Raw genomic sequence first — 57,671 nt, forward strand, 5'->3', positions numbered from 1 at the left:
GAAGCTATTTAGGGTTGTATGGTTAAGTGACTAAGCGTATACGGTGGATGCCTTGGCAGTAAGAGGCGATGAAGGACGTGTAAGTCTGCGAAAAGCGGTGGCGAGTTGACAAAACGCATTTGAGCCATCGATGTCCGAATGGGGAAACCCACCCGCTTGCGGGTATCGTTAACTGAATACATAGGTTAACGAGGCAAACCCGGGGAACTGAAACATCTAAGTACCCGGAGGAAAAGAAATCAACCGAGATTCCCTGAGTAGCGGCGAGCGAAAGGGGACTAGCCGATATCTGTTGTGATAGTGGAATATTCTGGAAAGTTTAACGGTACAGGGTGATAGTCCCGTACACGAAGTTGCAACAGGTACATATTAAGTAGGTCGGGACACGTGTTATCTTGACTGAAGATGGGGGGACCATCCTCCAAGGCTAAATACTCCTTACTGACCGATAGTGAACCAGTACCGTGAGGGAAAGGCGAAAAGAACCCCTGTGAGGGGAGTGAAATAGAACCTGAAACCGTATACGTACAAGCAGTGGGAGCCCTTCGGGGTGACTGCGTACCTTTTGTATAATGGGTCAGCGACTTATATTTAGTAGCAAGGTTAAGCGAATAGCGGAGCCGTAGCGAAAGCGAGTGTTAACTGCGCGTTGAGTTGCTAGGTATAGACCCGAAACCCGGTGATCTAGCCATGGGCAGGTTGAAGGTTGAGTAACATCAACTGGAGGACCGAACCCACGCCTGTTGAAAAAGGCGGGGATGACTTGTGGCTGGGGGTGAAAGGCCAATCAAACCGGGAGATAGCTGGTTCTCCCCGAAATCTATTTAGGTAGAGCCTCGGACGAATTCCTTTGGGGGTAGAGCACTGTTAAGGCTAGGGGGTCATCCCGACTTACCAACCCTTTGCAAACTCCGAATACCAAAGAGAACTATCCGGGAGACACACGGCGGGTGCTAACGTCCGTCGTGAAGAGGGAAACAACCCAGACCGCCAGCTAAGGTCCCAAAATATTGCTAAGTGGGAAACGATGTGGGAAGGCTAAGACAGCTAGGAGGTTGGCTTAGAAGCAGCCACCCTTTAAAGAAAGCGTAATAGCTCACTAGTCGAGTCGGCCTGCGCGGAAGATGTAACGGGGCTAAGCAATATACCGAAGCTGCGGCAATGCGATTTATCGTATTGGGTAGGGGAGCGTTCTGTAAGCCGCTGAAGGTGAACTGTGAGGTTTGCTGGAGGTATCAGAAGTGCGAATGCTGACATGAGTAACGATAATGCGGGTGAAAAACCCGCACGCCGGAAGACCAAGGTTTCCTGTCCCATGCTAATCAGGGCAGGGTAAGTCGGCCCCTAAGGCGAGGCAGAAATGCGTAGTCGATGGGAAACGGGTTAATATTCCCGTACTTATATAATCAGTGATGGAGGGACGGAGAAGGCTAGACAAGCTTGGCGTTGGTTGTCCAAGTGAAAGTGAGTAGGCTGAGTGCTTAGGTAAATCCGGGTACTTAAGGCCGAGACACGAGACGAGCCACCACGGTGGTGAAGTTGTTGATGCCCTGCTTCCAGGAAAAGCTTCTAAACTTATGATTATGTGAACCGTACCCCAAACCGACACAGGTGGTCAGGTAGAGAATACTAAGGCGCTTGAGAGAACTCGGGTGAAGGAACTCGGCAAAATTGTACCGTAACTTCGGGAGAAGGTACGCCCCTGCGTGTGATAAGACTTGCTCTTTGAGCACACGGGGGCCGCAGTGACCAGGTGGCTGGGACTGTTTATTAAAAACACAGCACTCTGCTAAATCGAAAGATGACGTATAGGGTGTGACACCTGCCCGGTGCCGGAAGGTTAATTGATGGGGTTAGCGTAAGCGAAGCTCTTGATCGAAGCCCCGGTAAACGGCGGCCGTAACTATAACGGTCCTAAGGTAGCGAAATTCCTTGTCGGGTAAGTTCCGACCTGCACGAATGGTGTAACCATGGCCACGCTGTCTCCACCCGAGACTCAGTGAAATTGAAATCGCAGTGAAGATGCTGTGTACCCGCACCTAGACGGAAAGACCCCGTGAACCTTTACTACAGCTTGGCACTGAACATTGAACCTACTTGTGTAGGATAGGTGGGAGGCTTTGAAATATGGACGCCAGTTCATATGGAGCCGTCCTTGAAATACCACCCTGGTATGTTTGATGTTCTAACGTTGGTCCCTAATCGGGATTGCGGACAGTGTCTGGTGGGTAGTTTGACTGGGGCGGTCTCCTCCCAAATAGTAACGGAGGAGCACGAAGGTTAGCTAATCACGGTCGGACATCGTGAGGTTAGTGCAATGGCATAAGCTAGCTTAACTGCGAGACAGACACGTCGAGCAGGTACGAAAGTAGGTCATAGTGATCCGGTGGTTCTGTATGGAAGGGCCATCGCTCAACGGATAAAAGGTACTCCGGGGATAACAGGCTGATACCGCCCAAGAGTTCATATCGACGGCGGTGTTTGGCACCTCGATGTCGGCTCATCACATCCTGGGGCTGAAGTCGGTCCCAAGGGTATGGCTGTTCGCCATTTAAAGTGGTACGCGAGCTGGGTTTAGAACGTCGTGAGACAGTTCGGTCCCTATCTGGTGTGGGCGTTGGATGATTGAGGGGAGCTGCTCCTAGTACGAGAGGACCGGAGTGGACGAACCGCTGGTGTTCGGGTTGTTTTGCCAAAGGCATTGCCCGGTAGCTACGTTCGGAATCGATAACCGCTGAAAGCATCTAAGCGGGAAGCGAGCCCCAAGATGAGTCATCCCTGAACTTTAAGTTCTCTGAAGGGTTGTTGAAGACGACAACGTTGATAGGCAGGATGTGGAAGTGTTGCAAGGCATTAAGCTAACCTGTACTAATTGCCCGTGAGGCTTAACCATACAACGCCTAAGTAGCTTTAGACTTTTTACCTCGCTTCGCGAGAGTCGTGAAAAATGTCTTAAACGGAAGGGAACCTTCCTGAACATTTTTCTACTCGCTAAAGGGGTAGATTGATTAAGCATTAGAGTGTTGAAGTTAATGACTGACTAATTACTTAAGTTAGAGTAGCGTTACTCTGATTGATAAACGTATCACGCTTTCCAGAATTGTTAAGTTACTGACGATGTCGGTAACAACCAAGTTTAATGCCTGACGGCAATAGCGACGTGGTCCCACCTGATCCCATTCCGAACTCAGAAGTGAAACGCGTTAGCGGCGATGGTAGTGTGGGGTTTCCCCATGTGAGAGTAGCACACCGTCAGGCTCCCAATTCAAAAGAAGCCCGCTCATTTGAGCGGGCTTTTTTCGTTTCCTTTATCCTAAAAAGTTAGTTTATTTGCTCATTTTTATGTTGAAAATAAATCCACTCTACAGAAATGAAAGCGATTAGCATGCACAAGGGAATTTGCGTGGCTGTGATAAACCCCATGCTATTGAATATGAAGCTAGCGACGAATGAAAATACAAGTAAGGCAATATGTTTAAAGATGCCCAATTCTCCGGCTTTCGCTAGTGCTTTCTTGTTGTCCACGTATCCTCCTGAACAGATCTAATACTAAATAGTTACATACATACGCTAGTGTTTGTAAGAGACGTTATAACCGAAAGTCGGTGTGGTTGAAATTATTCTGCGGCTGAACTGCTGAAAGTCTCGGTTAAATACGGAATGTTGCGTTGCGCATACAGGGAGGATCAGAAAAGACCGAGTTGCTGGTTATCGATATCTTCGAAGCGCAGTCCTACGGCGGGAAGGATGCTGTCGGCTATTGGGCGAATTTGTTTTTCCACATAGTGCTCGTAGTCCAACGGCTGGTTCACTGACTCCACGGTTTGTGGGCCACCTAATGTCATCATGTAGCGAACGGTTGTCCGATGTTGATAACGTAGTTTCTTTCCTGTAGCTGTGTTAATTTCATCGGCCTGCCTGGCTGCTTTTACATGCGGCGGCTGACTTCGTGTGTAGCTCGATAGGGGCTTTCTGAGGCGTCTTGCATACACCAGTTGCTCATCTTTTTGTCCCGCTCTAATTGCAGCAAGCAGATCCCGAATGTAGGTTTTTACAGGCTCATTAGCGAATATGCGGGTGTAGAGATCTTCCTGAAATTTTCGGGCTAATGCCGTCCAGTCTGAGCGAACATTTTCTAACCCTTTAAATACAACCGTCTCCTCGCCATCTCTATCAATGAGCCCAGCATAGCGTTTCTTACTGCCTTCTTCTGAACCACGGATAGTGGGCATAAAGAAGCGTCTAAAGTGCGTCTCAAACTCAATTTCCAGATGACAGGGCAGATTAAACTCCGCATCTAAACGTTGCTGCCATTTTGTGTTGATAAGTGTCTGAAGATGTAAGCCTATTGTTCGAGCTGCGTCGCTGTTGTGGTTATCGCCGATAAATACGAAGGTAGAATCGGTATCACCGTAAATCACCTCGTAGCCTTCGCCTTCAATCCATTTTGCTGTGGTTTGCATGATCTCATGCCCACGTAATGTTATGGAGCTGGCTAAACGCGGATCGTAAAAAGGACATCCGCCACTCCCCAGTACACCATAAAAGGAATTCATTAAAATTTTTATGGCTTGGGAACGGGCTGCATCCTTTTGGCGTTTAGCTTCATCACGTTGTCGCCATAGGTTAGCAATAATGTCTGGCAAGAAGTTCTGCTGTCTGGAGAAGCGAGCGCCTCGAAAGCCTTCTATGGCATTTTGCGGGTGTAACAAGCCTTCGGCGAGCCCTAAGGGGTCGATAAGAAAAGTGCGAATTATTGAGGGGTACAAGCTTTTAAAGTCAAGTACCAGTACATTGTCATACAGTCCCGGCTTCGATGACATTACGTATCCACCCGGGCTGGCCAATCCGCCGTTTTCTGGCCGTACCCCGCACACGTAACCAGCGCGGTGCAACTTTGGCAAATACACATTAATGAACGCGGCAACTGAGCCACCTGGTCGGCTCATATCGAGACCAGTCAGCGTGCTGCGTAGCATTAGGAAGTCGATAAACCCGGTTTGTTGCGCAATGCGATTAACCAGTACGCAATCCTGATAATTGTATGCCACCAATTGCTCAGGCTCATCACGATAGAGAGACTTAATTTCTTCTAGTCTATCGTCACTCTCGATAAGCTTACCTTCTCCAAGCAGTGCATGGGCTACGTGATCAAGGGTGAAACGTTCAAATTGATAAGTCATGGTTTTAAGCGCTTCAATGCCATCAATAATACTGCGTCCGGGGATCTCAGCGATCACCTGGGCACCGTTATCCCACTCTCTGATACTCAGAGGTTCATTTCCCCGGCCTAAACGAAGTGAGACCCCCAGTCTTTTCGCTATACTGTTCAACACGGCCAAATCAAACTGTTTTACGTTCCAACCAAGAATTACATCGGGGTCGATGTCTTGAATTGCATTGGAAAATGCCTCCAACACTGATTTTTCGTCCGCTAAGTTAATTACGTCAAATCGTTGGTCGATTTTTTTAACTGAGGCGGTTTCTGCAGTGTTGAGAAAAACGCAGTTTAATTTTTCAGAGGCGATTGCAATAGAATACAAATATTGATGCTCATCGCACTCAATATCGAAGGAGATAACATTCAAAGTCGTGCGAAAGGGCGCGCCTTTTACTTTTGCATCTTCGATGGTACTCCCATGGCGTGTACCCTGAAAGCTGATGCTACCGTAGGCAAAACGCTCCATTAAAAAGCGATCAACAGATTTGATGTCACCTTCGTAAAGTGGAATAAACTGAGCTTCTGCTGCGCGGCGAAGTTTACTTTGGGTGAGATCGAGGTTGCTGCGAATTAACGTAACGGGTTTTTGTTCCAGTGTTTTAACTGACACGGTTTCATAGGTAACGTTAAGGTTTTGCTTTAAAGCGATTTGTTTTATCTGGTCAACATGGTCGTTACACACAAAGCAAACGTTGCTCTGTGGTTCTGACAACAACCGTAGTGGGCCCGTTTCAGTGGCAACCCACAATTCAATACGTTCTACATTACCTTGCCGTACAGTACGTCGGGTTAATACGAAACCGTATCCTGTTTCTGTTCGCGTTGTGTGTAGTGACATGTCGTTCAGGATGAGGTTTCGGTATTGGCCTTTTTGCCTGCCACGATTTTATCTCGGCCGGTGCGTTTCGCTTCGTAAAGGGCTTCATCGGCTTCGGCGATCACCTGAGTAAGACTTCGATAGTGCTGAGCATCGACAATGCCCACTGATAGCGTTACAGATAATGAGGGTATTTCCAGGCGCGATGGCAGTTTTCTAATTTTATCAGCAAAGCGCTTGAGCATATCAATCGATGCTTCGGTATCAGTATGAGGAAATAGGAATAGAAATTCCTCGCCACCAATTCGGCCTAACACGTCGGTTTTACGAAAATGCTTCTGCGCGCAATCGCCAAATTCTCTAAGTACATCGTCACCAACTTGATGGCCAAACTTATCGTTTATTTGCTTGAAAAAATCCAGGTCGATTACTGCTGCAGTAAGATGATTACCATGACGGTGGGCGAGTTGATATTGTTGCTCAGCGTCTTCCATGGTTTTTCTGCGAGTCATGAGCCCGGTAAGACCATCGAAGTTTGCTAACTGCTCTAAACGATGTTTTTGCCGCTTACTGTTAAAATAAAGCCAGGTAAGCAGAATACAAACCACAAACAACAGAGCGATAACCGCAATGGTAAATTGTTGGATTCGGTTTTCGTTAATTAACTGATTTTGTTGTCTGAGGTTTTGCTCTTCTAATAACGCGTTTTTTGCTCGCTGCTGTTCTAAATCAAACTGAGCCTGTAGCTCTAGAATGCGACGTGAGTTTATCTCTTTTTGCAGCGTTGCCCGGTTTTGACGGTTTTGCAGTAAAACCGCATAGGCTGATTGATGATTACCCTGCGACGCATAGGCACGGGCCCGGCTATCTGCAATGGCAATGCGTTGCGGTAGAAATGAGTCTCCTACGGCTAATGATGATGCTCTGTCGAGAAATTGTTGCGCAATTTCAGGCTGCGCTCTTTGCAGGGCGATATGTGCCTCTTCAATCAGCACCTTAATTTGCATAAAGGGGTTTGCCCCCTGAGTGAATAACACGAGTGCTTCATCAAGGTAAGACATGGCCTCATCAGGCCTGCCTAAATCGATAAGCTCAGATGCGACGGCTTCGTAACTGAAAGCAGCACCTTGCAAATCACGTATGGAAAGGGCTATGCGGGCAGATTCTTCTAACAATGCAATGCCTTTTTCACTGCTGCCGGTAGCGAGTGTTGTTTTACCTAAGCCGAACAGTGTGTTGGCGAGTTCCAGCTTTACATCGTGTTCACGGTACCAAGTTTCGGCCTCTCGATAGAATTTTTCGGCCTGTTCAGGCTCTTCGATATATAAGTAAACCAGTGCAAGCATACTGGCAAAGTCAGCACGACTGAACATACCAAGGTGTGTTTCGAGACGTTGGTAACCTTCCTGAAAAAATGCCTGAGCTTCACTGTACTGCGTCAGCGTAATACTCAAATAGCCATTCACGCTAATAGCGTAATTGAGAAGACGCTGATCGTTATTCTTGCGCGCCCATTGCAGTGATGCTCTGGCCTGATTTACAGCGGCTTGTGAACGTCCTAAGCCATTCAATGCCTTGGCTTGCGCTAATCGCAAATAATGATAGAGGGATGATTCGGTATCAAGCTGCAGGCTGAGGCCAGTTTCAGCAGCTGATAGTGCCTGTTCATGCAGTGCCAGCGCACCGTTGGCCTGGCTGATCAAATAATATCGCGTCGCCAGGGCTTCGGGAGTTTGGCGTTCTGTTGCGTTGGAATCGAGGCTTTCAAGCACTTCCACAGGGTTGTTTCGGATTTGTGCCAGCATCTCCTCTGTTTCTGCATTCCAGGCAGTGGCAAATGCAGGCGCGGAAGGCGCAAAGGTTGCAATGAGAATAATGCAGCTACAAAAAAACAGGGACACAAATCTGGAATACAACATCGAAACTCCAGTCGATGAATAAAGACAAGCTATCATAGCCCGATATGAATATATCAAGAAATATTTAGCGCGACAGGCAATGGATTTTAAACGATTTATTCTTCTTCAGGATCAATAACAGGTAAATTTACCTCGAACACCGAGCCGACCCCCGGTTTGCTGCTCACGGAAATAGTCCCCTGATGCTTTTCTATGGCAGTATAAGCAACGGATAAACCGAGGCCTTGTCCTAATCCTTCTGGTTTGGTGGTGAAGAAAGGGTCGAAAACTTTCTTGATAATATGCTCTTGGATACCGCTACCGCTGTCGATAATTTTAATTTGAACACTTTGTTCATTACCGATGACATTTACTTTCACGATACCTTTTTTATCGATAGATTGCGCAGCATTAATCAGCATGTTCATCAGCGCTTGTTTAAGTCCGCCTGGCTCACAAAAGATCTTAACGCATTCAGGCTGGCAGCTGAGTTTGTAGGTGGGAATTTTGTACTGCACACTGACGAGCTCAATCATTTGCGACATGGTTTCGCTCAGATCCAACAATTGCCACCCTGATGACTCCTCAATGGCAAAGCGTTTGAGGTTTTCAACGATATCCCGAACACGCTCCAGTCCTTCTCTGGACTCATCGAGTAGGGGAGTCATGTCTTCTTTCAGCAGTTCGAAATGGTTGGATTCCAGCAAGTCATTTATAAAAATCTGACACTTTTCGTCGGTCTGCGCAGCTTTATCAGCTACGTTTTCACAAATACTGATCAGGCTCCCGGCGTAGTCTTTCAATGTATTGAGGTTAGCGGTAACGAAACCGATGGGATTGTTAATTTCATGGGCAATACCGGCGGCAAGTTGCCCTGTAGATGCCATTTTTTCGGCCTGAATTAATTGGCTTTGGGCGGAATCGAGCTTTTTGATCAGTTTAAGTTGCTCTTCATGCTCCCGTTTCAATGCAAGAGACAGTTCTTGTTGAGCGATGAAATAGCTGGCCTGCGCGGTGACATCCTGAAGAAAAATACAGGCGAGTTTTCCATGTTCGGGTGACGTTATCGGCACAATTTCCATGTTCTGATACATCTGCGTTTCTTCCCCGGTGATGGGGCGGCTGCTTTTAAATGGAAAAATATGCGGGCGTTGTTCCCAATAGCTGAAACTGGGGTGCTGAAGTACAAATACCGACTTTATCCTACGGCGCAGAAATTTAGCCTGTTCGGGAAAAAGTTCGGAGATCGGTTTATCTGTATAGTCGGACCGATGATCGCTTTCCATGCGATCAACAAAGAAATCATTGAGGAACACGATGTTGTAGTTCTCGTCAACGATACAAATACCAACGGGAAGTTTACCTACAAGCTGTTGAAACATTAACCGAGTAATTCATCTATCGTATCAGTGAGTTTTATCAACGACGTCCGATCGAGGCAGAACACCACGCGCATCGAAAAGGACGACAGCTCAATATCAAACTGTACCTCCATCACCAGACTATGTTGCCAGTTTAGCTCCACAAAAGAAGCCTTGTTCGGCGAAAACAGTGTAGGCATATTTAAGTTTGTCGCCAGTTCCAGCTGGTTGGAAAGACCTGCAAGACAAGCACCCGCAAGAATATTCGACAGTTCTAAAATGGTTTCTTCAACATCACTCTTGCTGAGAGGAGCCTCATATTCCAGTAAGCTGGCAACCTCGGTAAGGCCGCTTTCTGAAACTACCGCCATCACTTCACCCTGAATGTCACCAAGAAAGGATTGACGGGTGTAGTAGGCATTTTCGCTACGGTTGATGAGCGAGAATAATTCAGACGGTGTCACCGCAGAAATTTTCGGGATTGAGATACCGATTTTGGTTTCTATTAAGTGGGCGAGAGAGTTTGCGGCCTGGCCCATAGAAATGTTCATCAATTCCTGCAGGGCATCGCGCTGATCTTCATTGAGAGAAATTGTGCTGCTCATAGGTACCCCAGCTCAAACAACGTCATCGCCAATTCTTCATTATCAAGCGGCTTTCTGATAAATTTCTTTGCGCCTAGCTCCATGACTATGCGCTGCTTTTCTGGTTGAAAGTCGGCGCTAATAACGATGACGTCCGGGCGGTCAGATTTTCCCGACAGGTATTCAAGCACGCCGACGCCGTCCACCTCAGGCATGGTTAAATCAAGTAACAAAAGTTTAAATGACGTATTTTCCAGAAGCTCAATTGCTTCTCTGCCATTGGCAGCCTCTGTGACCGAAAACTCCAGCTCAGGTGGAAGCGCTTTAATCACACTTCGTCTTGAAAGACGAGAATCGTCGGCTACGAGTAGCGGAACTGCCATGTTTACCTCCGGACAATTTCGAACCTATCTTGAGTATTTGCGATATTTTCAATCCTGCAAGTTCAGGAGCTAAGAAAATTTCACAACCTGTGTTTCGTTTGAATAATTAAATTTAGTATAGGTCTTTAGTGACATTTGCGCCTTATTCTTTAGGCGCATACTCAGTGTTCTACTTTGCGTTAAAAAACACGTTATTAGTTAATATACAGATAGATTTCAATATCTGCGCATAGCCGACCATAATGGGATATGGGCGACTATACGTTTTTAACTTGCTTATCTGAATATTTCTGCGCTTTACAAGCGACTGCCGGCCTGCATTTTTTCTAGTTGGTTTATGAACGCTTGCGCAATGGCTTCCAGTGGCAGTACTTTTTCTGCTGCGCCGAGGCCCACTGCGACTTTTGGCATGCCATACACCACACAAGTTTCTTCATTCTGACAAATGGTGAACGCGCCTTTTTGTTTCAAGGCCAGTAAGCCATCTGCACCATCTTTTCCCATGCCGGTTAATAAACTTGCCACCACGTTGCTGCCAGCCGCTTCCACCAGTGACGTAAACATCACATCGACCGACGGTTTGTGCCCGCTCACCCGCGGGCCATCGCTAAGCCGGATTCGATAGTCGGCACCACTTCTTATTATTTCCATATGTTTGTCTCCAGGTGCCAGGTAGCCATGTCCTGGAAGCAAACGCTCATCACCTTTCGCTTCAACCACTTTAAGCTGACTGCATGCGTCTAGTCGCTGAGCGTAGGTTTTAGTAAAACCAGGGGGCATATGTTGCGTTATAACCACCGCGGGGCTGTTCGCTGGAAGGGCGCTTATAACAGCTTTGATTGCTTCGGTTCCGCCCGTAGAAGCTCCTATCGCAATAATCTTTTCGGTACTGGAATAGCTCAGTTTCGTTGTGCATTTAGCAGCTTGAGCTGGTTTCTGCTGGCGCACTTTCGAACGCGCCGCCATGCGGATTTTCGAAAGGATTAATTCACGGTAGTCTTCAATGCCCTGAACAACACCTAACTTCGGTTTAGGAACAAAGTCTACGGCGCCTAATTCCAGTGAGCGAATGGTGGCATCTGCCCCAGCTTCTGTCAGTGTGGAGATCATGACGACAGGAGTAGGGCGCGCCTTCATCAAAACGTCGAGGAAACGTAGTCCATCCACTTTGGGCATTTCAATATCGAGGGTAATGACATCTGGCGAGAAATCCTTGACCATTTTCTTGGCCACGTAAGCATCGGGGGCAGCGCCAACGAGTTGCATGTCATTTTCGTTTTTGATTATTTCTCCCAGCAGATTACGGATCAATGCTGAGTCATCTACTACTAATACTTTTATCATCTTGGCTCACCTAATCGAAAGCTTCAAAGTCAGTGTGGTCAGTCCCCTGTTTCAATTTGATACGGTAAGCACTTTCGCGGTCCATAATCGTCGAGTTATTGAATTTCCTTATCCGCTTTACCAATACCTGTCCTGAATCAGGAAAGAAATAAATTTTGCGGGCGTAATTGTCGAGCAGATCACTGGCAACGATGGGGATATTTTCCCGACGCAAGAATCCTGTAACAAACTCGGAATTCATTTTGCCTACGTTAGTTACTGAGATGCCCGCTACAACATTACCTCCTCCAAATACTTTGGCTTGGAGATGTCGTTTGTCGGCGCCTTGTTTCATCATCTGGTTGATGAGAAGTTCCATGGCGTACACACCGTATCGGGAGCCTGCGGAGAACTCGCCCTCACTGCCTTTATCACTGGGTAGCAGGAAGTGATTCATCCCCGCAATGCCATTATGTAAGTCCATCAAACATGCCGAAACGCAGGAACCTAGCACCGTCACCATCAGGGTGTCATTCGACGTAGAAAAATACTCACCGGGCAAAATTTTTACGGCCTGACGCACGAATCGGGGGTCGTAATACATGTTGGCCGTGTGTGCTTCACCATCCTGATAGGTTTCAGCCATACTTTTTGCCTTTCCTTGCCGGCTTGTAAATCGTTTTTCCGACAGGGATAACCAGGTCTGTCGCCTTATTAAAGTTCTCCGAATGCCCCGCGAAGTAAAGACCATCATCGGGTTGCAGCGCGATCATGCGTTTCAGGATGTTATGCTGTGTCGGTTTATCGAAATAGATCATTACGTTCCTGCAAAAAATCACGTCAATCGGTGCTCGAATAGGCCAGGTAACATCCATCAGGTTCAATCGACGGAACGTAACCATTCTTCGAAGTTCAGGGACAACCCTGACTTTCCCTTTGTTTTGCCCCTTTCCCCGATGCAAAAATTTTCTGCACTGCACCGCCGACAATTTGCTTATTGCATCGGCGTTGTACACACCCGCTTGTGCCTTCGCCAACACGTTGCTGTCTATATCTGACGCGATGATCGATATCGGTGTATCAAAACTTTCAAACACCTCTGCCACCGTCATCGCGATAGAATAGGGTTCTTCGCCGGTACTACTGGCAGCGCACCAAATGGTACGTTCACCAGGATGCGAGCGCAGGTATTCTGCTAGTGCCTCGAAGTGATGCGACTCACGGAAAAACGAAGTGAGATTGGTAGTAAGGGCATTAATAAAATTCTCATCTTCTTCCGGTGTGCGCTTCAGGTAAGTCAGGTAGTCATCGAAACTATTCAGAGACAGGGCCCGCAACCTGCGGGCTAGTCTGCTGTATACCAGTGAGTCTTTCGTGTCGGTAAGGTTAATCCCTGCCTTTTGATAGAGAGTGCGCCTTACCCGTTCGAAGTCCTCTTTGCTGAACGCAAATTCTTTCTGGGCGTCTTCTTTCATACCGCCCGATCTCCTTTAGAAACTTTCCCATTCCTCAGAATCATCCGGTGCTGGCGCAGTGACTTCTTTGATCTTTGCTGCAGGGGATTTGCTTGTGCTGACTGTTGAGCCAGAGCGTCGTGAAGACTTTGATGGAAGTGCCGCAACGGTGTCATCTTCCACTACCATATCGGCTGCACTAAGTTTGAAGGTTGCCACGCGGTCTGACAGCGACGATGCTTGCTGGCGCATGCTTTCAGCTGCAGCGGCGGCCTGTTCAACCAGGGCGGCATTCTGCTGCGTCATTTCATCCATTTGGGTTACCGCTTTACTGATCTCCTGGATACCATTGGACTGTTCAGAAGAAGCCGCAGCAATTTCTGACATGATGTCGTTGACCCGTTTGATCGACGTTACTACTTCGCCCATGGTGTCGCCGCTTTGTTTAACCAGCAAATTACCGCTACCAATTTTATCTACAGAATCGGAAATCAACTCTTTAATATCTTTGGCTGCTTCAGCAGAGCGTTGCGCCAGTGTTCTCACTTCCGATGCGACAACCGCAAAGCCGCGCCCTTGTTCGCCGGCTCGTGCAGCTTCTACCGCAGCGTTTAACGCAAGAATATTGGTTTGGAAGGCAATGCCGTCAATCACACCGATGATGTCAGATATTTTCTGCGCAGAGTCGTTAATGCTGGCCATGGTTTCCACTACACGCTGAATCATGTTGCCACCATTCACCGCGATGGTGGATGCCTGTGAGGCAAGGCTGTTGGCCTGTTCCGCGTTTTCCGCATTCAGGCGCACAGTGCCAGTGAGTTCTTCCATAGAAGAGGCGGTTTCCTCCAGACTGGAAGCTTGTTGCTCGGTGCGACTGGAGAGGTCGGCGTTACCGCTGGCAATTTCACCCGAGGCGCCGCGTATCATTTCTACGGCGTGATTGATTCGTGAAATAGTCACGCGCATATCTTTGATGAATTGATTTATGGACTCGCCAAGGACCTTAAATTCACCTTCAAATTCGTGCTCGATTTCGCATGTGAGGTCGCCCTTCGCCAGTTGCGTCATCACTTGTTTGATGTCGTAAACAGCGGTGGTACGTGCGGTAATATCAGATGCGTATTTCACCACGCGGAACGGTTTACCATTCTGGTTTAAAATGGGGTTATAGGAAGCCTGTATCCAGATTTCATTGCCACTTTTGCCAATGCGACGGAATTCGCCGGCTTGATAAACACCGTGTTTCAGTTGGTCCCAGAACGAACGGTAATCGTTGCTGTTGCGGATCTCCTGATCAACAAACATGCTGTGGTGCTTACCTTTAATTTCCGGCAGCGTATAGCCCACAGTGTTGAGGAAGTTTTCGTTAGCATCCAGAATCATGCCGTCCATATCAAACTCAATAACCGCTTGGGATTTGCCGATAGCTTCAATCTGGCCTTCAAAATACGCGGTTCGCAGCTTCTCTTCTGTAATGTTTGAGGCGTATTTCACAATTTTGAAAACGTTGCCGTCCATATCCAAGATAGGATTGTAAGACGCCTGGATCCACACTTCCTCACCGGCTTTGTTTATTCGCTTAAACTCACCAGAAAAGAACTTGCCGCGTTTGAGTGACGCCCAAAACTCACTGTATTCTTCTGAACCACGGGTTTCTTTATCAACAAACATACGGTGATGTTTATCTTTGATTTCATCGAGTGTGTAGCCAACGGTATTGAGGAAGTTATCGTTTGCCCACTGAATAATGCCGTCAACATTAAACTCAATGACCGCCTGTGACTTACCAATTGCCTGAATTTGCCCTTCAAAATACGCATTTTTCAGCTTTTGTTCGGTGATGACGTTGGCGTAACTGACTATTTTGAAAACCTTGCCGTTCATATCCAGAATAGGGTTATACGAGGCTTGAATCCAAATCTCGTTTCCACCCTTCGCGACATGTTTATATTCACCTGATTTAAAGCTGCCCGCGCGAAGCTCATTCCAGAAATTACCGTAAGACTGGCTAATTTTCTCGGCGGGTTCGAGGAACATGCTGTGATTCTGGCCTTTCACTTCGTCGAGATTGTATGCAAGTGCCACCAGGAAGTTGTCGTTCGCCCAGAGAATGTTGCCGGTAGTGTCATATTCAACAACAGCCTGAGACTTACTGATAGCTTCTATCTGACCGGAGTAATCCGCATTTTTCAGCTTTTCTTTGGTAATTTCAGTGGCAAATTCAACCACCTTGCTCACTTTGCCCGCCGTATCGAAAATGGGATTGTAGGAAGCCTGGATCCAGAACTCTTTGCTGTCTTTACCGAAACGCTGGTATTCGCCAGAGTCGAGTTCACCGCGGCGAAGCTTGTCCCAGAAGTCTCTATAGTCATTATTTTGCACGGATTCGGGTTTTACAAATGCGCTTTGGTGCTTGCCAATAGCCTCTTCCCGGGTGAAACCTGTGAGTTTGAGGAAGTTCTCGTTCACATCTATCAGTTCACCCTCTGGCGTGTATTCGGCCAACGCCTGGGCGCGATGTAGTGCGTCAAGCATACCGCTTTTAAGCAGCAGCTCGGTTTGATCTACCCATTCCACCATGGTGCCGATGGACTCGCCTTCTTCGTCTTTCATCGGTGTAAGCGTGAGCTTAAAATTGACTTTCCCCACCAGAATGCTCGACGTCATTGGTTTTTTTAATTCGGCCAGAATATTCTTCTGATGCATCGGATTCTTGTGAAACTGATCAATGCTCTCGCCAATGAGGTTATCCGCTGAGAAATGGGGGAGGGCTTTTTGTAACTCTGCTTCATTATCTTTAAGCAGTTTTTTTACCGCATTATTCGCATAAATAATGTTGCGGTCAGCATCAGCCATCATGATGCAGCAAGTCGATGCATCTACAGCTTGGGATTTACGTAGCAACTGAACCCGGTGTTCCCGTGATGCTTCAGTGTTAATCCAATCGAACATACCCATAGTGTTCAGACCTCTTCTTTCGCGAGCGTCTTATCTACCAAACCAAGTTCACCACTTGAAATAAGCTGCTCAATATTAACTAAAATGATCATGCGATCATCAACGGTAGCCAGGCCTTTAAGAAACCGGCTATCAAAAATAACGCCAAAATCGGGGGGGGGCCGAACTTCGTCTTCGGTCAGTCGCACAACGTCAGAAACACCGTCTACCACAATACCAATCACGCGATTGTGAACATGCAACATGATGACAATGGTGAATTCGTTATAGGTGGGGTTAGGAATATTAAATTTGATCCGTAAATCGATAATCGGAACGATATCACCACGCAAATTGAGCACTCCCTTAATAAACGCCGGTGCATTAGCGATGGGAGTGACCTTTTCATAGCCACGGATTTCTTTTACCGATGTGATATCGAGGGCGTAATGCTCATCGCTGAGAATAAAGCTCAGATATTCCTGAACATCTTTTGCCTGCATGTGGTCACGGCCGTTACTCATGATGCTTTCTCCTCCTCGTAAACCGGACGACAAAGATCGGCAATGGCGTCAGCATCAAGGATCATGGCAACACGACCATCGCCCATAATGGTTGCACCTGAAATGCCGGGAACCTTGCGATAATGTTGCTCAAGACTCTTAATAACGACTTGCTGTTGGCCAAGCAAGGCGTCAACTTGAATGGCAAACCGTCGCTTACTGCTTTCGAGTAGCACCACTATGCCTTCTGTTGGATTATCGATGGCATCGTCTACGTGCATCATTTCGTGAATGGCAATGAGTGGCCAGTATTGCTCTCGAATCCAGAGCAGGTTTTCGTTGCCAATTAACTTGAGTTGTTCAGGCAGTGGCTGCAATGATTCGATGATATTCACCAGCGGGATCACGAAGGTTTGGTTGCCCACCGCGGCACAAATACCATCGACGATGGCCAGTGTGAGAGGTAAGTGAATATGGAAAGCTGAGCCATAACCTTTGGTGGATTCAATTTCGATACGGCCACCGATGGCTTCAATATTTCGTCTTACCACGTCCATGCCCACACCGCGCCCTGACACATCTGTAACTTCAGCGGCAGTGGAGAAGCCAGGTTGGAAAATCAATAGCCATACTTCGCTGTCGGGCATGTCTGGAGAAACGGGAAGGCCGTTTTCAGTCGCTTTCGCCAAAATCCGTTCGCGGCTTAAACCCGCGCCGTCATCAATAATACTGATAACAATTGAGCTGCCGCGTTGTGCCGCTCGCAGAATAACCGTACCTTTCTCAAGCTTACCTGAGGCTTTTCTTACGTCAGGCTTTTCTACACCATGGTCAATACTGTTTCTCACCAAGTGAGTGAGCGGGTCGACCAGTTTTTCAATCATGCTCTTATCAATTTCAGTGTTACCACCTTCAATAATAAGGTCGACTTGTTTACCCAGTTTGCTAGATAAATCTCTCACAACCCGCGGGAATCGGTTAAAGGTCATATTCACTGGCAGCATACGCATCGACATTGCCGATTCCTGAATTTCTCGGGTATTGCGCTGCAATTCTACGATGGCGGTCTGTAATTTCTGGCCAACCGCGCCGCTTACTTCATCACCAATCATTGAAAGCATTGATTGAGTAATGACGAGCTCACCTACCAGGTTAACCATGGCATCAATTTTTAAGGTATCGACACGAATAGAAGACGCTTCTGCTTGTTTAGCAGCGGGCTTTTTGGTTTTCGCGGCCTTAGCTTTTGCCTTTTCGGCAGCTTTCGCAGCGTCTTCCTGTGCTGCTTTGGCATCTTCGTTCACCGCTTCTAGTGGTTTAAAGAAGCCATATCCAGCTTTCTCTTCTGCCGTTGCTGGTGGCGCGGGTTCGTCATCGAAAAAGCCAAATCCGTCAATGTCATCGTTTTTTGACGCTGCTTCAGTAGGGGCGGGTTGGGCCTCAGTGGCTGCCTCAGGTTCATCATCAAAAAAGCCGAAACCGTCAATATCGTCATCTGCTGAAGCGCTTTCTGTCTGCGCCTCATCTTGCGCTACGCCTTCACTGGGAGCAGCTTGACCATCAGCTTCGGCGAGGGCTTTTTCTAATGCCGCCACACCGCTCTCAATTTCTGATGTGGGCAAATCGCTTTCTGTTTTGTATGCGTCGAGGATTGTTTTTAGCAGGTCGACGGTTTCAAGGAACAAATCGACAGTAGGCACACTGAGAGAAATTGTTTGCTTACGGGCTTTGTCCAGCAGGTTTTCCATGACATGGGTAAGGCCCGTCAGTGCGTCGAAGCCGAAAATTCCGCTACCGCCTTTAATCGAGTGGGCCGCTCTGAAGATGCTATTGAGTTGTTCAAGATCGGGATCTTCAACATCCAGCTCCATAAGAAGCTGCTCCATGTCATCCAGGTGCTCCTGACTTTCATCAAAGAAGACCGCGTGGAATTGTTCTATATCGATAGACATATTGACGTTTCCTGTACCAACTAAACGAGGACTTTACCTACCACAGCCAGTAACTTCGCCGGGTCAAAAGGCTTAACCATCCATCCTGTTGCTCCAGCGGCTTTCCCTTTCGCTTTCATGTCGTCGCCCGCTTCGGTGGTCAGAACAATAATTGGGGTACGCCCGTATGCTGACATGCCACGCAGGTTTTTGATCAGAGTAAGGCCGTCCATGCGGGGCATATTCTGATCCGTCAACACAAAATCGAAGCGCTTGCTTTTGCACTGGTCCAGTGCATCCTGCCCGTCTACAGCAGTGGTTACTGCATAGCTGGCTGTTTTAAGTGTTAATTCAACCATCTGACGAATTGATGGTGAGTCATCAACAATGAGGATGTTCTTACTCATATTACTCCCGGCGTTCTTAACGTTTCGCACCTTCTCGTGCGCGGACAAATATTTCGACTTGGTAAAGTCGCTCTGGCGTTAAAACAACTCGATATCACCTGCATCTACGCTACTTGCTGACACTGGGTTGTGGTCAAGATTGGCGCGGTTTTTCATGCTGCTTTGAAAGTCGTCCAGGTTTTTATTCACCTGACTCGCATTCCGTTGCCCCAGCAATGGCAGTTGTTCGTTTACTATAGAAAGCATTTCTTCAGAGTAGGTCAGATTCTGACCGTTTATATCGCCAAACTGCATGCCGCGAATTGCTGATCCAATAGCAGCATCAAGTTGACCCGAAATACCTTCTAACGTGGTGGTGGTTTCGGCATCGCTCTCGGCTTTAACGATAATGGCGTCGAGCTCGCCCTGAATGTCGCGTTTGGCAGTAATGATGTAACTGGTGTCTTGCGCGGCGAGGGTTCTCACATCCTGGGTGAGTTCATCGATTTGTACACCAATGTTTTCCATTTGTTTCTTAATTACGCCACTGAACTGCGTTGAACGATTAGATAGCGCGCGTACTTCATCTGCTACCACCGCAAACCCGCGTCCGGCCTCGCCAGCACGTGCCGCTTCAATGGCTGCATTCAATGCCAACAAGTTGGTTTGAGCCGAAATATCGTCGATATCACCCAGGGCTTTTAATACCGTAGGCATGGTGTCGTAGATGCGGTTAACTTTTTCTAAAATAGTGGTGGTGCCTTCAGAAATTTGCTCAGTGGAGGCAAGAAATTTGTCCAGTGACTTTTCTGTTTCATCAGCGAAGGTGCGCATACGGTTTGAATACATCTCACCGCTGTCAGAGTCGGCCTGGATAAGGCGTGTAATACAACCATTTTGTTCACCTACCAAGCGCTGTAAATTTAAAAATGCTTCGGTGAGTGTGGTAACGGCATCGTTTTGGGTATTTAAAATGTCACCCAGATTTTTTTCGCACTCGTTGAGTATGCCTGACATGCGATCTGCCGCACTCGACAGGTCTGAATCATTAGCGGAAGAGGTAAAAACAGGTTCTGAGACGCTCGCTTCATAAGGTTCTGATGCAGTAGCAGGTTCGGATGCCGGTAATCGTGAAGATAAAAACACTCCTGCTGCGGCAATGACAACGGCCAGATAAGTCAGACCAACAGAAACCAGAACGAGTCCCACAACGAGACTGACTATGGCTCCAATAATTGTTATGCGTGGTGTATTTGTAAGTTCGCCCATATTTAGTCTGCTACTCATCTAAATGCTTTTTTGAAGGTTCTACTGCTGCACGTTACTGGCACAATTCAAGTAATTTGAATTCATGTGCACAGATATTCCGTTAATTGCCGACATTTCGAAATTGTCTGATTTGTCGTCAGTAGTGCGTTAATTTAGTTATAGACAAGAATTTCAGTATTGAAAGAAATGAAGAAAAAAATTTCTTATTCGTCAGGGGCGTTTTGAGGTTTATGTTTAAAACGGTTTTGGTGGAGAATTGACGTAACGTTGTTGTGTTCAATATTTTTGTAAATAGGCGATTTTGTTGAGAGTAGGCACTAACTTTTGTTTTTTGCTGGTTGATTAAGACTTACGATGTTAGGTATGGCTTTTACCCACATTTAGAACGTACGCATACGTGTTTTTTTTGAGTTGAGCATGGTGTAAACGCGTCATACTGACCCCGAATTAATGTTATGGCGCTGCGCGTATGGCGTGTTTTTTGTCTTATGGTGGCGTTTAAATTTACTCTTTAGAGCAAAAAATAAGGTCGACAAACGTCGACCTTATCGTCAATTCATTCCGTTCTTAGCGATTAGAATGTGTAATTTAACTTGGTGTAGTAGTAACCACCTTGCCAGTCAACAATAGAGCTTGCGCGGTAGATTGAACCACAGCACTCGTCACCCGTGGTATCTGGATCGGGGTATTCATCAAAGATATTCCGTGCACCAGCACTTAACGACAAGCTCTCGCTAATATGGTACGTCGCTTCCAGATCGAACTGTACTTCTGCACCGTAAGTCTGAATAAACGTGCCACCATCAGCCATGTTTTCGTATTCGCCGTAGTAGTTCATACGCGCCACCAGGAGCCAGTCTTCATAGTTATGTTTAACCGACACCACAGCGCGGGTTTCAGGCATACTGTTTTCGAAGTCGAATCTATCAGACGCGTTAAAGAAGCCTTCTGGATCAGCATCGATAGTACTGGTGTTGTAGTTCAGTGAACCCATGATGGTGGTTGCACCAATGTCCGACTCCATGTTGTATGTTGCAACAACATCTACACCTTCTGTAGTGGTATCAAACGCGTTCTGGAAGAAGAACACACCACCAATTGAAGCGGCACCCGCTACGCCAGCATTATCCAGCGCAAGGTAGCGCTCATAATCGGAAGGATCTTCTGCATCCGGGTTGTTAGACACATCTAACGTGGAAACGGAGTTCAGGCGATCTTCCAGTTCAATGTTGTAGTAATCGACTGTTAGCGTGAAGTCACCGTACTCAGCGGTTAAACCCAGCGTAAAGTTGGTCGATTTTTCAGGCGCAAGCGGGCTTGCCCCCAAGGCTTGTGCGACGTCGCTACTGGCTGGGAATAGGCCCGTTGCTACTGGCAGACCATTAGGCAGACGAGTTGAAACGTTGGTGGTACCTTGCTGACCCGGAGTTGGGGCGCGGAAACCAGTACCGTACGATGAACGTACTGCAATTTCGTCAGTGATTTGATAAATCGCGGCAACTTTATAAACCAGTTCTGAACCGAAGTCAGAATAATCTTCATAGCGTAATGCTGCTTGGGCAAAAATCTCATCTGTGATGTCGCCAGAAACATCGGCGTACACAGCGTAAGAATCCCGGGTGTATTCACCTGAGAACTCTGGTGAGTAACCAGGGAAGCCGTTCGAACCCACACCAACAACAGTATAAACAGGGTCATTTTCGTCGGCACAATCCAGCCCTGCTACGGTAGCGCCCAGGTCTGTAGGAACATCGCCGTTACAGAATCCCCATGGATCAGGACCAGCATAAGGACCTGCGAAGTAAGAGTCGACTTCACCGCCAGAGATATCATACGATTCATCCAGGTAGCTTAAACCGAAAGCGAGAATGTAGTTTTCAAGATCGTAGGTAAAGTCAGCTTGTAATTGCTTTTCTTCGTTAGTCAGTGAACCCGGTTTAAAAGAAGTGGGCGACTCGTTACCCATCGACGGGTTAACTGTGTTAGATAGGGTGTAGTCGATTTCACTCGAGCCAATACGACCACTTACATCGTAAGTCCAGTTACCGGTCATGCCTTTAACACCGCCAACAAATGAGTAGTCGGTCATGTCACCAAAGAAACGAGGCGTAAAGCCGCCAGGGAAGAATTCCAGTGGGCTCCAGACTGTACCGTCTTCAAGACGAATATCTTCAATGGTGCCGTTGCCTGGATAGCGGTAGTAGAAAGAACCATCACCTTCAGTTTTGGAATAATTACCGAACGCATATAACTCGACTTCGTCAGTAATCGTGTAGCCTGAGTTAAAGAAGAACCGTTGACCACTGTTATTAGGTTGACCCCAAGGCTGCACCTCATCTGACCCATGTATGGCATTCGCGCTAGCCAATGCATCGGCAATATATTCATCAGATTGGTCGGTTACACAAAACCACTCTTCGCAATATTGTTCACCGCGGTAGGTCGCATCGGCATCAGTAATTTCAGCAGAAATACTCAAAAAACCATTGTCACCTAACGCAAAACCTTTGTTACCACTAATAACGAATTGATCACCGTCGCCTTCGTAGTATTGGCCCCACTCTGCAGACAATGAACCGCCTTCGTCATTGTTCTTCAACTGAAAGTTGATAACACCGGCTATTGCATCCGAGCCGTATTGTGCTGCGGCACCGTCACGAAGTACTTCAACTGAGCCAATTGCAGCTGTTGGTATAGTTGCAAGATCTGGCCCCTGCGTACCAGAGCCGCCAATTTCCACCAGCGCGGCACGATGGCGACGCTTTGAGTTTACCAGTACAAGTGTTTTATCCGTAGGCAGACCACGCAATGTTGCCGGACGAATAAAGGTACCACCATCGGAAATAGGCTGACGAGAAAGTGAATAAGATGGAACGAGTGTTTTCATAACATCGTTCATATCGGAGAATGCAACGCCTTCCATATCTTCAGCGGTGAGAACGTCTACAGGAACCGGAGAACTGGTGACTGAACGCGGAGCACCACGTGCACCAACAACTGCGATTTTCTCCACGTTGGCATCAGATGCCGCGTCAGGAGTTTCTGTTTCTTGCGCATAAACCGATGGCGCCATTGCCATCGCTAACGTCATACCGGTTAATCCGGCATAAATTGACGCACTTAGTCTTTTTATTTTCATGTGTGTGTTCCCAGATTTTATTGCCTGATTACTTTTCTGTTTTAGGGCGCCGTTCCGGGAGTCGGTCATTGCGCCCAACCTTGGCTCACAGCAGCACCATTTGGATGCAATCAGTTGCAGACAGCGATGTGATGCTGCTTACTGCTGTGTAAAACCAGACTAAAAAATCGCGACTACTTCTAGGAAGAAAAAAGAATATTGAGGGCTATCGTAAAAATATTGAGCTAACTAAAAATCTTATATAAAACAGCGACTAATTAATGATCGCTGGTTTTGAAAAAAGTTTTCAGAGCGACACCAATAACGAAAAGTTAACAATTTACATCTGTCTATATCCCAGTTGGTGGCATGTAAGTTGCTGAACTATAAGTAAATATGAATGGTCACTTTTTGTCTAACATGGAGTTAAACAAATAGGAGATGGCAAGGCGGTTTGTTTTTAGTCAGGTGTAAATAGGCACGTCATGAATTCTAAGCAATTACAGTATTTTCTGACCACACTACAAAAAGGAAGTATAGCGGCTGCAGCGAGAGAACTGGATATTGCGCAGCCTGCCATTAGCCAACAACTGGCAAAGCTCGAACGCGAAATGGGCGTTTCTCTGTTACGCCGAAGTTTTAAAGGGGTATCGTTAACTGAAGCCGGGGAGTTGTTTGCCACCCATGCTCGGCGGCTGGTGGATGACATCAACGCTGCAAAAGCCGAATTACAACATCTGATTGCTGAGCAATCTGGCGTTATCAGGGTAGGTATGTTGGCGTCTATGAGCAATGTGTTGTCTATGTCGCTACTTTCTGAAGTAAAACGGTCAGCCAGTAAACTTAAATTGGATATCAGCACTGGCCCGTCGTATTCGGTAAAGAGCTGGTTGGAATCAAATCAAGTAGATATCGCGATTACTTATGAACAGGATCTTGATCCTAAGTTGATGGTCTGTGAGCCACTCATTGAGGAATACATGCATTTGGTGGTGGGTATCAATGAGCAATCCGATACTTACCAGAAGCTTAAACATCGCGATGCGATTAAGTTTTGGGAATTAAGCCAATTTGAGCTTCTCACGCCAGGAGATCGTGATGCACTCGGTAAACTGATTCATGAATATGAGCATATTACCGGCGTGGCGTTGTGCCACAATACAGCTTATTCCGGTCATTTAATGACCGGCTTACGCCAACTCTTACAAGGCGAAGGGGCAATGATATTACCAACATCCGCCATTTTTCACTTAGAAGAAAGCGGGTTAGTGAAAGCGCTAAAAATTGAAGAGCCTGAAATGCGTCGAACCGTAACAATGGCAACAAATCGGAGTGCGTCATTAACCGATGCGAACTTGAAGATGCAGGAAGTCATTAGACGCGTGACAGCGATGGAGCAGAAGCTTCAGCATTGGCGAGGAGACTTAAAATGCCGTCAGCCTGCCATTGCTTGTGTCTGAACGGTTTCTGGTGATACTTCCTGCTCAGGTAGTCTGATATCAATACAAACGGGCAAGTGGTCTGAGAGCAGGCGAGTTTGTTGATTCTTAAGTCGCTTCACCCTTCGGGTTTTTATATTCGGCGAAGTCCATACTCTGTCTAGAGAGAAGATAGGGAAGTTGCTAGGAAATGTAGCGCCTACTTTGTGTTGAATCAGAACCTCGTCAATCGCTTTGAATGCCTTGGTGAAAAACTGCCATTCGTTGAAATCACCGGCGAGCACCAAGGGCACTGGGCGGTCTGTAATACGTTTTTCAATATATTCGTGAAGTTTGGCGAACTGCGAGCGACGCTCCTGTTTTTTTAGTCCTTTATGCGTATTAATAACGGTAAGCGGGCCAGACGGTGTCAGCAGCTCAACGGCCTGAACATTCCGCGGTTGAAAACCATCCATGCTTACATCCAGCGTTTCGTTACTAATAACCGGGAAACGCGTGAGTACGGCGTTACCGTACCACCCGCTTTCAAGTTCAATGGCTGGTGAGGGAACTAACTCAAATACTTGGCTGGCACATATATCTCGCACATCAGTGCTGATATCCCGGTGTTCAGGACGGGTATCCATTTCCTGAAGCAATACGATATCTGCGCCAATCTCAGCCAGGTAACTTCCTATTCTGCGATAGTCATGCTTATTATCTCTTCCCACACCGCTATGAATGTTATAGGTAACTATGCGACACATTCTTCACCCTTAGTTTTATCTACTTGCTGCTGCTTACGAGCCTGATAAGACTTTGCCAGTTTTTGTGACCCCCAAATCATCAGGCCCCACAAAACGATACCGCCGACAAGGTAGCTGATGGTCTCAGGAGACGGGTTGCGGAAAATTTGCGTGATGGAATCTCCCACCAAACCTTTAGCAATCATGGGTGGAAACATACCAAGGAAGGTACCTACCAAAAATTGCATTAGGCCGATGGACGATATCCCAGCGACTAAATTCACTAAACTAAACGGTGCAATAGGCAGCATGCGAATGGCTGCAACCCCAACGATACCGCTGGTTTTCAACTTGGCATCTACCGCTTCAACTTTGGGACCGCCGATTTTTCGCAGGCCAGCGTTACCGGCTACTTTACCTACACCGAACATACTGGCTGAACTGAGGAGCGCACCGAGGATGCCATACAGCGGCCCCCAAATAGGACCAAATATGGCTGAAACCGCCAAGGACATAACGGTAACGGGAAAGAAGAAGAATCCGCCGACTACGTAAACCATCAGTACGGTAGGCAGGGCAAAATACGTACCCCGACTTTCTTCTAGGAAAGCGTTGATATTGTCGGTAGACAGCCACGGAATGAAGTGGCTGGCGATGACCAAAGCCGCAGCTAACGCGGCAATCACCATCACGCCGATGCCAATCATTATCGTACGACGACGAGGGTTACGTATTGGCATGGCTTCACCGCCTAAAGTTGGTAGAGGAGGGATGAGCGGTTCTTCAGGGTCGGATAAACGAGAAAAGAAGTTTTGCCCGGTTTCCTGATCAGTGAAGATTTCATCATGTACCTGCGTAAGCACATAACCATGAGCAAGTTGGCCTTCCATCAAGGCCCTTACCGGATTAGGTTCTTCCATAAGCGCTGCAACCTGATCAACAGTACGTCCGGTATGTTCAGCCAATAGATCGTTGCGGATACGAGCCACTTCACGGCGGTTCTCTTCATTGTTACCAAACAGCACCATATCAATTTCGGTGTCCAGTGACATTGAACGGTTGCTGATGTTCGACGACCCAATCACTGCGTAGCTATCATCGATAGTCATCACTTTGGAGTGGATACGTTTGGTTGCGTGTTGGCCGTGTTCGTCTGTGATTGAAGAATAGGTCATCACCACACGCTCAGGGTCGACGCCTTTCTCTAAGATTTTCTTAAATTCAATACGGCCAGCCCAGAACGCCTCGCATTCAAACTTACCCTTAGGCTCGTAAGAACTCACGATCACGACGTGTAAATCTGGCTTTTCTTTCATGCGACGGTTCAACGCCTCCGCAATTTCTTGCCGCGAAGTGAACTGGTTTTCGATATAAATGATGCGCTCGGCTTCGGAAATAAGATCCAGCAGCATGTGGCGCACTTCCTGAACAGGCTCTACCTCGTCCATAAAGGGAATGGTGCGGGCAAGCGCACAGTCAACTTTGCGGAACCATGGCTCAAAATCTTCTGGCCATGCTTCGGGAAGGGGAGCGTCGATGTCCGTTTTCGCATCTTCACGAATAGTAATAGGCTTTTCTTCTGCAACACGTAGCCAACGCCAGCGTACTAATTCGCTAAACCGCGCAACCACAGGCCCCGCAGAGACAATTTGAACATCGTGAAGAGGCGTATAAGGGCCATCAGGTCCGTTACGTTCTTCACTTTCAATGGGATGGTCGCGGGTGTCCCAGCGATTGGTGGAAATGTCCATGCCGCCAGAAAAAACCAATTCATCATCAATGACGATGATTTTCTGGTGCTGACTGCCTCCCATGGGGATGGTGTCATCTAATTCCGTAAGCACGTTATCGGGCGTTTTCTCGTCCCAGACTTCTTTTGCCCACATTTCTCGTTGAGCAAAAAACGCCAGCGATGAATCCCAGCGTAATAGATAAATTTTCATGTCCGGGTTTTGCTCAGCTTTCCACGCGAGCAAGTCACTCACTACCGAAGGCGCTTCTGAATTTGCTTCATCTTCGCCACGGAGTAATCGTATGCGGCTATCGATATCCCAGCCGACAATAAAGATGCTGTGTTTAGCCTTCAAAATGGCAGAGTGAAGAGCTTTGTAGTAGTTACCACAGTCAATCAGTGGGGTTGCAAAGCTCGCCTGACTGGTTGCCCAGCAGTTTTCTCCCTGCTTGAATATCGAGTTAGTTGCTGACATTGTTCCTCCTCATGCCAACCCGGAATGAGTGTTTCAATTACAAATGAGTGAAAGGTTGCAGAATATGTTCCAGTTTCGAAACCGCGCGAGCTAATTGTAAGTTGCTGAATTACCGTGACTAAATTCTTTTCAAAGAAGTGTGCAGTGTGAGCCAATCCTGTACACAAGGAAACTTTTCTGCAGCGTTTGTAGATTTTGCTTACTGAAATTGTATCAGTCTAATTAATGGAAGACGGGCAAAGCGTGGGAAGGTTAATTGCGGTTAAAACGAAAATAGGCCAGCGATGCTGACCTATTTAATTCTACTATTAGAACCGGTACTCAACACCGACACTTGCCTGATTCAGATCTGTGTCGAAATCGGTATCACTGAAATTATCCGCCAACTCTCCGGCGTCTAAATCAGCGTCATACACGGTGTATTCAGCATTTACCAGGAAGTTCTTAGTAATGTTGTAGGATAAGCCGGCGCCAATGAAGAGGCTTTCGTCATCATAGCTGCCAGAAACGCCACCGACGTTGTAGTCTGACTCCCACCACAGTTGCCCTGCTTTGGCATACACAGAGAAACGATTAGTTATTGGCAAAATACCCTTCACGGCTGTTGTGTAACCGTCTGAGTCTGCCCGCGACAGGTTGTTACCATAATCACCGAAGTCAATGTAAGAGCCTTCGACAGCGATGTAGCGGTTAAATCGATAGCCGACTAAACCCTGCCAAACATCATTGTCATCGTCGAAATCATCGTGGCCATCTACGTTCAGATAACCGTAGTTACCGCCAACATAAAAGCCGGCGTCGTCTTGCCAAGGCGTATCCAAAGATTGTGCCTGAGAGCCGAAAGTAGCCAGAGAAGTGAGTGCAGCGATACCCGCGATTGCTTTTAATGAAATTTTCATTATCTATGTCCTCAAAATGAATGTAGCAGAAGGAATGCGCTGTAGTGATCCCGGAAAAAATAAGAAGGATCAGAGAATGTCGTTAAGGCAAAAAGCGCAATCCAGTATCGCTTAAACAGCATCAAGTACTGTGCCATACATTGGTGTATGTAAAATGAACGGTTTTAACCGTAAAACAGTACTTTTTGTCTGCTTTGTGAACACTTGCGGTATTTCTAATGAAACTGCTTCAAACCAGATTGTATCTATTACAGGGAAAGTGCTTTCGTATTTGAAACAAATCTGCCATTGCTTTATTTTTCTAATCCAGATGATGCAGAATGCCCATTTACCAAATCACGGACGACCTGCCCATGAAACGACTCTACTTTTTTATATTGTTCCTTTTCCTGAATGGAGACTTCGCGTTGGCTGATAATTGGACCCGCACTGAAATCGATTTATATCCAAATGGGATCCCCGGAGAAATAAGTCACGCGACGTCTGAATATGTTGGCAGGCAAACGGTGGGCGATCAGTCTGTAGTGGCGGTGGATAAACCTGAATTGACAATGGTTGCACCACAGCCGGAGGCGCGTACCGGTGCGGCGGTACTGATCATGCCAGGCGGCGGTTACCAACATCTTGCTATCGACAAGGAAGGCTTTAAGGTTGCTGAGCGTTTTGCTGAAGCTGGTGTAACCGCATTTGTTTTGAAGTATCGCATGCCTCTTGCGGCCAACATGGACAATCCGTCTACCGGACCCTTGCAAGATGCACAGCAGGCTATGACGGTAATTCGCAAGAATGCGGAAAAATGGGGTCTGAATAATGAACGTATTGGCGTTATGGGATTTTCAGCCGGTGGGCATCTGGCCTCTACCGTTGCAACACATTTCAAGAAACCGGTGCAAGCGGTTCATAGCCGAAAGGGATTGCGTCCGGATTTTCAAGTTCTGATTTACCCGGTTGTTTCAATGACTGACGGCGTTACCCATGAAGGTTCAAGAACCTCTCTGCTGGGCGACAACTACGATAAAGGGATGATCCAACGCTTTTCTGCTGAGATGAATGTAACGACCAATACGCCGCCTGCTTTCATTGTTCACGCTAACGATGATAAAGCGGTGCCAGTAACCAACGCGCTTAATTATCACCGTGCATTGGTTAACAAGCGTGTTCCTGTGCAAATGTTACTCTTGCCAGACGGCGGTCATGGCTTTGGAATGCGCCATCCCATCGACTGGTTTGAAACTATGCTGTCGTGGATGAAAGCGTATGGAATGTTCGATGAAAAAACCTCTTAAACTACACTCAGAATATCCAGTAATTTTAAAATATTAAGTCGGTTAAGTTGTTAACCGACACCTCTCATCTGCTTTTCAGAATCCTCATCTCCTCCGTCAGTTAGCGGTTGATACCAACCCATTCACCACTTTTTACGTTTTTTGGGCGCACAAATAAAAAGTTAAAAATGTAAAATTTAAGTTATGAATACGTATGCATGCTGTTGCTCTAAATTTCACCACAAGGATAAGATTCAAGCTGGAATAAAAAGTAGTGTCCGGAAATGTTCGCTGGTTTCCGGGTAAAAAAATAACTATTGGAACGCCCAGCATGAAAATATTCAAACCTAACATAATTACCCACGGCCTATTGGCCAGCGGTCTCATCCTCTCCAGTTCTGCGTTGCACGCTCAGCAGGCTGAAGAGTCCGAAACAATCAATGACGATGAAACCATCGAGCGTATCGAAGTACGCGGTTTTAGCTCGAGTCTGATCCAGTCGCTCAATCAGAAGCGGTTTAGTGATACGGTTACCGAACAGATTTCTGCCGATGACCTGGGGGGATTACCCGACGTGTCAATGGCCGATGCGCTGACTCGGTTGCCAGGTATTTCGGCGGTACGAACCGGTGGTCAGGCTGCTGAAATTAACATTCGCGGTTTGTCTGGCGACTTTGTTTTCTCAACATTAAATGGCCGTGAACAGGTTTCTACCAGTGGTAGTCGCGCCATTGAATTTGACCAGTATCCTTCAGAATTAATAAATTCAGCGGCAGTGTATAAATCGCCGAAAGCCTCGCTGATAGAAGGTGGCGTTGCCGGTACCGTAGAACTGCAAACCGCGAGCGCGTTGGCCAACGAGCAAACTCACACGTTTAACGCGAACGTACGTGGCATGTTCAATGACAGGGCCAGCGAGATCCCTGACGCCGAAGAATATGGTCATCGTATTAGCTTTTCCTATCAGGGGAAGTTCATGGATGACACCGTGGGGGTATCGTTAGGTTATGCACGTTTGTTTCAGCCCAGCGTTTCAACCCAATTTATTGGTTTTGCCTACAATGGCGCTGTCGACGTAGATGGTATCGAAGGTGACAACGATGCCGCCGGTACTGACTGCCCTGAGTGCGAATACATTTCAGAAGGCTTTGAAATGCAGCACAAAGGGGGAGAAGAAACCCGTAACGGTTACATGGCTTCAGTAGAGTGGGCGCCTACCGACAACTTTAAACTGAAAGCTGACGCCTTTCTCTCTAAATTTGACTCAGAAGCGTTCGCCCGTGGTTTCCGGGTAAAACTCGGCGGCATCAATGCCAATATTATCAACCCCGTGGTGGTAAATAATAGTGTGATAGGAGGCACATTTACCCGCTCTGATAGCAGCTTTACCCGGGTAGAGCTGGTGAATGATGACAACCAGGACTTCGACCAGGTTGCAAGTTTCGGTATTAAAGCTGACTGGCAGATAACGGATAACCTGAGTGCCCAGTTTGACGTGTCTAAATCCACCGCAGAAAGCGATTTTCGTAATGGTCTGCTTTGGTCTCTGGTTGCGGAAGACGCGAATGCCGCCAATCCCACCTTTGATGAAAACGTGCAAATCAGCTATTTGCTGAATGGGCTCAACCTGCCTGATCTCGCGTTCAATCAAACTGATGCGTTTACCGATTTAAATCGGGCGATGATCAGTAAATACGGGATTTATCCGTATGAGAACGAGGATGACTTGGATGCTTACCGTGCAGATTTCCAATACTTTCTCGACTTACCTGTCGTATCCGGTATCGAATTTGGCTATCGCTATTCGGATCGCGAATTCAGTAACGATCGCGCTATTTTCGAGTTCGGAAACGATGGCGGATTCTCAGTAAGTCAGCCGCCACTGAACATAACGGAAGGGATGTCTGAAGTAGTGGACTGGTCTGGCGCCTTTTCTTATTTCCCCAGCTACCTTTCTATCGATTTAAACACTGCTCTGAATGCCTGGTTTCCTGACGGAATTCCACAACCCGCACAAACCTGGGGCCCTGGCGCTGCTGGCGTGATCAATGGCGATGGTACGAACGCCGCGTCGGCCTGGACGATACAGGAAAGTGGTGAAGTATTTGAAACAGTAAACGCAGCATATCTGATGGCGAACCTGGACACAGAATTGTTTGGCATACCCATGACCGGAAATGTGGGTGTACGCTATGTTCGCACCAAACAAGCGTCAACGACGCTTCAGCGCGCAACACGCCTGGTTACCGACCCCGAGACGGGTGTGAGCGAGGAAGTCAGTGACCCAACCGCCGGCGCGCAAAACATTACAGATGAGTTAGGCCTGATCAATAACTTCTATCGCCCAACCATTCTGACCCATGAATTTACCGATGTACTGCCATCGATAAATTTAAATTTCAAGCTGACCGACAATTCCCAGTTACGGGTTGCTGCCGCGAAAGTCATGGGGCGTGCGCCAATCAACCGTTTCGCCGCCAATGCCTCCACTACCGTGGAAACCATTACTGCGACGATGGACAGAGACTCTGGGGAAGTTACCTTGTCTCAACCTACCGCCCGGGTAAACGGCTCAGCACGAAATAGCCCTTATCTTGAGCCGTTCTACGCGACCCAATATGACTTGTCTTACGAGTATTACTTCGACGAAACCGATGGTGCGCTGGTGGTAGCCGGCTTCTACAAGAATATCGAGTCATTCATCGAGAATATCGCCGTTGAACCTTACGACTTTGAAGGAAATGGATTCACCGTACCAGACTCGGTGCAGGTACCCGTATATCTGGAAAGTGAATTTAGCGGGCAGGAGCCAGAGCTAGCACTGGATGCGGCCGGTGATCCGTTGTTCGTGACTGTGCCAACCGAAAATGGCCGTTACGAGACGGCAATTAACAATGCGGAAGGCGGCTATATTCGTGGTGTCGAAATTGCCTACACCGAGATCTACAGCATGTTACCTGGCATGTGGTCTGGGTTAGGTATGAGCGCCAGCTATTCGTTCACAGAAAGTGAGATTCAGCGCACATTGAGTGAAGGCGTGTTTGCCAGCCAATTGCCTGGACTCTCTGAAAACGTGGTAACGGCGACGCTGTTCTGGGAGTACGAAGGTTTCGAAACCCGGGTGTCTGCCCGCTATCGGGATGCCTTCGTATCGCAGCAGGTAGCGGTAAATGATCAAACCGTAAACTTCGACGATGAGCTGGTGATTGACTATCAGGCCTCTTACGAAATTAACGACAATTTGAGCATGCTGTTTCAGGTAAACAACCTCACCGACGAACCTACCCGAAGCTATTTCTCGACACCGGAGCAAACAGGCACACTGCAATTCTTCGGTACCCAGTATTACCTCGGTCTGACCTATTCACTGTGAGAACAACAATCATGAACAAACTGAATAGCGCCAAAGCGAATAGACGTAAACGGACATCAGATATGACCAGACTTACTAAACAGGCTTGCGGGTTTCTGGCCTGCATACTGACACTTTTTGTATTAACCGGTTGTGGCGGCTCGGATATCGAATCGGGTAGCAATAATCTGCTTACCTGCGACTCGCCGCTTATCCCGGATTCAACGGGCACACAGTGTGTCGCGCCGCCTCCCATCGAGTGCGACCCGCCAACCGTTCCGAACGAAGCCAATAATGCTTGCGTAGTGGGGGCTGATCCTACGTTACCTGCACCGGCATTCTTTCCCGGTGAATATCAGGCGGTGCTTTACTACAACCGCGGCTCTGTGGATGCCGATAACATTCCCAACGACCCGGCTTATGACGGCTGGCGTCTGCATACCTGGAATGATGAAACCTGTGATGCCTATGCCGATGCAGATACCGACTGGGCCAATGGCCGTCAGCCAACCGGCATCGATCCGAATTATGGCGCCTACTGGGTACTTGAGCTAAAAGAAAATTATGGCACCTGTCATAACTTCATTATCCATAAAGGTACCGATGATGCCGGAAAGGAAATGGGAGGAAGCAACTACGCAGGCTCGCTGGTTCAAGACGACGAAACGTTCACCCGCATGAACTTCACACTGTCTGGTGAAGCAATCATTTTCGAATTTCCGATTATTTCTTTAGGTGAACAACCCGTCGATGTTGAAGGTCTTGGTGCACATTGGCTGGATGTGAACACCATTCTGTGGAACGCGCCGGAAGGTGTAGAAACCGTTGAGTTGCATTACAGTGAAACGGCGGGACTTGAATCTACCCTGGAAGATGGCCTCAACGGTACGGTACTGACGCTGACTGAAACCACCCTCACCGATGAGCAAATCGCGCTGGCGCCTCATCTGCAATCCATGCAAGCATGGCAAGGCGACTGGGATGAAGCTGCGGCGAAAGCGGTACTGAAAACCCAGACTGCAATCGGCGGCTACAACGATGAAGGCAAATTGGTTGCAGCAACCGGTATTCAACTGGCTAACGTACTGGATGTGCTTTACACCAGCGGCGATGATGATGCTAACGAAGCCTCGCTGGGACCGGTTTATACCGACACCGGCATTTCTGCCGTGGTGTGGGCCCCTACCGCACAGCAGGTTAATCTGCTGAGCTACTCAGACAGCAAGTCACTGCAGAATACGTATCCGATGACGCTGGATGAAAATACCGGGATCTGGCGCTACGATGGTGACATGTCACTGGATCGTACTCTGTACCGCTTTGAGGTTACCGTTTATCACCCTGTTACTGGCGAGCTGGAAACTCTGGAAGTCACCGACCCGTATTCGGTTTCACTTTCTACCAACAGCCGATTCTCACGTTTTGTGAATCTGTCAGATGACGATCTCAAGCCTGACGGTTGGGATACCCAATCGGTTCCGACGATTGCCGATCCGGAAGATGCGGTGATTTACGAAGGTCACATCCGCGACTTTAGTATTCTTGATGAATCCACATCAGAAGCGAACCGGGGCAAATACCTGGCGTTCACAGAAGAAGGTACAGCACCGGTTGCACACCTGCAAAAGCTCGCTAATGCCGGTATGACCCACTTCCACATGTTGCCTGCCAACGACATTGCCAGCGTGGATGAGAACCCCGCGAATGTAGTGAATATCAACGATACGATTGGCGATCTTTGTCGCCTAAACCGCAATGCAGCCATCTGCGAAGAGGAGCCGGAAGGAACAGTAATTAAAGATCTGCTGGAAAGCTACGATCCGGCTTCTGAAGGCGGCAAAGCCCAGGCGCTTATTGATCAAATGCGTGGCTATGATTCCTTCAACTGGGGTTACGATCCGTATCACTTCAATGTGCCTGAAGGCAGCTATGCCTCTGACGCCGAGGGTGTTCAGCGTATCGTTGAAATGCGCGCAATGAATATGGCCTTGCATGAGATAGGTCTGCGGGTTGTGCTGGATGTGGTGTACAACCACACCAATGCTTCAGGCGTGTATCCGCGTTCAGTGCTGGATAAAGTGGTACCGGGCTATTATCACCGTTACGACGTAGAAACCGGCGCGATGGTGCAGGAAACCTGCTGTGAAGATACCGAACCCCGTCAGGCGATGATGGAAAAGCTGATGCTGGATTCGCTGCTGTTATGGACCGAGCAGTATAAGTTTGATTCCTTCCGCTTTGACATCATGAGTCAGGCCACGGTCGATACTATGGTGCGTCTGCGTGATGCCGTACAGGCCATTGACGAAGATAACTATTTTTACGGTGAAGGCTGGCTGAAGGAAGACCGGGGATACGAGCAGGCCAACCAGATCAATATGGGCGGCACCCAAATCGGTACCTATAACGACCGCATTCGTGATGCTATTCGTTACGGTCATCTGTTTAACCCGGAAAGTGACGAAGCGCTGAGCGCACAGGATCGCCTGAAAATGGGCATGGCCGGTACACTCACCGACTATGTACTGGAAACTTCCGGTGGCTCTGCTACCACAACCAGTAGTCTGGGTGGTTACGGTCAGGACCCGGCCGACGTTATCAACTATGTGTCTAAACACGACAACGAAACCCTGTGGGATCAGTTTAACTACTCTCTGCCCATGGATCTCACTCTCGAAGAGCGTGTTCGTGCGCAGAATATCGGTATTACCTTACCGTTGATGTCACAAGGTATTCCATTCCTGCAAATGGGCGGCGACTTCTTGCGCTCCAAGTCGATGGATCGCAACAGTTACGATGCCGGGGACTGGTTCAACTATGTGGACTTTACCTTCAATACCAACAACTGGAATATTGGTCTGCCGCTGGCAGTGGATAATTCCGCGCGCTGGGATGAAATGAGTGCGTTTATCTACGATGCCGAGCGTGCTGCAAGCATGGGAGAAATTGAATTTGCTTCTACGGTGTTCGATGAATACCTGATGATCCGCTCTGGCAGCAAGTTATTCCGTCTGACCACCATGGACGACATTATTCAGCGCGTGGGTTTCCATAACATCGGTGCCCGTCAGCAAGTGGGGCTGGTGGGCATGAGCATTGATGATGGTTATAACGAAACGAGTGAAACACCACTGGCTGATATTGATCCCGCCGTCGATGCCATTATGGTGGTGGTAAACACCGGCTACGAAGAAAAATCCATTACTGTCGCTACAGCAACCGGTTTTGAATTACACAACGTGCTGATGAACTCAGTTGACAATACGGTACGTACCGCTATGTTCACGGAAGGGACCGGCGATGACGAAGGCAACGGTACCTTTACCGTGCCCGCACTGACCACTGCAGTATTCGTAAAACCGCAGATGGGCGCGCAAGGCTATGGCTTGTCGGCTTACGCCACTGCCGGTGCACCGGATATTGTACCGTTCGGTGACACTGTTGCCTATTTACGTGGTGACATGAACGAGTGGGGCACAGATTCACCGTTTACTTATCAGGGCGACGGCGTGTATACGGTTACGGCAACGCTAACTGCCGGCACCACCTACGGGTTCAAAATGGCTTCAGAAGACTGGGATGCAGTGAACTTTGGTGCTGCGGACGGTTCTGATGGTATTGTCGCTCTTGGCGACGACATGGTACTGGGTGTAAGCAATACCAACCTGAGCTTTACGCCAGCAGAAACGGCACTGTATGAATTCCGTGTGGATGCTTCAGATACCAGCGCCCCAATCCTGACTGTCAACTATGACGAGCCATTTGCACCCACCACCGTTTATCTGCGTGGCGATATGAATGGCTGGGGAACGGACGATGCCTTTAGCTACCAGGGCGATAAGATATACACTTTTGCTACTACGCTGGAGCCGGGCACCTATCAGTTCAAGATTGCGTCGGAAGACTGGTCTACGGTTAACCTGGGCGGAATGACAAATAACGAGTCAGATACTGCCGTTAACGTGGGGGCAACGCAGTTCCTTGCCGCGACTAACGAAAACCTGGTGCTGACCATTGAAGCGAGCAACAGCTATGTGTTTGTGCTGTCAGCGCGAAATGGTGAAATACCTACCATTGGTGTTTTCGAAGAGCAATTCTTTGGCGCAACGCCAGTATTTATTCGTGGCGGCATGAATTCATGGGGCACCGACAACGCACTGACGTGGCAGGGCGATGGCACCTATACGGCGGATATCGTGCTTAGCGGTGGTGCAACGGAGTTTAAGGTCGCTTCAGAAGACTGGAGCACGGTGAACTTCGGTAATCCAGATGGCGAAGCCTCAAACGAAGTGATGGTAGATGTTCCCAAAGTGTTGGGGGTCAGTAATAACAACCTGGTGATCAACGCTGAAGCCGGCACCTACCGCTTCACGGTATCAGGGCCAGATGGCAGTAAGCCTGTGATAACGGTAACGGCGCTATGATGTTTATCGATGAGATATAGCGATTAGTGATTTACCAAAACAAAAGGGCCGCTCAATTGAGCGGCCCTTTTTCGTATTTACAAGTCTATAACGCTAAGGCGAACAGTTTTGGTGCTACATCGTGGTAGTCTACCGCCATGGCTATGCTGAGGATCGTGATGTTCAGTATGGAGAAACCGAACACCTGACGGGCCCAGCGGGTCATATCGATATCAGGGCGATAACCGCGCAATGCCATCAGCAACCACCAGAAGCTGGTGGTGCAGGCAACTGCGAGGAAACCGATACCAGTATAACCAGCTATTGACAGCATCATGGTTACAATGGCGTAAACCGCGATGTAAAGCACGATATGCAGTTTGGCCTTTTCGATACCTTCTGCAACCGGCAGTACCGGAATATTCGCCGCTTCATAATCTTTGAAACGGAAAATAGCGATGGCGTAAGAGTGGGGCATTTGCCACAAACTAAACATCACCAGCAGAATGGCAGCGGCAGCATCGAACTGGCCACTTACCGCGCAGTAACCCACAACCGGGGGAACCGCACCGGATAAGCTGCCAACCAATGTGCCATACACAGAGTTACGTTTCATATACAGGCTATAAACGCCCACATACACCACATAACCCAGTGCAGCGAAAAACACCGCAGTGGCGTTAGTGTACGCCACCAGCAGGGCAAAACCCATCACACCCAGCACAATGCCATGCCAGAATGCGGCTTTCAGCGACATTTCCCCGGTCACGGTAACCCGGGAGCGGGTACGTTGCATCTTGGCATCAATATCCCTGTCAATGCAGTTATTAATTGCACATCCGGATGCAACAACCAGTGATAGGCCAATCAGCGTTGCCGCCATCAGCATAAAGTCAACGTCACCCCGTGATGCCAGCAGAAAACCACCGGCGACAGAGATCAGGTTGCCCATAATAATGCCGGGCTTAGTCACGGTTAAATATCGACGAAATACAGGTTTCATATTTCCAGTTTACCTCGCGTACGCTCAGAAAATGTACCAGCCAGCAGGCTAGTACATCATCATCGCGTTAGACTCGTAAATGATCCAGACAGACAGACCGACTACCATGAAGATAATCAGGGCACTGAACAGGAACGAGAACGTGCTTGCACGGCCATCTTCGGTAACGAAGTTCAGGTGCAGAAAGTATTTGAGGTGAACCCAAATCTGTACCAGACCTAAAGTAACGATACTCCAGATAGTGGTGCCTTTAGAGAAGTCGCCTTCCATAACCATCCAGAAAGGGATGACTGTCAGGATGACCGACAGTACAAACCCAATCACGTAGGATTTCACATCACCATGGTCGTTTGCATGGCTAACAGCGTGAGAATCGTGCTGACTCATTACAGTGCTCCCATCAGATAAACAACGGTGAATACGCAAATCCAGACGATGTCCAGGAAGTGCCAGAACAGGCTTAAGCAACTCAGGCGGGTTACCGTTTTATCAGGCAGACCACGACGCATCACTTCGATGATCAGGATAGTCATCCAAATCAGACCAGAAGTTACGTGCAGACCGTGCAGACCTACCAGCGAGAAGAACGCGGTGAGGAAGGCACTGGTATCAGGGCCGTTACCGTGAACGATCAGGTGATGGAATTCATAGATTTCCATACCGATAAACACGGCACCGAATACCCAGGTCACAGCCAGCCATAACAGCGTGCCGCCTTTGTTTTGCTTGTGTGCTGCAATCATTGCGAAGCCGAAGGTGATACTACTTAACAGTAGTGCCGCGGTTTCAACTGCAACGAAGTCCAGTTCAAAGATGTCTTTACCAGACACGCCACCGGCAGTGTTCATGAACAACACTGCGTAGGTTGCGAAGAACGAGGCGAACAACAGACAGTCGGTCATCAGGTAAACCCAGAAACCGAATACGTTGTTATTCTCGTGATGCTCGTGGTCGTGATCGTGATGCATATCAGTAGCTACTGAGCTCATGCGTTCACTCCTTTAGCATTAGCAGATAAATGCTCTGCTTCGATTGTTTCTACTTCATCAACCTGTACGTAGTAATCTACGTCGCTGGTGTAACAGCGCTTGATGAATACTGCGATACCGGCGATGAAACCAACAGCGGCCAGCCACCAGATGTGCCAGATAAGTGCAAAACACATTACCGTGAAGCTCATGCTCATGAAGAAACCGGCGGAGGTGTTCTTAGGCATGTGGATCGGGGCATATTTTTCAGGCTTCTGATACGCTTCGCCACGTTCTTTCATGTCAGTCCATGCATCAATGTCTTTGATGTGAGGAATAACAGCGAAGTTGTAGTACTGAGGCGGAGAGGCAGTTGACCACTCCAGCGTGTGACCATTCCACGGATCACCCGTAGTATCTTTAAGTGCTTCTTTGTTCTTAAAGCTGATGAACAGTTGCAGCAACTGGAAGAAGATACCCGCAGCGATTACGAAAGCACCGAAAGCAGCGATGTACAGCCAGATGTTCCAGTCAGGGTTATCAGTGTGGTTCAGACGACGGGTCATTCCTAAGAAGCCCAGAACGTACAGTGGCATGAACGCCAGCATGAAGCCGATCTGCCAGCACCAGAATGCTGCCTTACCGGTTTTCTCATCCAGTTTGAAGCCCATTGCTTTCGGGAACCAGTAAGCAAAACCTGCCAGGTAACCGAATACCGCACCACCGATAATGGTGTTGTGGAAGTGAGCAATCAGGAACAAGCTGTTGTGCAGTACGTAGTCAGCACCTGGGATAGCAAGCAGTACGCCTGTCATACCACCAATGGTAAAGGTAACCATGAAGCCTAAGGTCCACAGCACAGGTGTTGTGATAGTCAGACGGCCACGGTACATAGTGAACAGCCAGTTAAACAGTTTAACCCCGGTCGGTACGGCGATAACCATCGTCATGATACCGAAGAAGGCGTTAACGTTTGCGCTGGAACCCATTGTGAAGAAGTGGTGTAACCAAACAATGAAGCCCAGGATTGCAATTGCACCCGACGCGTAAACCATTGACTTATAGCCAAACAGACGCTTCGCAGTAAAGGTAGAAATGATTTCCGAGAAGATACCGAATGCTGGCAGAACCAGAATGTATACTTCAGGGTGACCCCACGCCCAGAACAGGTTGATGTACATCATTGAGTTCCCACCTAAATCATTGGTGAAGAAGTGGAAATCAAGATAACGGTCAAGCGTAAGCATCGCCAGTACTGCAGTCAGAATAGGGAATGACGCAGCAATCAGGATGTTACCCCAGGTACATGTCCAGGTGAAGATAGGCATTTGCATCAGTTTCATGCCCGGCGCACGCATCTTGAATACAGTTACCAGGAAGTTAACCCCGGTCAAGAGCGTCCCGAGCCCGGATATCTGCAAGGCCCATATGTAATAGTCGACCCCGACCCCCGGAGAGTACTCCAGACCCGCCAGTGGCGGATAAGCAACCCAACCAGTTTTCGCAAACTCACCTACACCTAAAGACAGGTTGATAAGAATTGCACCACCAGCCGTCAGCCAGAAGCTCAGGTTGTTCAGGAACGGGAAGGCAACGTCACGTGCACCAATCTGCAGCGGAACGATGATGTTCATCAGGCCCACCATAAATGGCATTGCCATAAAGATGATCATGATAACACCGTGCGCGGTGAAGATTTGGTCGTAGTGTTCTGGCGGCAGATAACCTTCTGCACCGTTTGTTGCCGCAGCAAGCTGCGTACGCATCATGATAGCGTCGGCAAAGCCACGCATAAGCATGATAAGTGCAAGCAGGATATACATGATACCCAGGCGTTTGTGGTCGATGGACGTGATCCAGTCGCGCCACAGCGGGCCCCATGCTTTAAATTTGGTGATCAGACCTGCGATCACCAGACCGAGTACTGCAACTACCCCAAGCGTAACCATTACGATTGGCTCGTGGTACGGTACAGCCTCAATAGATAATTTACCTAAAAAAGACATACTTACTCTTCAACCCCCATGTGATGGCCTTTGTGCTGCATCGCTTCGGCTTTTACGCCTGTAGCAGCATTAGCTGGCTTACCATAGAAATCCATAGAGCCATGATCTTTCATGTACTTCATGATGATTTCGTGGAACAGACCGTCGCTGACCGTGCTGTAATAAGTGACAGGGTGGTTTTCACTATCTTCAGCTAATTGCGTAAAGTTCTCAGAAGTCAGTGAACCGCCTTCTGATTTCACTTTCTGAACCCAGGCATCAAAGTCAGCTTCAGTTGGCGTTGCAATGGTGTCGAACTTCATACCAGTGAAACCTGCACCGCTGTAGTTTGCAGAAATACCTTTATAGGTACCCGGCTCATCAGCAATCAGGTGTAACTGAGTTTCCATGCCCGCCATTGAGTAGATTTGGCTACCCAACTGAGGAATGAAGAACGAGTTCATTGTGCCTTCAGAAGTGATTTTGAATGAAACTGGCTTGTTAGCCGGAATCACCAATTCGTTTACCGTTGCAATGCCTTGCTCAGGATAAATGAACAGCCATTTCCAGTTGAGTGAAACCACTTCAACGGTCATGTGCTCGCCTTTATCTTCAAGCGGGGCGTATGGGTCTAAGGCGTGGGTTGATTGCCACGTGATAATACCCAAAGCAATGATGATCAGAATTGGAATAGACCAAACCGTGGCTTCAATCTTGGTAGAGTGAGCCCATTTTGGTGTGTAGACTTCAAAATCGCGGCTTGCGCGGTATTTCCAGGCGAAATACAGCGTGAGTACAATTACCGGAATAACAACGATAAGCATGAGAATCGTACACAGAATGATCAGGTTCTTTTCTTCAATACCTACCTGTCCTTTCGGATCAAGTACGCCACCGCTACAACCGGCCAGTAACAGCACGATTGTGGCAAGAGCTAGTTTAGAAAGGTTACGAATAGACAAAAGCATTTTCCTATAACCCGGGTTCAACGTTATTGCCGCTGTTAGGCGACACGCGTAATTTTCCGATAGTGACTATCGAAGTTTTTCGAACAAGCGAACGCGACAGGAATCAACAATTGTAGTGACACGTGGCGCGCCGTTGATTACAGAGGTACCCGCAGGCACGTCTGTAATCACCAGAAATCACTTGTCAGAAGGTGGTGCTCGACTGCCGAACTGTTGTACAAACGGCTGTCGGTAGTCGTCATTAACGACCTTTAGCATTTGCCGGGACGTCACAATGCTCGCGCGGGTAAATAGCCCGGGACGAACAGGAATGCCCAACAAACAAATAAGCAGGATTGCTGAAAAGAAGAACAACGACAGCGCTTCGTCCATCATTGCAAAGGAATGGGGTTCAACTACGAGATTATCGTGCAGGGCACCAACGAACTCTGATGAGTCAGCCATAATGCCACTAATAATAAGTGTAACGTTGAAAAGGAGAACCAGCGTCGCCAACCATAACACCACGCCAACACTTTTCGTGCTGTCGATTGCCGTACGGTTTACGAAAACCGCTAAGGCGTTTGTGGTGAAAGTAGAGGTGGCCATACTGTTAAATGTGTCCTCGTTTGGTCCGACGTAGTGTCGACAGAAAAATTCCATCGAACATAAAATTAGGTCTTCGGGCGTAGGAGAGTAGAGAAAAAATCGGTGCGACTCAAGGGGGGTAAAATGAAGATTCAGTAACGAAATAGTGTGCAGGTAGCTAGTGCATAAAACCCATTAACATTTTGTTTTCAAAAGTGACAATTTTGATCTGTATCAAAAAGTGTCAATGTGGATGATTTTTGACCATTGCTTCAACTAAAGTCCCATTGTACCGTAGCAAAAGCTAACCAAATTGCGAAAACCCTTCCCCTTATAATCCTCACTTTTGTTAAGGGATTTACAACTGCGAAACAAAAGTTAAATGGTCTAAATAATCAGATAATCTTCTGAACCCTCCCAAATGAAACTCTCAAAACTGTTTAAAAAATGCTCGTTAGTAAAGGTTTTGTGTTTATTCTACGATTTCCATTGTGAATTTGAGCGAGGACCTTCTTCGGTAGGTGGGTACGCAATCTTCCGAAATTGGTAGCTAAGTGGCATCTAAGTACTGCCGCAAACCTCCGTTCACCTGAATCTGTGAGCCAGGTAATAAAAAGCTACTGGCAAAGCGTAGACTTTCTTTATAGACTGCGGCCTTTACAACAGGTTTCCGATGAATGTAGCAAACGCATAAAGAGCCCATAAAGAGGTTTTGCTACAGGACAGGCATCGGAGAGGAAATTTAAAAGGGTTCGAGAATGTCTCAAAACAAAGTTGGTTTAGTTGGCTGGCGCGGTATGGTCGGCTCGGTGTTAATGCAACGAATGCAGGAAGAAAACGATTTCTCATTCATTGAGCCAACCTTTTTCACTACCTCTCAAAAGGGTCTGCCAGCGCCGGATTTTGCCGGTAAAGATTGCGGTGTGTTGGAAGATGCTTCCGATATTGAAGCGTTGGCGGCGCAAGAGATTATCATTACCTGTCAGGGTGGCGACTACACCAAAGACGTTTACCCGAAACTGCGCGAAGCAGGCTGGCAAGGATACTGGATTGATGCGGCGTCTGCGCTGCGCATGAAAGATGACGCCGTTATTGTACTGGACCCGGTAAACCGCGGTGAAATCGATAAAGGCCTGGAAAATGGTGTTAAAACCTATGTGGGCGGTAACTGTACCGTTTCTCTGATGCTGATGGCGTTAGGTGGGTTATTTGAAGCTGATTTAGTGGAGTGGGCGACGCCTATGACGTACCAGGCCGCTTCAGGTTCTGGTGCTAAACATATGCGCGAACTGTTAAGCCAAATGGGCGCAGTACATGGCAATGTGAAAACCTTGGTTGAAGACCCATCCACCGCTATTTTGGATATCGATCGTCAGGTGGCAGAGTTCATCCGTTCAGATGACAACCCAACAGAACAGTTTGGTGTTCCACTGGCGGGCAGCCTTATCCCGTACATCGATACACAACTGCCTTCTGGTCAGAGTCGTGAAGAGTGGAAAGCGCAGGCTGAAGCGAACAAGATCCTGGGTACTGAATCGGCACCGATACCTGTTGATGGTTTGTGTGTACGTGTCGGTGCAATGCGTTGTCACAGTCAGGCAATCACGCTGAAATTGAAAAAAGAATTAAGCGTTGAAGAAATTGAGTCTTTGTTGGCGAAGCATAACGATTGGGTGAAAGTGATCCCTAATGATCGCGATATCACCATGCAGGAACTGACACCTGCCAAAGTAACCGGCACACTGTCTATTCCGGTTGGCCGTATTCGTAAACTGACCATGGGGCCAGAATACATTTCAGCGTTCACTGTAGGCGATCAACTGTTATGGGGCGCAGCAGAACCACTGCGTCGTATGCTGCGCATTTTGCTTGGCAAATAAACGCGGATTTGAAAAAACGAAAGGCGATGAGATTTCATCGCCTTTTTTATTTGTGTTTGAAAACTCAGCGTTTGTATTGGGTGGGGCAATACGCCCGGGTAATGCCCGGTGGGCGGATTTTCAGATGTTTGGTTTGTCTTCCACTCATTCGCTTACGCCACATTCTGAACGACGATGACTTCATTTCTTTGCGCATTAGCTCAACCACCGCTGATTCATTCAGGCCGTACAATCGCTCAATGGCCTCAAAAGGGGTGCGGTCCTCCCACGCCATTTCAATGATTCTGGATATGTCTGATTCTGTCATCACGTTCTTCCGCGTCAAAAAAAACAAAAGCATAATCAAAGCTGTTGCTGATTTCTGCAGCAGTGAGCAAGGTTTAAAAAAATTTAAGCTTTAACGAGACAGCACGGAATGAATATGGGGTAGAGTGCGGGCATTCCAACAAAGATGGCTTTATACTGCCGCCAGATTCATCAAAGGGAAGTTACTATGAGAGCCTGGGTTGCCGACGCCATCCAAAAAATTAATGCTGACTTTCAGCGTTCTGCAGACACACATCTAATTAAACTGCATGGCCTGAAATTAAACGGCATCGATATTTACCTGAAAGACGAAAGTACGCACCCTACTGGCAGTCTGAAGCACCGATTGGCGCGCTCTCTGTTTTTGTACGCGCTTTGCAACGGAAAAATTAATCAGGGCTCCACTATTGTAGAAGCTTCATCGGGGAGTACCGCGGTTTCCGAAGCATATTTTGCCCGCATGTTGGGTATCCCTTTTATTGCCGTTATGCCGAAGTCCACTGCGCAGAGTAAAATTAATCTGATCACCCGTTTTGGTGGACGTTGCCATTTTGTTGATTGTCCTACTCAGATGCATGATGAGGCTCAGCGTTTAGCCGATGAATGCAACGGCTATTTTATGGATCAGTTCATGTTCGCAGAGCGGGCTACCGACTGGCGGGGCAATAACAACATTGCGGAAAGCATCTTTGGACAAATGTCTGCTGAGCCTCACCCAGAACCGCACACCGTGGTGATGAGCGCCGGAACGGGCGGAACATCCGCCACGATAGGTCGGTTTATTCGTTACCGCGGTTTGAACACCCGACTTGTGGTAGTCGATCCCGAACATTCCGTTTTTTATGACAGTTATCGCACCGGCGATAGAACGTTGACCAGCGACCGTGGCAGCAAAATTGAGGGGGTTGGCAGACCTAAAGTAGAAGCCTCGTTCCAGCCCGATGTGATTGACGACATGATAAAAGTGGATGACAGAGCGAGTATTGCCACCATGAGATGGCTGGCAAACATTGCGGGCATTAATGCCGGCGCCTCCACAGGCACCAATTTATGGGGCGCGTTACACGTTGCCGCTGAAATGGAAAAGAAAAATGAAAAAGGCGCTATTGTTACGCTCATGTGTGACAGTGGAGAGCGTTACACCGATACTTACCACAATGCCGATTGGGTTAAATCAACCTTCGGCGATATCACTGAATTTGAACAGCAATTAGCAAAATTCGCCTGAGCCGACTGGCAAAATCTACACTTTAGACAATACTCTTGTTCATAGGCGGTTATTAGAATAATTGAATGAACAGAGAGTTAAACAAGGTGCGAAGGGCGATTTTTTTCGTCAGCATGGTAGTAACAACCATGCTGACGCCGTGCGCGAGCATGGCAAGTGAAGATTCCTCTATTGAGTTTTCTGGCTTTGCCCGGGTCGTTGCCGGTTACCTCGATACTGATCAAGCCTACTTCGAAGGCTACGAAGATGAGCTCACTTTTACTGAAAAATCTCTGGTCGGGTTTCAGGCAGATTACGCCGTAACCGATGAAATATCATTATCCGGTCAATTATTACTGCACTCTGATAGCCAGCACCAGTCGGGTCTTGAATGGCTTTATCTTAGCTACGATCCGAATCCTGACTGGCAACTAAAGGTTGGCCGTTTACGAACTCCTTACCTGAAATACTCGGATGTGTTTGATGTAGGCTATGCCTACCCCTGGATATCGCCTCCACGGCAACTTTACGGTAGTTATTTATTTTTTCCGCGCTATGAAGGCGCTAATTTGCGTTATCGATTTAATATCGACCAGGTGTACATCGACGTAGAGGCATACTATGGCGAATTTTCAGATGACATAGACGCTAACGGCGCTAAGTTTCATATCGATGCTAACGATATGTATGGCGGTATCGTTGAAGTGAATTACAACGGTTGGCAGCTTCGTGGGGCCTCATTCCTGGTTGATAAAATACGCGCTGGTGCAGAAGGTATCGAAACGCTAACCTCGGCACTTGACCAGGCTGGTTTCGCCGATCTGGCTAACTTTTTCACCATCAATGGCAGTACCGAGGCCTACATTTTTGGCCTGACCTACGACAGTTTGGATTGGGTATTGTCGGCAGAATACGTTGATGTGGCATCAACCATTACAATTCTTGCTGGCATCGAAAACTACTACTTTACCGTCGGCCGTTACTTTGGCGAGTACCAGTTCTTAGTCACTTATGCTAAAGCCAATCAAGAGTTAACGTTCTTTGAAAATACCATCCCCCTAGGCGTCGATCCTAGACTCGACCAATTGTATTTTGGAATAGAAGAGGTCAATTCCCAGTTTCCGACCGACGAACTTAATTCGGTAACGCTGACAGGCCGTTGGGATTTTCGGCCGAACATGGCATTTAAAGCAGAGGTTTCCTTCCTCAACGGCTATAACGGCAAGTCATCCATGTTCGAGTTGAAAGCGGACGCAGAGGGCTTTGATCGAAAAGCAGTTTTGTATCAATTTGGCGTTGAGTGGGTGTTCTGATGAAGTTTCTGAATCTCACTCTCATTGTTTCATCGTTGTTAGCCGCCTCCATGGTGTCGCCGCAGGTTCTGGCAGCCTCAGAGATCGTGGTCGTAGCGAATCTTCCTGCTCCAGTGTCTATGCAAAAGCACGAAATTCGTAATTTATTCATGGGCGGGGCCTCGTCGGAATTTGAACCGGTCACGCTTAAACCCGGAATACATGAGCGATTGATTTTTAATGCGCGGGTAGTTGGCTTAACAGAATCCCGTATTCAGTCGTATTGGGCGCAAATGCGTTTCAGTGGCCGAAGCAAAGCACCCGTGCAGGTCTCTTCCGTTGAAGCAATGAAACAATACTTGCTGGATAACAAGGGAAGCGTAGGCTACCTTCCCGCCGACAGTAATGTGCCTGATACCTTAACAGTGCTGTACACGTCGGGGTAACACGGGGATTAACTCAAGACAAACTGTTGTTCAGATCAGGGAGGAACGAATCAGTGGTCTGGGAACTGAGCGGCTCTGGTTTACCGTAATAATACCCTTGTAAGGTATGGCATCCGTGATCAATCAGGAAGTTGGCTTGTTCCAATGTTTCCACACCTTCAGCACACACTGTGAGTTTTAGATGTCTTGCCATTTCAAGAATTGTCACCGTGATGAGTTCTGAACGTTGAGAAACGCCGATCTGACTCACAAACTGGCGGTCTATTTTGAGGGTGTCGATATTAAACTCGGTGAGATAGCTTAAGGATGAATAGCCTGTACCAAAATCATCCAGTGCGATTTTGCATCCGTACGTCCGTAAATCTTCGAAGAACTTATTACCAGCCTGAAAGCTTTTAAGGTAAGCCGACTCGGTGATTTCAAACTCAATGGCACTGGCGCGCTTACCTAATAGCTTGATTTTCTCCAGTACAAATCCGGTGACAGAGTCGTCTTTTAAGTCATTGGCAGACAAGTTGAGCGATATCGATGTGGACTCACCATATTGCCCTAGTATTTGATCGATATCGTTGCAGACTTGCTGCACAACCCACTGCGTAATGGCCGATACCTTGTTGCTTTGTTCGGCGATGGGAATGAACTCTGCCGGTGATACAATACCGAGGTGTGCATTGTACCAGCGAATTAGTGCTTCGAAAGCGACGATATGACCGGACTGATTCACTTTTGGTTGGTACACCAGGTAAAATTCATCGTTTTCCAGCGCGCTAATAATGCTGGTGGAAATGCGGATTATCCGGTGGTTGTCGTCCTGCATCATGCGTGTGAACAGGGTGAATTGTCCGCGTCCATTTCTCTTTGAGTGATACATTGCAATGTCTGCATTACTCATTAATGTGGTGAGGTTATATTCACAGTCTTTCGCCAACGCCACACCAATACTCGCCCCGGTTTCGAGCCGCCACTGGTCAACAAACTGCTCTTCATTAATAACCGATACTAATCGATTCGCCACTTCTTCAACTTGTTCAAATGTGGTTTCCGCAGACAGAATTATCACGAACTCATCGCCACCTAAGCGGCCAACAATATCGTCGGCGCGCAGGTTTTCACTAACCAAATCGGCAATTTTACACAGTAGCTTGTCGCCAACATCGTGACCGAAAGAATCATTAACCATCTTGAAGCCATCGAGGTCGAGGAACAATAGGGCAACATTACTGTTTTCCCGCTTGGCCCGTGATAACTCGATGCTCAGGCACTTCATAAGAAACTGGCGGTTCGGCAAACCGGTGAGCGGATCGAAATTCGCCAGCTTCTCCATTTGTTCTTGTTGCCGGGTTAGCAGTTTGTTTTTCTGTCGATTCAGTTCCGCTTGCTTATTAATATCTGACATCATGCTATTGAAACCGTGAGTCAGAGCTTTGATCTCCGTTTTGCCCTCTACATTAACTTCCACGGCGTAGTCCTTGGTTTCTTCAATGCGTCGCATCTCATCGATTAGTTCAAATAGCGGAAGCAGGCTACGCCGTTGCAATTCAATCACACAAAACACGGCGGCAAGCAAAATGAAAATCACGAACGGTACAATGGACGAAATAAAGCGTTGCTGACTCGCTTTTAGTGACTGCTCTATCAAATAGGAGATGACAAGCTTGCCCTGGGGAAGAGCAGGGTCGCCGATTATTCTTACCACTCTAATATGGCTTTCTTCTACAAAAAGGCCGTGCTGCAAAGAAAAGAGTTGTCTATCAAAGGCCGGGCCACTTTCGGTTTGTTGCACCGTATGTTCATCCGACGCACTGCCAACATAAGCGGTGAGTAATTCACCTTCTTGTGAAAAAACCTTGGCAAACTCCACGTTGTCGTATTCGTCGAGTTTCAGAAGAATGCTCAGTAAAGAAAATGTGTCCTCCGAACTCGACATAAACGGCAGCAAATCGTTAGCGAGGTTTTCAGAAAGGGCGTTCAGTTCCTTAGACACAAAATCTTCGTACAACCCTTCGTAAACGCGAATGGAGACCCACATAACCAGTGCGCTGATAACTGTAATTGAAATGAGTGTGATGGCCGCAATTTCAGTACGAAGACTCTTCAATCTAACTCCGGAGGTAACGCGTTTTATTTTTTATTTATATTTTTCAGTATAGTCGGTTGTGCAGGACTCGCCCGAAAGGGTGACTTTTTAATCGTTAATTTTTTGAGAAACTTAGCCGCGCTAATCCTTAAGGATAATTGTTGTATGTCTAACAGACAAAAGCGGTGTTTTTAGCAGAATGATTAAAAAATAAACTGGCTATTCCCGTTAACTACTGCTAACATCATTTTTGCCTTTCGAAGGTTCTATTCAATTTGTAATGCTATATCTTTAAGTTCTTTGTAAGTATTCCAAGCATCACTTCCAGAAATCTACAGATCTACGCTTGTTCCAAACCTGATAGCCCTTCTGTGCATCATGGGTTTTTTGCCCACAATTTTTAAATTTCTGGAGTATTTTATGTCTACAGCAACTGGTACTGTAAAGTGGTTTGACGAATCTAAAGGTTTTGGTTTTATTTCTCAGGCTGACGGCGGCAAAGATGTATTCGTACACTTCCGTGCGATCAAATCTGACGGTTTCCGTACTCTGACTGAAGGTCAGTCTGTACAGTTCAGCATTGAACAAGGCAACAAAGGTCCGCAAGCTGCTGACGTTGTTGTACTTTAATTAAGTCACCACTTAATTAAAATTACGGGAGCTCTGGTGAGCTCCCGTTTTTCTTTCGTAATACCCTTCTTCTATATCTATTTTCTTTGAGGTTTACATGCAGTTTTCCCAACTGGGCTTAAGCGCGCCGTTACTTAAAGCGGTCACCGCTCTCGGTTATACAACTCCGTCTCCCATTCAGGAGCAGGCGATTCCGGTTATTTTGTCTGGTAAAGATGTGCTGGCAGCCGCTCAGACCGGTACTGGTAAAACCGCAGGCTTTGCCCTACCCATTATGGAAAAACTGGCAGCAAGTAATAAGCCTCGTGGGAACAGCGTACGCGCACTTATCCTGACGCCCACCCGTGAACTGGCGGCGCAGGTTGAAGATAATATTCGAGGATTCAATCAATTCCTGAATCTGAAATCCACCGTGGTATTTGGTGGTGTAGGAATTAACCCGCAAATGAAACGACTGCGTGGCGGCAGCGACATCCTGGTGGCCACACCGGGCCGTTTGCTCGACCTGTATCAGCAAAACGCAGTGAAATTCGACCAGCTTGAAGTATTGGTACTGGATGAAGCCGATCGTATGCTCGATATGGGCTTTATTCATGATATTAAGCGTGTGCTGAAATTGCTGCCGGCAAAACGTCAGAATTTGATGTTCTCTGCGACGTTTAACCCAACAGTAACCGCACTGGCAGAATCCATTACGCAGTCGCCGGTTAAGATATCGGTGACGCCGCCGAACACGACGGTGGAAGAAGTGCAGCAGCGAATCGTGAATGTGGACAAAACCCAGAAAGTGGGTGCTCTTACTGCATTAATAAAACGTAATGCATGGTCGCAGACGCTGGTTTTCTCCCGTACAAAACATGGCGCAAACCGTATTGCCGACAAACTCACACGTTCTGGTATTCCCAGCGCCGCTATTCACGGTAACAAGAGTCAGGGGGCCCGCACCCGCGCACTGGCCGAATTTAAAGACGGTACAGTAAAAGCGCTGATTGCCACCGATATTGCTGCCCGCGGTATAGATATTGCCCAGTTGCCTGTGGTGGTGAACGTGGATCTGCCTAACACGGCGGCCGACTATGTTCACCGCATTGGCCGTACCGGTCGTGCCGGTGCCAGCGGTCAGGCATGGTCACTGGTCAGCGCTGATGAGCTGCAGGAGCTGAAAGACGTGGAAACACTCATTCAACAGCTACTGCCAAGAGAAACCCTGGAAGGGTTTGAACCGTCGGCAAAACTGGCTGAAACCAAGCTTTCTGCGCCGAAAAAAACCAAAAAACCAAAGAAACCGAAACAACCTGGGGTAAAGAAAGAGGGCAGTGAAAAGCGCGCTGACAATGCTAGACCAGCACGTCGCAAACCGGCTCGCAGACGCCCGCAGCGTGCGGCTACTGGTTCGCACGCCAACTAAATTAGTGTATAGTGCGTGGCCTGAAATTTAGTCAGTAACCCTTTCCAGAGATCTCTATGAGCGGACAAATCGATACCCAGTCTTTGATTGCCTCTATGGGCGATGTCGTCGGACAAAGCTATCTGCTAACCGATACCGAGAAAAAACAGCCTTACACCAAAGGATTCCGGTTTGGCTCAGGCGAAGCCCTCGCCGTAGTGCGACCTGCAACCTTGGTTGAAATCTGGAAAGTACTGAAACTGTGTGTAGAAGCCGATGTCGCGGTTATTATGCAAGCTGCAAACACCGGTCTTACCGGTGGCTCTACGCCAGACGGCAAAGACTACGACAGGCCGCTAGTGATCATCAGCACCATGCGTATCGACCAAATTCAGCTTATCGATGAAGGTAAGCAGATTGTTGGTCTGGCGGGCAGCACGCTGTTTGGTCTGGAAGAAAAACTGGCACCCTATGGTCGTGAACCCCATTCGGTGATTGGTTCATCCTGTATCGGTGCTTCCATCGTGGGTGGTATTTGTAACAACTCTGGTGGTGCGCTGGTAAAACGTGGTCCGGCATACACTGAATTGTCGTTGTTCGCGCAAATCGATGAGAGCGGCAATCTGTCACTGGTGAATAACCTCGGCATTGAACTGGGCGATTCGCCGGAGGAAATACTCGCTAATCTGGAACAGCAAAATTATGCTGCCGAAAACGTACAGTTCCCAGCACTGCGTGCATCAGACAATGAATATGATGAGCGTGTACGGGATGTGGATTCTGACACACCGTCACGTTTCAACAACGATGGTCGTCGCCTGCACGAAGCCTCAGGCTGTGCCGGAAAGCTGGCCGTATTCGCTGTGCGTCTGGATACGTTTCCTATTCCTGATAAGAAGCAGGTGTTCTACGTAGGGTCGAATGATTCTGCGATGTTCACTAAAATCCGCCGCGATATTCTGTCTACTTTCAAAAACCTGCCTGATTCCGGCGAGTATCTGCACCGGGATTGTTACGATGTGTCCCGTAAGTACGGCAAAGACATGTTTATTGTGATCAATAAACTGGGCGCGAAGTTTATTCCTAAACTATTTGCGTTTAAGCGTAAGTTCGATGCATTTACCGACAAATTTGGCTTTTTGCCGAACAAAATGTCTGATCGCGTGATGCAATATATGAGCTATCTGTTCCCAGGGCATCTGCCAGCGCGCATGGAAGTGTACCGCGATAAATATCAGCATCACTGGATTCTGGAAATGAGTAACGACGGCGTAGACGAAGCCCGCGCGTATCTCACCGAGTTCTTTAAAACCAACGAAGGCAGTTTCTTCGAATGTACCGAAGATGAAGCCGACAAAGCGATTCTTCACCGCTTCGTGGCGGGTGGTGCCATTGGCCGTTATCACATCATGAACAGTAAAGATGTCGGCGCCATGATGACCATCGATGTGGCGTTACGTCGTAACGATCCGGACTGGTTTGAAGTGCTGCCAGAAGAGATTGATGAGCAAATCGACACCAAACTCTACTATGGTCACCTGTTCTGCCACGTTATGCACCAGAACTACGTGCTGAAAAAAGGTGTAGACGCGAAGAAGCTGAAAAACCAGATCCTCGATACCTTCGATGCACGCAATGCGGAATATCCTGCTGAGCACAACGTAGGGCACGAGTATTTCGCGAAAGACGCATTGAAGTCTTTCTACCGCTCGTTAGATCCGACGAACAGTTTCAACCCGGGCATTGGTAAAACCACCAAGCTGAAAAACTGGGCAGAGCATTCCGACAGTTGCTGTGGCGGACACGATTAAGCAAATCCGTTTACGCAAATGAACAAACAAAAGGCGAACTATCAGGTTCGCCTTTTTTGTCTGCCTATCTGGCCGCTAAGCGGGGTTAGACCATCAGTGAGTCGTGAACTACCACCTTTTCCCACAGCCCGGAGCACTCCTCTACAAACTTTAAATGTAATGGATGGGTTTGGTAGGCATCCTGATCTTCGGTGTTGTTAAACATCATCAGCTCAGAAACGTGGAAGCTGTTATCAACCACATCACGCACCATGGTGGATGCGGGGACGCCAACGAACAGTTTCTGCACTTGAGGAATGCCTTCCAGCGTTTTTAACCCTGCAATGAGCTTGTCTCGATCGCTTTGAGATTCAGGATTGGCAAGCCAAAAGTAAACCATATGATGCACTTTCGGCGTCTTGTGACCGTCTGGTGAGGCTGTGGCTGAGGCAGGTAACGCAGCAGTAACCGCCAGGGCACCGCCCGTTGTCATTAATTTTCGGCGTGTAATATCGGTCATCATTGTTCCTTATTATTGGCTCCTGGCGTTTAGAGGTACTCTTGGCTACAAGTCTAAACGCCTTAAATTTCACCTAGCCTGCGTTTTTTCACTACCTTTCGCAATACTAACGAGGCAAACTGGTGATTCATCGACATAAATGGTCGTTGGGATAAAATTTTATTATCGTAAAAACGAAGATAAAGCTTTACGACAAATATAAATGCAGTTAAAAAGCCGCGTAAAGAAAAACCATATGGTGCTTTAATGGAAAACCTTGTTTCATCGATTCAAAATTACTATCAGCAAGCGCTGGAGCAAATACTCAGCCCCACGTTTCTGTATCAGGTAGGTGCACTGCTAATCATTTATCTGGTTGGCTGGCTGGCATCACGGAAAGTGCGGGATTTGTTCCCCATGACCCGGAACGAACCCCAATCCGGGGCGCACTCTCTTCAAACGTTCGTATACCGGCTGGGGGGGACGCTGTTTCCAGTTTTCACCATTACCTTATTGAAGTTAACGAGTGTGCTGGGTAAACAATATCAGCTTGATGCCTGGTTGCTTGAAATCGCCATGATCATCGCGGTGATGCTGTTCTTAAACTCGATAATCAGTAACTTTGTGGTTAACAAGGGAATTGCCGCTTTCCTGCGCTGGATTGGTCTGCCCATTGTGTTTCTGCACTTAATTGATGTATTGCCGAAAGTCATTGGCGCACTGGAAACCGTTTCGTTTTCAGTGGGCAACGTTGATATTTCTGCTTATGGCATTCTTCGCGTTCTGGTGTTTGGTATTCTGCTGTTCTGGCTTGGCCGCGCTTCCAACAATATGGGTAAAGATATTATCCGTAATCAGAAGAAGCTGGATGTTTCTACCAAAGAGGTATTTGCCAAGCTGTTCGAAGTGGCGCTGTTCTGCGTTATCTTCCTGCTGTTACTGAACATCATGGGCATTAATCTTACAGCACTGGCGGTATTTGGTGGTGCTGTGGGTGTGGGTCTTGGTCTTGGTTTACAGTCCATCGCGTCGAACTTTATCTCGGGTATCATCATTCTGCTCGATCGCTCGCTGACGGTGGGTGATTACGTGGAATTAGACGATGGCAGTAAAGGTTTCGTTCGTGAATTCAAAATGCGCTATGCCGTGCTTGAAACCTATGACGGCAAAGACATTCTGGTACCAAATGAAAAGTTCATTAACTCGCTACTGGTTAACTGGACCCACAAAGACTCGAAGCAGCGCTATCGTATTGATTTCTCTGTAGCCTACAGAACGGATATTCGCTCAATGGTGGAAATCATTAAAGACGCCGTATCTGAACATCCGCAAGTGATCAGCGGTGATGACGTAGCGGTTGAATATCGTCCTGACTGTGAAATTGACAGCTTCGGTGACTCCGGCGTAAACATGTTCGTCGAGTTCTGGATGGAAGGCGTTGATGATGGACAAAACCGGGTAGGTGGCGACTTACTGCTGATGGTATTCGAAACGCTGCGCGAACACGATATTGAAATTCCGTTCCCGCAACGGGAAGTCCGTGTCATCAACGAAGATGCAATTAAACTGAGTAACACTACGCCGTAGTGATTCAGTGAATAGCCAAAGGGCCTGTGAGTTTCACAGGCCCTTTTTTTACCTTCATGCAATGACTTCTAGTCCTTTTTTCTCCGCAATGGAGAGCATTTTTAAGGCAGGCCCCCTCGGGGTACTATCGCCTTGTTCCCATTTTTTGACTAATTTGTCACTAACATTAAAGTACTGCGCAAATACAGGCTGAGATAGATTGTACTTCAAGCGCAGATTTCTAACTTGCTCCGGTGTAAACGCTTGGACGCTTGTTAAGCATAAAGCGTCGAATTTGCGCATGGTGGTTTTTTCTATCACACCAGATTTGCGTAGACCCTTAGCTGTTTTATGCACGGACTTAAGAATTTCACTCATAATCACCTCCCACGATAAATAGTTCACCATCTTCAATCAGCGTATCAATTTCAGCCTGAGTAAAATTTAGAAAAGTCATCGCTATTTCTTTCAGAGCCAACTTTTCACTGGCGCTAATGTTCGCTTTTGTCTTTTTAGAAAACGCGTAGAGAAAGAAGTACTTGTTACCAATGTTTGCTCCTATGATGGTCCTGTAACCTGCACTTTTTCCTCGATGGCCGGTCGCTATACGCTTTTTATAGACGTTACCGCCGAGGTCTGCATCGAATAGGCCTGCGGCGATCTCATTACAAGCGTCGACAAGGCTTGTATCGCTCAGGTTTGTTTTTTTCGTTAAAGACACAAACTCCTTCGTTTTATAAATCAAAGTGTACTCCAACGGGGTATAGTTTCAAGGTTTTACATTGCAGGGGGAATATTTATCTCTGGTGAGCTAACTTATTAGCTGCACTCAAATGAATGCCTAACTCTGAACAAAAGAGAAAGTACTTAGAGGAAAATATTGGCAGCATGCCGAAGGAAGCGAAACTGGACTGAATAACGGAAGTATTTTAGAAGCAAAAAAGCCTGTGACTATGCACAGGCTTCCTCTAAGAAAAACATGACTATTTAGCTGCTACATCTTCCCGTAGCGTTCAAAGTTCTCATGCCAGCTCAGCGCTTCGCCCAGAATATGCGGGGTGTGCATGCCGCGGCCGGTTGCGCAGGCGCGCTCGAAGTAATCATGCAGGCGATCTCTGAAGTCAGGGTGTGCACATTTGTCGATAATGAGTTTAGCCCGCTGACGAGGCGAGAGGCCACGTAAGTCCGCCAGACCCTGTTCGGTCACAATCACTTTGGTGTCGTGTTCGGTGTGATCGACGTGTGAAACCATAGGCACAATTGACGAAATGGCCCCGTTTTTAGCAATGGAAGGCGTCACAAAAATCGACAAATAGCCGTTACGGGCAAAGTCACCAGAACCGCCAATACCGTTCATCATTCGGGTACCCATTACATGGGTAGAATTCACGTTGCCGTAGATATCTGCCTCAAGCAGACCATTCATGGCAATTACGCCAAGACGACGGGCCACTTCCGGGTGATTACTGATATCCTGTTGACGCAGAATGATTCTCTCACGATAGAAGTCGATATTGTCGTTCAGTTCTTCAAGCGCCACGGGGCTCAAAGAGAAGGCCGTTGCAGAAGCTGACGACAAGGTTCCGGATTTGAGCATCTTCAGCATGCCGTCCTGAATTACTTCT

General features: G+C 47.7%; 42 protein-coding genes and 2 rRNA genes (1 of these 44 running past the window's edge). 14 read left to right on the plus strand and 30 right to left on the minus strand.

Annotated features, from left to right (window positions below; all coding sequences use genetic code 11):
* Window positions 1-20 precede the first annotated feature (20 nt).
* A 23S ribosomal RNA gene (locus tag BFC18_RS14655) occupies window positions 21-2,893 on the plus strand.
* 249 nt (window positions 2,894-3,142) lie between these two features.
* Window positions 3,143-3,258 (plus strand): 5S ribosomal RNA (gene rrf / locus BFC18_RS14660).
* A 63-nt stretch (window positions 3,259-3,321) separates the two neighbouring features.
* Here the strand turns inward: rrf and BFC18_RS14665 are convergent.
* From BFC18_RS14665 to BFC18_RS14735, 15 genes are all read right to left on the minus strand, one after another.
* Complete coding sequence (locus BFC18_RS14665) at window positions 3,322-3,525, minus strand: hypothetical protein (protein ID WP_070126313.1); 204 nt, start codon at window positions 3,523-3,525, stop codon at window positions 3,322-3,324.
* A gap of 161 nt (window positions 3,526-3,686) precedes the next feature.
* Window positions 3,687-6,059 (minus strand): DNA polymerase II, encoded by a 2,373-nt coding sequence (locus BFC18_RS14670; protein WP_070126314.1) that lies wholly within the window; start codon window positions 6,057-6,059, stop codon window positions 3,687-3,689.
* Between the two features lie 5 nt (window positions 6,060-6,064).
* The gene (locus tag BFC18_RS14675) at window positions 6,065-7,957 is read right to left on the minus strand and encodes a diguanylate cyclase (RefSeq protein WP_070126315.1); all 1,893 of its coding nucleotides are present in this window, start codon (window positions 7,955-7,957) and stop codon (window positions 6,065-6,067) included.
* A gap of 95 nt (window positions 7,958-8,052) precedes the next feature.
* Complete coding sequence (locus BFC18_RS14680; RefSeq protein WP_070126316.1) at window positions 8,053-9,318, minus strand: ATP-binding protein; 1,266 nt, start codon at window positions 9,316-9,318, stop codon at window positions 8,053-8,055.
* The gene (locus tag BFC18_RS14685) at window positions 9,318-9,902 is read right to left on the minus strand and encodes a chemotaxis protein CheC (protein ID WP_070126317.1); all 585 of its coding nucleotides are present in this window, start codon (window positions 9,900-9,902) and stop codon (window positions 9,318-9,320) included. Before BFC18_RS14685 ends, BFC18_RS14680 begins: the two co-directional genes overlap by 1 nt.
* A complete protein-coding gene (locus BFC18_RS14690; protein ID WP_070126318.1) occupies window positions 9,899-10,264 on the minus strand; it encodes a response regulator in 366 nt (121 codons plus the stop codon). The genes BFC18_RS14685 and BFC18_RS14690 overlap by 4 nt, the downstream gene beginning before the upstream one ends.
* Window positions 10,265-10,561: 297 nt before the next feature.
* The gene (locus tag BFC18_RS14695) at window positions 10,562-11,608 is read right to left on the minus strand and encodes a protein-glutamate methylesterase/protein-glutamine glutaminase (protein ID WP_070126319.1); all 1,047 of its coding nucleotides are present in this window, start codon (window positions 11,606-11,608) and stop codon (window positions 10,562-10,564) included.
* A 10-nt stretch (window positions 11,609-11,618) separates the two neighbouring features.
* Window positions 11,619-12,233, minus strand: coding sequence for a chemoreceptor glutamine deamidase CheD (gene cheD / locus BFC18_RS14700; RefSeq protein WP_070126320.1), 615 nt, complete (start codon window positions 12,231-12,233; stop codon window positions 11,619-11,621).
* A complete protein-coding gene (locus BFC18_RS14705; protein WP_070126321.1) occupies window positions 12,226-13,062 on the minus strand; it encodes a CheR family methyltransferase in 837 nt (278 codons plus the stop codon). The genes cheD and BFC18_RS14705 overlap by 8 nt, the downstream gene beginning before the upstream one ends.
* A gap of 15 nt (window positions 13,063-13,077) precedes the next feature.
* Window positions 13,078-15,999, minus strand: a complete 2,922-nt coding sequence (locus BFC18_RS22050; RefSeq protein ID WP_070126322.1) for a methyl-accepting chemotaxis protein — start codon at window positions 15,997-15,999, stop codon at window positions 13,078-13,080.
* 5 nt (window positions 16,000-16,004) lie between these two features.
* On the minus strand, window positions 16,005-16,502 hold the full coding sequence (locus BFC18_RS14715) for a chemotaxis protein CheW (protein ID WP_070126323.1): 498 nt from the start codon (window positions 16,500-16,502) through the stop codon (window positions 16,005-16,007).
* Entirely contained in the window at window positions 16,499-18,433 is a 1,935-nt protein-coding gene (locus BFC18_RS14720; RefSeq protein ID WP_070126324.1) for a chemotaxis protein CheA, read from the minus strand. Before BFC18_RS14720 ends, BFC18_RS14715 begins: the two co-directional genes overlap by 4 nt.
* Window positions 18,434-18,453: 20 nt before the next feature.
* A complete protein-coding gene (locus BFC18_RS14725; protein WP_070126325.1) occupies window positions 18,454-18,819 on the minus strand; it encodes a response regulator in 366 nt (121 codons plus the stop codon).
* Window positions 18,820-18,897: 78 nt separating this feature from the next.
* Window positions 18,898-20,067 carry a methyl-accepting chemotaxis protein gene (locus BFC18_RS21735; RefSeq protein ID WP_070126326.1) on the minus strand — a complete coding sequence of 390 codons (1,170 nt, stop codon included), beginning with the start codon at window positions 20,065-20,067 and terminating at the stop codon, window positions 18,898-18,900.
* 574 nt (window positions 20,068-20,641) lie between these two features.
* Window positions 20,642-23,206 (minus strand): TonB-dependent receptor plug domain-containing protein, encoded by a 2,565-nt coding sequence (locus BFC18_RS14735; protein ID WP_070126361.1) that lies wholly within the window; start codon window positions 23,204-23,206, stop codon window positions 20,642-20,644.
* A gap of 464 nt (window positions 23,207-23,670) precedes the next feature.
* Between BFC18_RS14735 and BFC18_RS14740 the strand changes: the two genes are divergently transcribed.
* Window positions 23,671-24,645, plus strand: coding sequence for a LysR family transcriptional regulator (locus BFC18_RS14740; RefSeq protein ID WP_070126327.1), 975 nt, complete (start codon window positions 23,671-23,673; stop codon window positions 24,643-24,645).
* Here BFC18_RS14740 and BFC18_RS14745 read toward each other — a convergent pair.
* The 3 genes from BFC18_RS14745 to BFC18_RS14755 all read right to left on the minus strand — a co-directional run bounded on the left by BFC18_RS14745 (window position 24,621) and on the right by BFC18_RS14755 (window position 28,455).
* Window positions 24,621-25,370, minus strand: coding sequence for an endonuclease/exonuclease/phosphatase family protein (locus tag BFC18_RS14745; RefSeq protein ID WP_070126328.1), 750 nt, complete (start codon window positions 25,368-25,370; stop codon window positions 24,621-24,623). The two genes, BFC18_RS14740 and BFC18_RS14745, sit on opposite strands and share 25 nt — an antisense overlap.
* Window positions 25,358-27,556, minus strand: a complete 2,199-nt coding sequence (locus BFC18_RS14750) for a VTT domain-containing protein (protein WP_070126329.1) — start codon at window positions 27,554-27,556, stop codon at window positions 25,358-25,360. Before BFC18_RS14750 ends, BFC18_RS14745 begins: the two co-directional genes overlap by 13 nt.
* 308 nt (window positions 27,557-27,864) lie before the next feature.
* Entirely contained in the window at window positions 27,865-28,455 is a 591-nt protein-coding gene (locus BFC18_RS14755; RefSeq protein WP_070126330.1) for a porin family protein, read from the minus strand.
* Window positions 28,456-28,808: 353 nt separating this feature from the next.
* On the opposite strand from BFC18_RS14755, the gene BFC18_RS14760 reads away from it, so the two are divergent.
* The 3 genes from BFC18_RS14760 to BFC18_RS14770 all read left to right on the plus strand — a co-directional run bounded on the left by BFC18_RS14760 (window position 28,809) and on the right by BFC18_RS14770 (window position 37,496).
* Window positions 28,809-29,741, plus strand: coding sequence for an alpha/beta hydrolase (locus tag BFC18_RS14760; RefSeq protein WP_070126362.1), 933 nt, complete (start codon window positions 28,809-28,811; stop codon window positions 29,739-29,741).
* 310 nt (window positions 29,742-30,051) lie between these two features.
* A complete protein-coding gene (locus tag BFC18_RS14765) occupies window positions 30,052-33,093 on the plus strand; it encodes a TonB-dependent receptor (RefSeq protein WP_070126331.1) in 3,042 nt (1,013 codons plus the stop codon).
* Window positions 33,094-33,155: 62 nt separating this feature from the next.
* Window positions 33,156-37,496, plus strand: coding sequence for an alpha-1,6-glucosidase domain-containing protein (locus BFC18_RS14770; protein ID WP_070126332.1), 4,341 nt, complete (start codon window positions 33,156-33,158; stop codon window positions 37,494-37,496).
* Window positions 37,497-37,581: 85 nt separating this feature from the next.
* On the opposite strand, the gene cyoE is transcribed toward BFC18_RS14770, so the two are convergent.
* From cyoE to BFC18_RS14800, 6 genes are all read right to left on the minus strand, one after another.
* A complete protein-coding gene (cyoE, locus tag BFC18_RS14775) occupies window positions 37,582-38,478 on the minus strand; it encodes a heme o synthase (protein WP_070126333.1) in 897 nt (298 codons plus the stop codon).
* Window positions 38,479-38,526: 48 nt separating this feature from the next.
* On the minus strand, window positions 38,527-38,865 hold the full coding sequence (gene cyoD / locus BFC18_RS14780) for a cytochrome o ubiquinol oxidase subunit IV (RefSeq protein WP_070126334.1): 339 nt from the start codon (window positions 38,863-38,865) through the stop codon (window positions 38,527-38,529).
* On the minus strand, window positions 38,865-39,467 hold the full coding sequence (gene cyoC, locus BFC18_RS14785) for a cytochrome o ubiquinol oxidase subunit III (protein ID WP_070126335.1): 603 nt from the start codon (window positions 39,465-39,467) through the stop codon (window positions 38,865-38,867). The genes cyoD and cyoC overlap by 1 nt, the downstream gene beginning before the upstream one ends.
* A complete protein-coding gene (gene cyoB, locus BFC18_RS14790) occupies window positions 39,464-41,452 on the minus strand; it encodes a cytochrome o ubiquinol oxidase subunit I (protein ID WP_070126336.1) in 1,989 nt (662 codons plus the stop codon). The genes cyoC and cyoB overlap by 4 nt, the downstream gene beginning before the upstream one ends.
* A 2-nt stretch (window positions 41,453-41,454) precedes the next feature.
* Complete coding sequence (gene cyoA / locus BFC18_RS14795) at window positions 41,455-42,393, minus strand: ubiquinol oxidase subunit II (RefSeq protein WP_070126363.1); 939 nt, start codon at window positions 42,391-42,393, stop codon at window positions 41,455-41,457.
* A 183-nt stretch (window positions 42,394-42,576) separates the two neighbouring features.
* Complete coding sequence (locus tag BFC18_RS14800) at window positions 42,577-42,987, minus strand: hypothetical protein (protein ID WP_070126337.1); 411 nt, start codon at window positions 42,985-42,987, stop codon at window positions 42,577-42,579.
* A 737-nt stretch (window positions 42,988-43,724) separates the two neighbouring features.
* Between BFC18_RS14800 and asd the strand changes: the two genes are divergently transcribed.
* Complete coding sequence (asd, locus tag BFC18_RS14805) at window positions 43,725-44,846, plus strand: aspartate-semialdehyde dehydrogenase (protein ID WP_070126338.1); 1,122 nt, start codon at window positions 43,725-43,727, stop codon at window positions 44,844-44,846.
* Between the two features lie 64 nt (window positions 44,847-44,910).
* Here asd and BFC18_RS14810 read toward each other — a convergent pair whose 3' ends face one another.
* Window positions 44,911-45,153 carry a TIGR03643 family protein gene (locus BFC18_RS14810; protein ID WP_070126364.1) on the minus strand — a complete coding sequence of 81 codons (243 nt, stop codon included), beginning with the start codon at window positions 45,151-45,153 and terminating at the stop codon, window positions 44,911-44,913.
* Window positions 45,154-45,339: 186 nt separating this feature from the next.
* Here BFC18_RS14810 and BFC18_RS14815 point away from each other — a divergent pair, with 186 nt between their 5' ends.
* The 3 genes from BFC18_RS14815 to BFC18_RS14825 all read left to right on the plus strand — a co-directional run bounded on the left by BFC18_RS14815 (window position 45,340) and on the right by BFC18_RS14825 (window position 48,097).
* Window positions 45,340-46,380 carry a PLP-dependent cysteine synthase family protein gene (locus tag BFC18_RS14815; protein ID WP_070126339.1) on the plus strand — a complete coding sequence of 347 codons (1,041 nt, stop codon included), beginning with the start codon at window positions 45,340-45,342 and terminating at the stop codon, window positions 46,378-46,380.
* A 65-nt stretch (window positions 46,381-46,445) separates the two neighbouring features.
* Window positions 46,446-47,672: a TonB-dependent receptor gene (locus BFC18_RS14820; RefSeq protein ID WP_139139026.1), complete on the plus strand. Its 1,227-nt coding sequence runs from the start codon at window positions 46,446-46,448 to the stop codon at window positions 47,670-47,672.
* Window positions 47,672-48,097: a hypothetical protein gene (locus BFC18_RS14825; RefSeq protein ID WP_083273116.1), complete on the plus strand. Its 426-nt coding sequence runs from the start codon at window positions 47,672-47,674 to the stop codon at window positions 48,095-48,097. Before BFC18_RS14820 ends, BFC18_RS14825 begins: the two co-directional genes overlap by 1 nt.
* A 13-nt stretch (window positions 48,098-48,110) precedes the next feature.
* On the opposite strand, the gene BFC18_RS14830 is transcribed toward BFC18_RS14825, so the two are convergent.
* Window positions 48,111-50,195, minus strand: a complete 2,085-nt coding sequence (locus BFC18_RS14830) for an EAL domain-containing protein (RefSeq protein ID WP_070126341.1) — start codon at window positions 50,193-50,195, stop codon at window positions 48,111-48,113.
* 399 nt (window positions 50,196-50,594) lie between these two features.
* Between BFC18_RS14830 and cspE the strand changes: the two genes are divergently transcribed.
* The 3 genes from cspE to dld all read left to right on the plus strand — a co-directional run bounded on the left by cspE (window position 50,595) and on the right by dld (window position 54,002).
* Window positions 50,595-50,804: a transcription antiterminator/RNA stability regulator CspE gene (gene cspE, locus BFC18_RS14835; RefSeq protein ID WP_070126342.1), complete on the plus strand. Its 210-nt coding sequence runs from the start codon at window positions 50,595-50,597 to the stop codon at window positions 50,802-50,804.
* 97 nt (window positions 50,805-50,901) lie between these two features.
* The gene (locus BFC18_RS14840) at window positions 50,902-52,212 is read left to right on the plus strand and encodes a DEAD/DEAH box helicase (RefSeq protein WP_070126343.1); all 1,311 of its coding nucleotides are present in this window, start codon (window positions 50,902-50,904) and stop codon (window positions 52,210-52,212) included.
* 56 nt (window positions 52,213-52,268) lie between these two features.
* Window positions 52,269-54,002 carry a D-lactate dehydrogenase gene (gene dld / locus BFC18_RS14845; protein WP_070126344.1) on the plus strand — a complete coding sequence of 578 codons (1,734 nt, stop codon included), beginning with the start codon at window positions 52,269-52,271 and terminating at the stop codon, window positions 54,000-54,002.
* 85 nt (window positions 54,003-54,087) lie between these two features.
* Here dld and BFC18_RS14850 read toward each other — a convergent pair whose 3' ends face one another.
* Entirely contained in the window at window positions 54,088-54,501 is a 414-nt protein-coding gene (locus tag BFC18_RS14850; protein ID WP_070126345.1) for a Dabb family protein, read from the minus strand.
* Window positions 54,502-54,747: 246 nt separating this feature from the next.
* Here BFC18_RS14850 and BFC18_RS14855 point away from each other — a divergent pair, with 246 nt between their 5' ends.
* The gene (locus tag BFC18_RS14855) at window positions 54,748-56,067 is read left to right on the plus strand and encodes a mechanosensitive ion channel family protein (protein ID WP_070126346.1); all 1,320 of its coding nucleotides are present in this window, start codon (window positions 54,748-54,750) and stop codon (window positions 56,065-56,067) included.
* A 54-nt stretch (window positions 56,068-56,121) separates the two neighbouring features.
* On the opposite strand, the gene BFC18_RS14860 is transcribed toward BFC18_RS14855, so the two are convergent.
* The 3 genes from BFC18_RS14860 to scpC all read right to left on the minus strand — a co-directional run.
* On the minus strand, window positions 56,122-56,424 hold the full coding sequence (locus BFC18_RS14860) for a helix-turn-helix domain-containing protein (protein ID WP_070126347.1): 303 nt from the start codon (window positions 56,422-56,424) through the stop codon (window positions 56,122-56,124).
* On the minus strand, window positions 56,417-56,803 hold the full coding sequence (locus BFC18_RS14865; RefSeq protein WP_342670045.1) for a type II toxin-antitoxin system RelE/ParE family toxin: 387 nt from the start codon (window positions 56,801-56,803) through the stop codon (window positions 56,417-56,419). The genes BFC18_RS14860 and BFC18_RS14865 overlap by 8 nt, the downstream gene beginning before the upstream one ends.
* Window positions 56,804-57,040: 237 nt before the next feature.
* Window positions 57,041-57,671 carry the 3' portion of a succinyl-CoA:acetate CoA-transferase ScpC gene (gene scpC, locus BFC18_RS14870; RefSeq protein WP_070126348.1) on the minus strand. It continues 881 nt past the right edge of the window, so the window shows 631 of its 1,512 coding nt (coding positions 882-1,512); its start codon lies off the right edge, out of view; the stop codon is at window positions 57,041-57,043.

It is taken from the genome of Alteromonas confluentis (assembly GCF_001757105.1).
Taxonomy (GTDB): domain Bacteria; phylum Pseudomonadota; class Gammaproteobacteria; order Enterobacterales; family Alteromonadaceae; genus Alteromonas; species Alteromonas confluentis.

Bases quoted from the DNA above. Each gene is read 5' to 3' on its own strand.
- BFC18_RS14670 (WP_070126314.1), bottom strand. From the start codon at position 6,059: ATGTCACTACACACAACGCGAACAGAAACAGGATACGGTTTCGTATTA.
- BFC18_RS14855 (WP_070126346.1), top strand. From the start codon at position 54,748: ATGGAAAACCTTGTTTCATCGATTCAAAATTACTATCAGCAAGCGCTG.
- BFC18_RS14760 (WP_070126362.1), top strand. From the start codon at position 28,809: ATGAAACGACTCTACTTTTTTATATTGTTCCTTTTCCTGAATGGAGAC.
- BFC18_RS14735 (WP_070126361.1), bottom strand. From the start codon at position 23,206: ATGAAAATAAAAAGACTAAGTGCGTCAATTTATGCCGGATTAACCGGT.
- BFC18_RS14850 (WP_070126345.1), bottom strand. From the start codon at position 54,501: ATGACCGATATTACACGCCGAAAATTAATGACAACGGGCGGTGCCCTG.
- BFC18_RS14860 (WP_070126347.1), bottom strand. From the start codon at position 56,424: ATGAGTGAAATTCTTAAGTCCGTGCATAAAACAGCTAAGGGTCTACGC.
- BFC18_RS14680 (WP_070126316.1), bottom strand. From the start codon at position 9,318: ATGTTTCAACAGCTTGTAGGTAAACTTCCCGTTGGTATTTGTATCGTT.
- BFC18_RS14715 (WP_070126323.1), bottom strand. From the start codon at position 16,502: ATGAGTAACGGCCGTGACCACATGCAGGCAAAAGATGTTCAGGAATAT.
- BFC18_RS14825 (WP_083273116.1), top strand. From the start codon at position 47,672: ATGAAGTTTCTGAATCTCACTCTCATTGTTTCATCGTTGTTAGCCGCC.
- BFC18_RS14770 (WP_070126332.1), top strand. From the start codon at position 33,156: ATGACCAGACTTACTAAACAGGCTTGCGGGTTTCTGGCCTGCATACTG.
- BFC18_RS14725 (WP_070126325.1), bottom strand. From the start codon at position 18,819: ATGAGTAAGAACATCCTCATTGTTGATGACTCACCATCAATTCGTCAG.
- BFC18_RS14705 (WP_070126321.1), bottom strand. From the start codon at position 13,062: ATGAAAGAAGACGCCCAGAAAGAATTTGCGTTCAGCAAAGAGGACTTC.
- BFC18_RS14745 (WP_070126328.1), bottom strand. From the start codon at position 25,370: ATGTGTCGCATAGTTACCTATAACATTCATAGCGGTGTGGGAAGAGAT.
- cheD (WP_070126320.1), bottom strand. From the start codon at position 12,233: ATGGCTGAAACCTATCAGGATGGTGAAGCACACACGGCCAACATGTAT.
- BFC18_RS14765 (WP_070126331.1), top strand. From the start codon at position 30,052: ATGAAAATATTCAAACCTAACATAATTACCCACGGCCTATTGGCCAGC.
- BFC18_RS14740 (WP_070126327.1), top strand. From the start codon at position 23,671: ATGAATTCTAAGCAATTACAGTATTTTCTGACCACACTACAAAAAGGA.
- cyoD (WP_070126334.1), bottom strand. From the start codon at position 38,865: ATGAGTCAGCACGATTCTCACGCTGTTAGCCATGCAAACGACCATGGT.
- BFC18_RS14685 (WP_070126317.1), bottom strand. From the start codon at position 9,902: ATGAGCAGCACAATTTCTCTCAATGAAGATCAGCGCGATGCCCTGCAG.
- BFC18_RS14750 (WP_070126329.1), bottom strand. From the start codon at position 27,556: ATGTCAGCAACTAACTCGATATTCAAGCAGGGAGAAAACTGCTGGGCA.
- BFC18_RS21735 (WP_070126326.1), bottom strand. From the start codon at position 20,067: ATGGGCGAACTTACAAATACACCACGCATAACAATTATTGGAGCCATA.
- BFC18_RS14755 (WP_070126330.1), bottom strand. From the start codon at position 28,455: ATGAAAATTTCATTAAAAGCAATCGCGGGTATCGCTGCACTCACTTCT.
- BFC18_RS14840 (WP_070126343.1), top strand. From the start codon at position 50,902: ATGCAGTTTTCCCAACTGGGCTTAAGCGCGCCGTTACTTAAAGCGGTC.
- BFC18_RS14675 (WP_070126315.1), bottom strand. From the start codon at position 7,957: ATGTTGTATTCCAGATTTGTGTCCCTGTTTTTTTGTAGCTGCATTATT.
- BFC18_RS14690 (WP_070126318.1), bottom strand. From the start codon at position 10,264: ATGGCAGTTCCGCTACTCGTAGCCGACGATTCTCGTCTTTCAAGACGA.
- cyoE (WP_070126333.1), bottom strand. From the start codon at position 38,478: ATGAAACCTGTATTTCGTCGATATTTAACCGTGACTAAGCCCGGCATT.
- cyoC (WP_070126335.1), bottom strand. From the start codon at position 39,467: ATGAGCTCAGTAGCTACTGATATGCATCACGATCACGACCACGAGCAT.
- BFC18_RS14810 (WP_070126364.1), bottom strand. From the start codon at position 45,153: ATGACAGAATCAGACATATCCAGAATCATTGAAATGGCGTGGGAGGAC.
- BFC18_RS14695 (WP_070126319.1), bottom strand. From the start codon at position 11,608: ATGATAAAAGTATTAGTAGTAGATGACTCAGCATTGATCCGTAATCTG.
- cspE (WP_070126342.1), top strand. From the start codon at position 50,595: ATGTCTACAGCAACTGGTACTGTAAAGTGGTTTGACGAATCTAAAGGT.
- BFC18_RS14800 (WP_070126337.1), bottom strand. From the start codon at position 42,987: ATGGCCACCTCTACTTTCACCACAAACGCCTTAGCGGTTTTCGTAAAC.
- BFC18_RS14720 (WP_070126324.1), bottom strand. From the start codon at position 18,433: ATGTCTATCGATATAGAACAATTCCACGCGGTCTTCTTTGATGAAAGT.
- asd (WP_070126338.1), top strand. From the start codon at position 43,725: ATGTCTCAAAACAAAGTTGGTTTAGTTGGCTGGCGCGGTATGGTCGGC.
- BFC18_RS14815 (WP_070126339.1), top strand. From the start codon at position 45,340: ATGAGAGCCTGGGTTGCCGACGCCATCCAAAAAATTAATGCTGACTTT.
- BFC18_RS22050 (WP_070126322.1), bottom strand. From the start codon at position 15,999: ATGGGTATGTTCGATTGGATTAACACTGAAGCATCACGGGAACACCGG.
- dld (WP_070126344.1), top strand. From the start codon at position 52,269: ATGAGCGGACAAATCGATACCCAGTCTTTGATTGCCTCTATGGGCGAT.
- cyoB (WP_070126336.1), bottom strand. From the start codon at position 41,452: ATGTCTTTTTTAGGTAAATTATCTATTGAGGCTGTACCGTACCACGAG.
- BFC18_RS14820 (WP_139139026.1), top strand. From the start codon at position 46,446: ATGAACAGAGAGTTAAACAAGGTGCGAAGGGCGATTTTTTTCGTCAGC.